Here is a 57233-nt window from a genome sequence, read left to right on the forward strand (position 1 = left end):
AGCGCCTCGGCGACGTCGTCTTCGATCACCAGAGAGTGGCCCAGGCTCAGGCCGTAGCGCTGGACAAAAGCGTCGTCCACTTTCGCCTCGATATCCACCAGCGTCTGATCGATGCCGACGATATACGAGGTGCTGATTTCACTTTCGGGCTGAGCCTGCTGCAGAAGCGGATCGCGGGCGCTCACCGGGAAATAGTGTTTGGACTTGCGTTTACCAGGAAATTTCATGTGATTGGCGGTGGTGACGGTTTAACAAGCGGAGAATGTTAACACATCCCCGCCCGATCACGATGCATCTAATAGACAGATTATGGATGATTACAGGCGCTGCGCCACCAGCTGCTGCATCATATCGATATGCGCCGGCTCGTCGTTCAACGCCGAGATATATTCAAACTTCTCGCCGCCGGCCTTGAGGAAGATCTCGCGGTTCTGTTCTTTGATCTCTTCCAGCGTTTCCAGGCAGTCCGCCGAGAAACCGGGGCAAATCAGCTGAATGTGCTTCACGCCCTGCGCCGGCAGCCCCTTCAGGGTCTCATCGGTGTATGGCGTCAGCCACGGCTCGCGGCCAAAGCGCGATTGGTACGTCATCATCACGCGCTCCGGCGCCAGCGGCAGCGTGGCGCTCAGCGCACGCAGCGTATCCTCGCAGCGCTGCGGGTAGTCGTCGCCCAGGCGCGCATAGCGTTTGGGGATGCCGTGGAACGACAGCACCAGCCGATCCGGCTGGCCGTGCTCGGCGAACGAGCGCTCCACGCTTTGCTGCAGCGCGGCGATATAGGCCGGGTGTTCGGCGTAATCGCGGATGAAGGCCACCGACGGCAAGCGGCGATAGCCTTTCAGCACTCGCGCTACGCCATCCCATACCGCCGCGCTGGTGGAACAGGAGTATTGCGGGTAGAGCGGCAGCACCACCAGGTTGGTCACACCTTGCGCCAGCAGCTTGTCGATGGCTTCCGCCAAACTTGGCGAGCCGTAGCTCATTCCCAGCTCCACCGGCGTATTCGGCATGCGCGCCGCCAGCGCCCGCTGTTGGCGGCGGCTGTATACCAGCAGCGGCGAGCCTTCTTCCATCCACACCGACTGATAGAGCTTCGCCACGCGCGGCGAGCGGATCGGCAGGATCGCGCCGTTGAGGATCGGCCACCAGATCAGCGGCGCCGTGTCGACCACGCGATCGTCACTGAGGAATTCCTTCAGATAGCGTTTGACCGCCGACGAGGTCGGCGCATCTGGTGTGCCCAGGTTCACCAGCAATACGCCGTGTTTCTCTTGCTTCATCTCAGTTCCCCTCATTTCCTTTCCGGCCGGCATTCCGTTCTGGGTCGGGATGTCAGCAGCCATTAATGCCGGCTATTGTAACGGAAAAGTCCTGCGTCGGAACCGATAACAGCAACAGGCTATCCCTGTGGGCTTCCCCCTTGCGCCAGTTGCCATACCGCCGCCACGTTGCGCGCCGTCACCTGCAGATTGCGATCGGCGTCCGCCAGCGCGTCTTCCAGCGTCACGATGCGATCGAGCACCGAAAACGCCGCATCGATGCCGTGTTGATGCACCACCGAATAATCCGGCGTCAGGCTGCCGGCGATGGCGATCACCGGCACGCCGTGACGCTTGGCCACTCGCGCCACGCCGATCGGCGTTTTGCCGTGGATCGACTGGCTGTCCAGCCGCCCTTCGCCGGTGATCACCAAGTCGGCATCGCGCACCGCTTCATCCAGGCGCAGGGTTTCGGTGACAATCTCGATGCCCGGCCGCAAGCGCGCTTCGAGCATGCCAAGCAGCGCCGCCCCCATGCCGCCGGCCGCGCCCGCCCCTGGCTGGGTCAGCACGGCGCGGCCGGTTTCCCGCTCCAGCAGTTCGCCATAGTGATGCAGCGCCGCATCGAGCTGGGCCACCATCTCCGGCGTCGCCCCCTTCTGCGGCCCGAACACCGCCGACGCGCCCTTTTCGCCGCACAGCGGGTTATCCACGTCGCAGGCGGCGGTTACGCTCACCCGTTGCCAACGCGCGTCCAGCCCGGCGAGATCGAGATGCGCCAGCTGCGCCAGTGCCGCACCGCCCACCGGCAGCGGCCGGCGATCCTTATCCAGCAATTTAACGCCCAGCGCCTGCATCATCCCAGCGCCGCCGTCGTTGGTGGCGCTACCGCCGATGCCGAGAATGATCGCCTTCACGCCGCGCTCCAGCGCCGCCAGCATCAGCTCACCGGTGCCGTAACTGGTGGTGATGCGCGGATCGCGCCGGTTGGGCGGCGCCAAATGCAGCCCGGAAGCGGCGGCCATTTCAATCACCGCGGTTTCGCCGTCGCCCAGCAGGCCATAAAATCCCAACACCGGCTCCCCCAGCGGCCCGGTGACCGTCACCTGGACGATTTCGCCGCCGGTGGCCGCCACCATCGACTCCACTGTGCCTTCGCCGCCGTCCGCCATCGGCAGCTTCACGTAGTGCGCCTGCGGGTAAATTTGGCGGAATCCCCGCTCGATGGCGTCAGCGACGCCGAGCGCGCTCAGGCTCTCTTTGAAAGAATCCGGGGCAATAACCACTTTTTTCAGCGTTTTCATCACTGTTCCTTATCCCGCCAGGTTAAATACGCCAAACATCAGCGCCGAGATTGCCGCAATGGTGAACCCCACCAGCGTTTCATACGGCAGCAGCTTCAGCCGCTCGTGCACCGCCATATTGACGCTGCCGCCGGTGGCGTGGAAGAAGCTGCCGTGCGGCAGGTGATCCAGCACCGTGGCGCCCGCATGGATCATCGCCGCACCGGCCAATCCGCTCACCCCCAGCTCGAGCAGCGTGGAGCTGAACACCCCGGAAGCCACGGCGGTGCCGGCGGTGGTCGAGGCGGTCGCCATCGACATCAGCGCGCCGGACAGCGGCGCCAGCAGCCAGGCCGGTAGCCCGGTGTGCGTCAAACCGTTAATCAAGACATCCTTCAGCGCCGAGTTGGCGATAATGCCCGCCAGCGTGCCGGTGCCGAGCAGCATAATCGCCACCGGCGCCATGCGCGACAGGCCGGAAACCATAAACTGATTGCACTGGCGGATGCGCCCCATCAGCAGCGCGCCCGCCAACCCGCCAGCAGGCAGCGCGATCAGCGGATCGACGGCGATACCGGCGATCGGCCGCAGCGACAGCAGCAGGATCGCCACCAGCGGCGCGCTGATCGCCGCAGCGAAGCCCGGCCGCGCCCCTTCGGCATGCTGAGTCAGCTCTTCAGCCATCACCCTGCCGCCTTTATCGCTCAGGCGGCGCGCCAGCAGATAGGCCACCACCAGGCCGCACAGCCCCGGCACGATGCCGGCCATCATCACCGAAGTGAGCGGCACGTGGAAGTTGTCCGCCGCCGCGATGGTGTTCGGGTTGGGAGACATCACGTTGCCGGCCTTGCCGCCGCCGATCATCGCCAGCAGGATCGCCGCGCGTGAAATGCCGGCCCTCTGGGCGATCGACAGCGCGATCGGCGCGACGGTGATCACCGCCACATCGATAAACACCCCCACCGCCGTCAGGATCAGTGTAGCCACCGCCAGCGCCAGCAGCGCGCGGGTTTCGCCCACTTTGCGCACGATGGTTTCGGCGATGGTGTGCGCCGCGCCGGATTCGATCAGCACCCCGGCCAATACCCCCGCCGCCAGAATGCGCATCACGGCGTTGGTGATGCCCTGCGCCCCGCCGATCATCAGCGTTACGGTCTGCACCAGATCGGCGCCGCCGCACAGCCCGCCCGCCAGCGCGCCGGCAATCATGCCGTAAGCCGGCGGCACCTTGCGTAGGATCAGAACGATGGCGACGGCTAACGCCACCAGCGCTCCCAGAGTGGATACGGTTGTCATTGTTGTTTTCTCCGTGGTTGATGTGCAGGCCAACATATCCCGCGCGCCCGGCGTTGACCTGAGGGGAAACAACAAAAAATTGCCGAAGGAACGGCGCGAAATTTGTGGGTTGGCACAACTCAGTCGTGCATCAGCATGCCGATATACAACCGCAGAGCGTCGGTTAATTGATTGATTTTCATGCCAGTTATGGCTTCGATGCGCTGCAGGCGGTAGCGCAGGGTATTGACGTGAATATGCAGCTGCGCGGCGGCCTGCGTCTGATCACAATTCTGCGAAAAATAGTGGCGCAGCGTGGCGCGCAGCACGCCTTTTTCATCCTGTTCGCCCAGCGTCCGCCAGGGGCGCCCCAGCTCTTGCGCTCGCCAGTCCTCCCCGAGATCGCACAGCAGCGACGGCAGCGGATAGTCGTGGTAGAACAGCGTGGCGTGACGCAGTTTCAGGCGCTGCGCCATTGCCTGGGTGGCACGCGCCGTCAGGCTGGAACGGTAGGCGCTTTGCGGATCGTCATAAAAACCGCCGACGATCAGCCGCACCCGAAAGCGGTGTTTTAGCTGGTTTTGCAAACGCTGCGCCTGCTGGCGCTCCAGCTTCAAACTCCATTCGCCCTGAGCCATGCAGGCCGGGCGCAACAGGGTCATTTCATTGAAGCCGGTAATGGCGATCAACGCGTCGCGCTGGGTGGCCTCCAGCTCCGCCAACAGCTCACGCAGCAGGTGCGGCTGCGCCTCTTGCAGCTCGACGATCCAGACGATGCGCGCCTGGCGCAGATCCAATCCCAGATACGCCGCCATCGCCTCCAGCGACGCGGTGTTCGGCTGCGGTTGCAGCAGCTGATTCGCCAGCTCTTCCCGGTAACGTTTTTCCCACTGGTGCTGATCCAGCAGCGCCGCCTGCTCCACCATCATCTCCGCCGCCATCTTCACCAGTTCAGCGTAGGCGCGCACCTCGGCCGGCTCGCCGGAGATGCCGATCACCCCCACCCGCTGATTGCGAAAGCTGAACGGCAGGTTGATGCCGGGCCGCACGCCCTTCAGGTGTTCGGCGGTGGCGCGGTCGATTTCCACCACCCGGTTCTCCGCCAGCGCCAGCACCGCGCCTTCATGACGCTGGAACAGGCGCTGCGGGTTGCCGGAGGCGATGATCACGCCGTTGCTGTCCATCACGTTGACGGAATGGCTGATGATGCCCATCGCCCGCTGGACGATCTGGCGCGCGGTGGCTTCCGCCAGAAGATTGGTTTGTCTGAGCATGCCCGGCTCCCTGCTGAGGGTGAAAACGCAGGCTTGTTATACGCCATTTGGCGCGGGCGATTAACGGGCACGGCCGCAACAAGCTGCCGCGATCACAATTTGGCGGGAAAACGGCAAAAAAAAACGCCGGACCACAGGCCCGGCGTCATGCACTGCCAGTTTGCTATCAACCGAGGATAGTCGCCAGCTCTGCGCTCACTTCGGCCACCTTGCGGGTGCCGTCGATTTTGCGGTATTGGGTGTTGCCCGCTGCCGCTTCTTTGCTGTAGTAAGAGATCAGCGGCGCGGTCATCTGATGGTATTCCACCAGGCGCTTGCGCACGGTCTCTTCCTGATCGTCCTTGCGCGTGGTCAGCTCTTCGCCGGTCACGTCGTCTTTGCCTTCCACCTGCGGCGGGTTGAACTTCACGTGGTAGACGCGGCCGGACGGCGCGTGTACGCGGCGGCCAACGATGCGGTCAACGATCAGCTCGTCCGGCACGTCGAACTCCAGCACGAAGTCCACGTTGATGCCGGCTTCTTTCATCGCGTCAGCCTGCGGAATGGTGCGTGGGAAGCCGTCCAGCAGGAAGCCCTTGCGGCAATCTTCCTGCGTGATGCGCTCTTTGACCAGCGCGATCACCAGCTCATCGGTCACCAGCTTGCCGGCGTCCATGATCTCTTTCGCCTGCTTGCCCAGTTCACTGCCGGCCTTCACGGCTGCGCGCAACATGTCACCGGTGGAGATTTGCGGAATGCCGTATTTCTCCATGATGAATTGAGCCTGAGTACCTTTACCAGCGCCCGGAGCGCCCAGCAGAATGATACGCATTGCGTAAATCCCCTTGCTATGTAGTTTTTATAAAATTGCGAAAACGCTCAACGATACCATTTCAGGGGGGGCAGGCTCAAGGCGCGCGAAGGAAATCGATTGCGGAATGTGCAAAAAAACGGACGAACAAAAGGCAAGAAAAAGCGGGGAAAAACCGGAAATACGCCCCTAACGGTGTCGTTAAGGGCGCATATCTTCAGCTTTTAAGCGGACAGCAACTTATTCATGCGACGGATGAACAAGTTCGGATCCTCCAGCGTGCCGCGTTCTGCCAGCAGCGCCTGATCCAATAACAGGTCGATCCATTCGGCGAAATGTTCGTTATCGCCCACGTCGGATGCTCGTTTGACCAGCGCATGCTCGGGATTAAGCTCGAAAATGTACTTCACTTCCGGCGCCTGCTGACCGGCGGCGGCGAACAGCTTGGCCATCTGGGTGCTCATTTCGTCGGCGTCGGTCACCACGATCGCCGGCGTATCGGTCAGGCGGTGCGTCAGGCGTACATCCTTCACGCGCTCGCCCAGCAGGGTTTTCACGCGTTCGATGAACGGTTCCAGCTGCTTCTCGGCCGCCTTCTGCTCTTCGGTTTCATCCGCCAGTTTATCCAGCGTTTCATCCGCTTTGCTGACCGACTGGAACGGCTTGCCGTCGAACTCGGTCAGGTAGCTCATCATCCACTCGTCGATGCGATCGGACAACAGCAACACTTCGATGCCTTTCTTGCGGAACAGCTCCAGATGCGGGCTGCTCTTGGCGGCGGCGTAGCTGTCGGCGGTGATGTAGTAAATCTTTTCCTGCCCTTCCGCCATGCGGCCGACGTACTCTTCCAGCGACACGGTCTGCGCCGAGCTGTCGCCGTGGGTGGTCGCGAAGCGCAGCAGTTTGGCGATCGCTTCCTGGTTGCCGTTGTCTTCCGCCGGGCCTTCTTTCAGCACCAGACCGAACTGCTGCCAGAATTTCTGGTAGCCTTCGGCGTCGTCTTTGGCCAGCTTATCCAGCATCTGCAGCACACGCTTGGTCAGCGCACCGCGCAGGTTCTGCGTCACACGGCTGTCTTGCAGGATCTCGCGCGACACGTTCAGCGGCAGATCGTTGGAATCGATCAGGCCGCGCACGAAGCGCAGGTAGTTCGGCATGAACTGCTCGGCGTCGTCCATGATGAACACGCGCTGCACGTACAGCTTCAGGCCGTGTTTGTGATCGCGGTTCCACATGTCCCACGGCGCCTGCGCCGGGATATACAGCAGGCTGGTGTACTCCTGCTTGCCTTCCACCCGGTTATGGCTCCAGCTCAGCGGATCGGTGAAGTCATGGGCGATGTGCTTGTAGAACTCTTTGTACTCTTCGTCGGCGACGTCAGCCTTGCTGCGGGTCCACAGGGCCTGCGCCTTGTTGATCTTCTCCCAGGTGACGGTGCCGTCTTCTTCGTTCTTGCTTTCGATCTCTACCGGCAGGGCGATGTGATCGGAATATTTGCCGATCACCGAGCGCAAGCGCCAGGCGTCGAGGTACTCATCTTCGCCTTCGCGCAGATGCAGGGTGATTTCGGTGCCGCGGGTCTCTTTGGTGATGTCGGCGATGGTGTAGTCGCCTTCACCGGCGGACTCCCAGAACACGCCTTCGTCATCGGCGGCGCCGGCAGCGCGGGTGCGCACGGTCACTTTGTCCGCCACGATGAACGCCGAGTAGAAACCGACACCGAACTGGCCGATCAGCTGGCTGTCTTTCGCCTGATCTGAACCGATGGATTCCAGGAACGCTTTGGTGCCCGATTTGGCGATGGTGCCGAGGTTTTCGATCACTTCTTCGCGGCGCATGCCGATACCGTTGTCGGCGATGGTCAGGGTGCGCTGCTCTTTATCGAAGGACAAGCGCACGCGCAGCTCGCCGTCGCCGGCATACAGCTCTGGCGCGGACAGGGCGCGGAAGCGCAGCTTGTCGGCGGCGTCAGAGGCGTTGGAAATCAGCTCGCGCAGGAAAATTTCTTTGTTGGAGTACAGCGAATGGATCATCAAATGAAGCAGCTGTTTTACTTCAGACTGGAACCCGCGGGTTTCTTGACCTTTCATACTCATTGATTACCTCAAAAGACAATGGCTACCAAAATCGAACAATGAGGATCAGATGAGGGTCAGGGTCTTGTTTTTCAAGCGGACGGCGGGAAATTTTTGGCAAAAAAACGACGGGGCCGAGTGGCCCCGTCCGGGAAAACATCAGAACTTGATGGCGTGACGCCCGGCCAGCGAATGCGACAGCGTGGTGCCGTCGACCATCTCCAGCTCGCCGCCCACCGGTACGCCGTGGGCGATGCGGCTGGCGAGCACGCCATACTGGCCGCACATCTCGGCGATGTAGTTGGCAGTCGCTTCCCCTTCCACCGTCGGGTTGGTGGCGAGGATCACTTCGGTGATGCTTTCCTTTTCCAGCCGTTGCTCCAGGCGATCGAGACCGATATCCCCCGGCCCGATGCCATCTAGCGGCGACAGATGGCCCATCAGCACAAAGTAGCGCCCGGCGAACTGGCCGGTCTGCTCGATGGCGTGAATATCCGCCGGGCTTTCCACCACACAAATCTGGCCGTTTTGCTGACGGCGCGGATTGGCGCAGATGGTGCAGATGTCCTGCTCGGTGAAGGTGCGGCAGTCGGCGCAGTGGCCGATTTCCGACATCGCGCGCGTCAACGCCTGCGCCAGGCGCATGCCGCCGCTGCGATCGCGCTGCAGCAACTGAAACGCCATGCGCTGCGCCGATTTCGGGCCGACGCCCGGCAGGCAGCGCAGCGCCTCCATCAGGGATTCAAGGAGCGGGCTGGTTTGCATCAGAACGGCATCTTGAAGCCAGGCGGCAACTGCATGCCGCTGGAAACGGAGGCCATTTTCTCTTTCTGAGTCTCTTCGATGCGGCGCGCGGCGTCGTTAAACGCGGCGGCGATCAGATCTTCCAGCATGTCTTTGTCATCTTCCATCAGGCTAGGATCGATCTCCACGCGGCGGCAGTTGTGTGCGCCGTTGATGGTGACTTTCACCAGGCCTGCGCCAGACTCGCCGGTCACTTCCAATTTGGCGACTTCTTCCTGCATCTGCTGCATTTTTTCTTGCATTTGCTGGGCTTGCTTCATCAGGTTGCCCAGACCGCCTTTACCAAACATAGTCGTCTCTCGTCGCTAGGGCCGCGCACCTCGCGCGGCGTTTAAAGGGGGCGGATACTCTCTTCATCCAGATCCGCGTCGAAGAACCGGCACAGCGTCTGGATATGGGTATCCGCAACGATGGACTGGCGCGCCTGCGCCAGCTTTTCTTCATAGATGGCTTGTCGCCACTCCAGCGGGGTGCGCTCCGCCGGATTATCGTCCTCCACCACGGTCAGCTCAACCGGGCTGCCGTACAGCTCGCCGAGCGCTTCGGCCAGCGTCTTCTGCGCCGAAGGCGAATTCAGATGGCGCTGCGAAGACCGCAGATGGAGGTTAATCTTGCCCGGTTCCGGCTGCTGCTTGAAGGCGTTCAACGCCAGCTGCTGCACCAGTTTCGGGATCTTGAGCTTATCGATTTCCGCCGCCCAGGCGTCGCGCTCCAGCGATTCCACCACCAGCTTGGCGGCCAGCTCCGGCGTTTTCTCGTGCTCCAACGCCGTGCGCAGCGCTTTCGGCGTCGCCAACGGTTCCGGCGCCGCTTCCGGCTCGGTCTGCGCGCGCCAGCGATAGGCTTCCGGCTTCGCCGGTTTTTCCGGCACCTTCTTCTCCGCCAGGCGCTGCTGGCTACGCTCGGTCACGGAAGCCAAACGCCCCAGCGCCGAGTTTGCCGGCCGCGCTATTCCTGGCGCCGCCGGCTCATTCTTTTTTGGTGTGGATGCTCCCTGCTGCCGTTGCAGCTGGGACCGCGCTTTCAACAGCTGGGCGGTGGCATCCGGTAAAGGGGTCGATGATTGTCGCTGCGGCGCGGCCGGCTGCCCTAGCGGGGGCGGCACGTCCTGAAACTGCGGCGGCTGTGGCGATGTGGCCTGCTGCGGTTGCGCCATCGGCGCCGGCGCGGTCTGCACCAACGCCACCGGCTCCGGGATCACCGCTTTCGGGTGAAACGCCAGCGCACGCAGCAGGGTCATCTCAACCCCCATGCGACGATCCGGCGCATAGGCCAGCTCTTTGCGGCCCACCAACAGCGTTTGGTAATAGAGTTGCACATCGGCCGGCGGCAGAGTGCGCGCCAACTCACGCAGCCGTTGTTCTACGGCGGCGTAGTGGTTGTCGAGCATCGAAGGCAGCAGTTGCACCATCGCAATGCGGTGCAGCAACGCCAGCGTCTCCACCAGCAGGTTTTCCCAGTCCACGCCGCGCGAAGCGGCCTGCGCGACCTGCGCCATCACCTTTTCGCCGTCGGCGCTGACCAGCGCTTCGAGGATCGCCAGCGGCTGCTCGTCATCGAGCGTGCCGAGCATCTGGCTGACGGTGGCGGCGGTCACCTGCCCCTGCCCCATGGCGATCGCCTGATCGGTCAGGCTCAGCGCATCGCGCATGCTGCCGTCGGCGGCGCGCGCCAGCAGTTGCAGCGCGCGGGCGTCGCTGGTGATCTGCTCCGCCGTCAGCACCGTTTCCAGCTGCTGACGGATCTGATCGACGTCCAGCGCTTTGAGGTGAAACTGCAGGCAGCGGGAAAGAATGGTCACCGGCAATTTTTGCGGATCGGTGGTGGCCAACAGGAATTTCACGTGCGATGGCGGCTCTTCCAGCGTCTTCAGCAACGCGTTGAAGCTGTGGCGCGAGAGCATGTGCACTTCATCGATCAGGTAGACCTTGAAGCGGCCGCGCGCCGGCGCGTACTGAACGTTGTCCAGCAGATCGCGGGTATCTTCCACCTTGGTGCGGGAAGCGGCGTCGATCTCGATCAGATCGACGAAACGCCCCTGTTCGATCTCACGGCAGTTGTCGCATTGGCCGCACGGCGTGGCGGTGATGCCGGTTTCACAGTTCAGGCCTTTGGCCAGCAGGCGCGCGATGGTGGTTTTCCCCACGCCGCGGGTGCCCGAGAACAGATAGGCGTGATGGATCCGCCCCAGCGAGAGGCCGTTGGCCAGCGCGGTCAGGACATGTTCCTGGCCGACCACGTCTGCGAACGTTTGAGGGCGCCACTTACGGGCGAGAACCTGATAGCTCATTAATACCGGAGAAGTCGAGTAATCTGGAGGGTCATGCTAACACAGCCCCGCGGCGATCCGCGAGGCCGTTGTGCCCAAGGGGCGATGCCGCATCAATGGCCGGCGAAGTCCACCAGGCAGTAGCAGTCGATACCCAGCTTGTTCAGACGCGCTTCCCCGCCCAGATCCGGCAGGTTGATGATGAACGCGGCGTCTTTCACTTCACCGCCCAGACGGCGGATCAGTTTGGTGGTTGCTTCGATGGTGCCGCCGGTCGCCAGCAGATCGTCCACCACCAGCACTTTGTCACCCGCGGTGATGGCGTCGGTGTGGATCTCCAGCTTGTCGGTACCGTACTCCAGCTCATAGCTTTCGCTGAGCGTGGCACGCGGCAGTTTGCCCGGTTTGCGCACCGGCACGAAACCGACGCCCAGCGCCAGCGCGACGGGCGCACCGAACAGGAAACCACGCGCTTCGGTACCCACCACCTTGGTCACGCCCGCTTCGCGATAGCGCTCAACCAGCAGCTCGATGCTGGCGGCGTAGGCCAACGGGTTTTCCAGCAGGCTGGTCACGTCGCGGAACAGGATGCCCGGCTTCGGATAATCCGGGATGGTTTTGATACTGTCTTTAATAAACTGAAGCTGCTGCGCAGTAGCGGTCATAATTGTTGCCTGATAAAGCTGCCTGAAAACCGGCGCGCCGCTCACCCGCCGCCTCTGGGTGAAACACACCGGAGAAGGAATGGCAGGCGATCCGCGCACGAAAACGCCCAAATCTATGCAAACTGGCGGACAAATGCAACCAGCGGCGCACAATCAGCGCTGTTTTTGTTGCGACAGGTCAATAACCGGCAGGCGCAGCATAAAGGTCAGCAAAATAGCCAACATCAGCAGCAACAGACCGCGCACCCACCAGATTTTCACCAGCCACAGCGAACAGGCGAAGGTCAGCACGATCACTAGCACCGCCTTCCACTTCGCTCCCGGCGGCAGCGCGCGATGCTGCTGCCAGTGGCGCAGATAAGGGCCAAACCAGGAACGGTACAGCAGCCAGTGATGAAAGCGCGGCGAAGAGCGGGCGAAGCACCAGGCAGCCAACAGCAGGAACGGCGTGGTCGGCAACAGCGGCAGCACCACGCCCAACGTCGCCAGCACCACCGCCAGCCAGCCCAAAATGATCAATAACCCTCGCTTCATGCGGCTCTTCGCTCCTCAATCGGTTGCGGCTTACTGTAGCATCGGCGCCGCGCCGGCGGAATATGCATGCGGCGCTTGTTTCAGGGCGGCATCGCGGGCAAGCTTACGCCTGTTGAAATCAAGAGGGAGCTTATGTGAGCACTCAGCGTCTATTACAGGTGTTGGCGCAGCAGATCGCGGCGCTGGCGGCCGAAGTCACTCCGCGCGGCGACGCCCCGATCCCGCAGGCGCGCTTCGACGCCGCCCTGTTCGCCAACCGCGGCACGCGGCTGCGCGACTACCTGGCCGAGGTGGAGAAAAACTTCGCCCAGCTGCAAAACGCCGCTAACGACAGCCGCGCCAGCCAGGTGGCCTTTCTGGCCGAAAAACTGGTTGCCCAAATCTCTGCCCTGCAGCGCGAGCTGGCAACCCAGGCGCTACGGCGCAAGAATCAGCCGAAGGAAGCCCCCGAGGCCGATCTGTACCACAAGCTGGCCGAGCACCAGGATTACGAACGCCGGCTGATCGCCATGATTCAGGATCGGGAAAGCCTGCTGGGGCGCCAGACCACGCTGGCGGCGCAACAAAAGCTGCAGCACGAGCTGGCGGCGCTGGAGGGGAGACTGATGCGCTGCCGTCAGGCGCTGGCGCGCATCGAGCGCAATATCGAGCGCAAAGAAAACGGTTTTTGAAGATTTATCACAATATTTTAATGATTATTCCCGGTTGCGCGCCGGGTTCACTATACTCTGGCGAGACACGAGTTTTTCATCCCATTAATTAATAAGCGCAGGTGCTATGTCTCTGGAAAATGCCTCACCCGAACTGCAGCTGGCGGTAGACTTGATTTACCTGCTGGAATGCAACGAGATCGATCCGGCTACCGCGTTGGCAGCACTGGATATCGTCAAACGGGATTATCAGGAAAAGCTGCAGCGCGCCGGCGTCACCTCTCCCTATCTGCCTGCCGGACAGTAACCAGGGACAGCACCGCTGTCCCTTCCATCTTTCAACGCACATCAGCCCGCCGTCTGGCCGCCTTCATCCGGCGAGAGCGTTCTTTTCACTTCCTGCACTTCATTGCCCTGCTGGTTATGCAGATACACCTCCAGCTGATTGAAGGCAATGTCGATGTCGTTTTCCCGGCACAAGCGGTCGATTGAGCGGTTCAGTTCGTCCACCGTGTAGCTGCGATCGCGCAGTTCCCGCACATAGAGCCGCAGTTCGTGATCCAGCGTGCTGGCGCCGAAGTTGAGGAAGAACACCTGCGGTTCGGGATCGGTCATCACCCGCGGGTTGTCGTGCGCCGCCTGCAGCAGCACCTTTTTCACCTTGTCGAGATCGGAACCGTAGGCCACGCCCACCTTGATCAGCACGCGGGTGATGGTGTCGGACAGTGACCAGTTGATCAGCCGCTCGGTGACGAACGCCTTGTTCGGAATGATCACCTCTTTGCGATCGAAGTCGGTAATGGTGGTGGCACGAATGCGGATCTTGCTGACCGAACCGGAGAAGGTGCCGATGGTGATGGTATCGCCGATGCGGATCGGGCGTTCGAACAGAATGATCAGGCCGGAGACGAAGTTGGCGAAGATCTCCTGCAGGCCAAAGCCCAGCCCGACCGTCAGACCGGCGGCCAGCCATTGCAGTTTGTCCCAGGATACGCCCAGCGATCCCAGCGCAACCACGGCGCCCACGGCGGTGATCAGGTAAGTGAGCACGGTGGTGATGGCATAAGACGCCCCCTGCCGCAGCTGCAGCCGCGACAGCACCACCACCTCCAGCAGGCCGGGCAAGTTGCGGGTGAGCACATAAGCGACGATCACCGCGGCGATCGCCACCATCATGTTACCCAGCGTCACCGCCTGCGACACGCTGCTGCCCGCCACGGTGCTGGTGTAATGCCACAGCGTGATGCTGTCCAGGTAAGCGATGACCGTCACCAGATCCGACCAAATGGCGTAGAAGGCGCTGGCGAAGATGGCGAACAGCACCAGGGTGGTCAGGCGCAGCGACTGCTGGTTGATCTGATCGAGCGCCAGCGGCGGCTCTTCCACCACCGCTTCGCCGCCTTCGGCCCCCTCTTTCACCACGTTTTGCCGCCGCGCCAGCGCGCGCCGGTAGGCCAAACGCCGCGCCGCCACGCTCAGGCCGCGCAGGGCAGTCAGATACACGATATTCCACAGGAAGAACAGATACAGGCTGTCTATCCAGCGGCTGGCCAGCCGCAGCGTGGTATAGAAGTAACCGGCGAACATCAGCCCCAGCAGGATCAGCGGTGTGGCGGCAAGCGCAGTGACCATCACCAGCCGCACGGCATGCGAGCCCTTTTCACGCCAGCTGTCGCGGCACAGCGGGAACACCAGCACCGCAAGCAGCGCCAGCGTCAACATCACCACGATCTGGCCGATGACGTCTTCCACCAGACGCAGCGGCGCTTTCTCGCCCAATACCGACCAGAAGATCAGCGGCTGCAGCGCCAGCCCCAGCCGCAGCGTCTGGCGGCGGTAATGCGCGCACAGGTTAGCGCCGAAGTTGAAATGCCGCTCGGCGATGCCGCCCGGTTTCAGCATGCGATAGCTGAAGCCGAACACCAGCCACGACAACGCCAGCTGCTGCGACAACGCCCAAATAAAGTCGCTGATACCCAAATCCGCGCGATACATCCAGAAACCGACGCCGAGCAGCAGCGCGGCGCCAGGCAACACCTTCAGCAAGGTCAGCGCGATGGCCTTCGGCGTGTGCAGCTGGCCGTCGCGCTTCAGTTGCCCCACGTCGTTGGCCAGCTTTTGCAAATGACTGTCGATCAACCGGTAGCGCCAGCGCAATACCCCGATCGCCAACAGCAACGGGATCAGGAACACCAGCGCATTCAAGCCGCCCTGCAATAGCTTGCCACCGTCGAATTTGAGATCGAGCCCGGCGAGCTGATCGCGCACCGCCTCCGGCATTGCCTTCAGCCACGCCAGATCGACCGGCTTGTTGCTGTTGACCCAGAAAATCTGCTGGGTCAGCGTATCCTGCAGCGAGCCGTAAACGCTGGTGAGCTGCTGTTGGTTGATCTGCAGGTTGATCGACAGCGACAGCTGGTTGCTGAGCTGCTTGTTCAGCTGATCCAGCAGTTCGCGGCGCATGTCGACGATCTCGTTCAGTGCGTCGATCACTTCCGGGCCGGCCTTTTCCTTGCTTTCGGCCACCAGCTGGTTGATGTAATCCTCACCCTTGAACAGATCGTCGCGTTGCTGATTAATATCGAACTGCTCCAGCCGCAGATCGGCGATGCGCGTGTCTATATCAGCCAGCAGCGTGCCCTGCGGCAGGCTCTGCTGCTGCTGATACAGAATGCGCGACAGCACCAGGCTGCCCTTCAGCACCTGGATCTGCTCTTTCAGGTTACGTTCCGCCTGCAGACCGCGATCGAGCCAGTTTTTGACCCGAATATTCTGCTGGAACAGGGTGTTGCTCTCTTCGGTGGCGGCAATCAGCTGTTGGCTCAACTGTCGGTTGACGTCCAGCTGCTTGCTGACCAGCTGATCGTGCTGGATATCGGTGGCGTCTTCCGGGTTCTGCGCCTCTTTGGCGGTTTTTTCAGACAGCGTCAGGCGCTTGCTGTTGACGAGCTCCTGCAGCAGCTGCACCGACCGATCCAGCGCATCGATATGTGCCGTGGTGTAATCACGCTGTTTTTGCAGCAGATCTTGTAGCGTAGTGTTGGCTTCCAGGCTCTTGCGCTGCAGCTCCAACTGCGCGTTGAGCAGCGCCTGTTCGGTGGCCAGCATGACCTGCTGGCTATTGCGCAGCGAATCTTGCCCCGGCGTCTGGCCGCTGAGCTGGCTGCGGATCTCCTGCAGGCGCTGCGAAGCGGCGTACATGGTGCTCTGCACCCGTTCAGGCTGGGTTTGCAGCGACACCAGTTGGCTGTTGTAGGTCGAGAGGCTCTCCTGCGCGCTTTGCAGCTCGTCGAGCGTTTGATACAGCCGGCTTTCCAGCTGGCGCAGCGACAGCGGCAACAGCGCGGCGCGCGCGGCCGCGTTGTCCGTCGGCTGCTTCAGCGCATCCAGTTCGGCGGTGACCTGATTGAGCTTCGCCGGCGCCTGCTGCACCTGCTGTTTAAGCTGTGCGACGTCTTGCCGGTTGCGCTCGATGGCATCCAGCAGTTCCAGCGTGCGGGTCAAATCCTGCTGGGAGAGCTTTTCGACCGGCGTCAGGGCTTTTTGTTTGTTCAGCGTTTCCAGCTGGCTTTGCACTTCGCTGCGCTGCGGCAGATCGCCGTTCAGCGCCGCCTGTGCCGGCAAGCAACACGCAAAAATCAGGAAAAAGAGTGTCACGGCGGCGATGCGCCGCCGGCATGCGCCGACAAACGAGAGCGGCGCCAGAGAAGGCAGAGTCAACCAGCGATGCATGATTTGGCTTCGGATCGGTAAAGAAGCCTGAAGATTATCACGACCGCCGGCGGGCAACGAACAACAAAAACGTTGCCGGTGATGTCTCGTTGTCGCGAAATCAGAAAGTCAGCACTTTCTCCGCCGCCAGCGTCCACTGCGCCAGCTCGACCAAGGTGCCGATCGCCACGCCGTCCGCCAGCGGCAAGCGGCTGACGCCGCGCGCGTCGGCGCAGGTCTTGCACAGCTTGACCGGCACCTGCTGCGCGGTGAGGATCTCCAGCATCTGCTGCAGATGGTACCCTTCGTGCGGCTGCTGTCCGGCCAGCCCGGCCACCACCGCGTCGGACATCAGAAACAGCCGCAGGTCGAGGCTGCTCTGCTGCTCTTTCATGGCGATGGCCAACCGCAGCGCATTGAACAAGGATTCATGGCCATAGGCGGCGCCATTGGCAATAAGAACAACTGATGACATGAAATCTCTCCTTATAAAGGAAGGCGGTCGGCGTCAGGCGTCACCGCGTCGGGTTTGAGGCGCAAGGTGGGGCAAAACTGCAGCATCTCCAAAAACGCGTCCACCAGCGCTTCGGCTTCGGCCCGCAGCTCGAAACTTTCCGGCATAAACAGCCAGTTTTCCATCAGGCCGGTGATATAACCGCGCAGGATGATCGCCGCACGGCGGGTATGTAAATCGGCGGGCAATTGCCCGTGGTGAATGCAGTTATACAGCACCGCTTCGATGCGTTCATAGCCGGCGAGGTACAGCACCTTGCGCGAATCCAGCAGCGGCATCATTTCACCGACAAACTCGCATTTGTGGAATATAATTTCCATCAACGCCCGCCTACGGCCGTCTTCAACCGTAGACGTCAGAATGTAAATCAGAATTTCTCGGATAACCCGCAGTGGATTATCGGGAAACTTTGCCTGATACTCTGTTTCGAGCTGGTCAATTTTCGGCTCGGTAGATTCCCAAACTTCATTAAACAGGTCTACCTTATTCTTGAAGTGCCAGTAGATGGCTCCACGCGTAACCCCGGCAGCGGTGGCAATATCTGTCAGTGACGTTGCAGCAACGCCACGTTCAGAGAACTCTCTCACCGCAGCATCAAGGATTTGCTGTCGGGTTTCTTGCGCCTGCTGTTTGGTTTTTCGTGCCATGGCATTGTTATTTAGGGGGAGTGTGATTTACATACATTCGCGAATGTATGTACCATAGCACGCACATATAATTAACGCAGCAATGGGTTTTAAAGCTTGTGATCCATTGATCATTTTGAAATCGGACACTTGAGGTTTTTCTATGAACAAAAACAGAGGGTTAACGCCTCTGGCGGCCGTTCTGATGCTTTCAGGCAGCTTAGTGCTAACAGGATGTAACGATAAAGAAACCCAACAGCAAGGCGCCCAACAACAGGCGCCTGAAGTGGGCGTAGTCACCTTGAAGGCTGAGCCTCTCAACATTACTACCGATCTTCCTGGCCGCACCGCTGCGTATCGTATCGCCGAAGTTCGCCCTCAGGTCAGCGGCATCATCCTGAAGCGCAACTTCGTTGAAGGCAGCGATATCAAGGCCGGGACGTCTCTGTACCAAATCGATCCCGCAACCTATCAAGCCAGCTACGACAGCGCGAAAGGCGATTTGGCCAAAGCACAGGCCAGCGCTTCCATCGCACGCGTGACGGTAAACCGCTACAAGCCATTGCTGGGCACGAGCTACATCAGTAAACAGGACTACGACAACGCCGTCTCCACGCTGCAGCAGGCGGACGCCGCCGTCGTGGCCGCCAAGGCCGCCGTGGAAACCGCGCGCATCAACCTGGCGTACACCAAGGTGACCTCTCCGATCTCCGGCCGCATCGGCAAGTCCGCCGTGACCGAAGGCGCACTGGTCAGCAACGGCCAGGCAACCGCACTGTCTACCGTGCAGCAGCTGGATCCGATGTATGTCGACGTCACCCAGTCAAGCACTGATTTCCTGCGCCTGAAGCAAGAGCTGGCCAGCGGCGCGCTGAAGCAGGAAAACGGCAAGGCAAAAGTGAAACTGATGCTGGAAAACGGCACCGAATACGCGCAGGAAGGCACGCTGGAGTTCTCTGACGTCACCGTCGATGAAACCACTGGCTCCATCACCATTCGCGCCCTGTTCCCTAACCCGAACGATACGCTGTTGCCGGGCATGTTCGTACGCGCCCGTCTGGACGAAGGCGTGCGCAGCGATGCGCTGCTGGTGCCTCAGCAAGGCGTTACCCGCAACCCGCGCGGCGACGCGACGGCGTTGGTGGTAGGGGCAGACGACAAAGTTGAACTGCGCACGCTGAAGGCCGACCAGGCGATCGGCGACAAATGGCTGGTTACCGATGGCCTGAAATCCGGCGATCGCGTGATCGTCTCCGGCCTGATGAAAGTGCATCCGGGCGCGCAGGTAAAAGTGCAGGAAGTTGACACTCAGGCGCAAAAACAGCCGCAGTCTGAAGCGCAGAAGTCATAAAAAGGAGCCTGTAATACATGGCTAAGTTCTTTATAGATCGCCCGATTTTCGCCTGGGTAATCGCCATCATCGTCATGTTGGCGGGGGTGCTTGCAATAATGAAACTGCCAATCGCGCAGTATCCCACTATTGCACCGCCGGCGGTGAGTATTTCCGCCAACTACCCGGGCGCAGATGCCAAAACGGTGCAGGATACCGTCACGCAGATTATCGAACAGAACATGAACGGTATCGATAACCTGATGTACATGTCCTCCACCAGTGATTCCTCTGGTAGCGTCACCATTACCCTGACGTTTGATTCCGGCACCGATCCTGACATCGCGCAGGTTCAGGTTCAGAACAAACTGTCGTTGGCCACCCCGTTGCTGCCGCAAGAAGTTCAGCAACAGGGCCTGAAAGTAGAAAAATCCAGCAGCAGCTTCCTGATGGTGGCCGGCTTCGTTTCCGACGATCCGAACATGACTCAGGACGATATTGCGGACTACGTGGCGTCCAACATCAAGGACCCGATCAGCCGTTCGTCCGGCGTGGGTGAAGTGCAGCTGTTCGGTGCCCAGTACGCGATGCGTATCTGGCTGGATCCGAACAAGCTGAACAACTTCCAACTGACGACCACGGACGTGACCTCCGCCATCACCGAGCAGAACAACCAGATCGCCGCAGGCCAGCTGGGCGGCCTGCCGCCGGTGCCGGGGCAGCAGTTGAACGCCTCGATCATCGCGCAGACCCGTCTGACTTCGCCGGAAGAGTTCGGCAAGATCCTGCTGAAAGTGAATACCGACGGTTCTCAGGTACGCCTGCGCGACGTCGCTCATATCGAGCGCGGCGCGGAAAGCTATGCCGTTACCGCTCGCTACAACGGCAAGCCTGCCGCCGGCCTGGGTATCAAACTGGCGACCGGCGCCAACGCCTTGAACACCGCCAAAGGTGTGAAAGACGAGCTGGCCAAGATGGCGCCATTCTTCCCGCAAGGGATGAAAGTGGTTTATCCGTACGACACCACCCCGTTCGTTAAAATCTCCATCAACGAAGTGGTGAAAACGCTGATCGAAGCCATCATCCTGGTCTTCCTGGTGATGTATCTGTTCCTGCAGAACTTCCGCGCGACGCTGATCCCAACCATCGCGGTGCCGGTAGTACTGCTGGGGACCTTTGCGATCCTCGCCGCGTTCGGCTTCTCGATAAACACCCTGACGATGTTCGGCATGGTGTTGGCGATCGGCCTGCTGGTGGATGACGCCATCGTGGTGGTGGAAAACGTCGAGCGCGTCATGTCCGAAGAGGGGCTGCCGCCGAAAGAAGCTACCCGTAAATCGATGGGCCAGATCCAGGGCGCGCTGGTGGGTATCGCCATGGTGCTGTCGGCGGTATTCGTGCCGATGGCGTTCTTCGGCGGTTCAACCGGCGCCATCTATCGCCAGTTCTCGATCACCATCGTGTCCGCGATGGCGCTGTCGGTGCTGGTGGCCTTGATCCTGACGCCGGCGCTGTGCGCCACCCTACTCAAACCGATCCCGAAAGGCGATCACGGGGTTAAAACAGGCTTCTTCGGCTGGTTTAACCGCATGTTCGAGAAGAGCACGCATCACTATACCGACAGCGTGGGCAACATCCTGCGCAGCACCGGCCGCTATCTGATCATCTACCTGTTGATCGTGGTTGGCATGGGCCTGCTGTTCCTGCGCCTGCCTTCCTCGTTCCTGCCGGACGAAGATCAGGGCATTCTGTTGACCATGGTGCAGTTGCCTGCCGGTGCCACCGAGTCCCGTACCAACAAAGTGCTGGAAGAAGTCTCCGACTACTTCCTGAACAAGGAAAAGGACAACGTGGTTTCGGTGTTTACCGTCGCGGGCTTCGGCTTCAACGGTAACGGCCAGAACAACGGCCTGGCATTCGTCAGCCTGAAAGACTGGGGTGAGCGTCCAGGGGCCGGGAACAAGGTCGAGGCGATCGCGGGCCGTGCCATGGGTGCCTTCTCGCAGATTAAAGAAGGCCTGGTGTTCCCGTTCAACCTGCCGGCGATCATCGAACTCGGTACCGCAACCGGCTTCGACTTCGAGTTGATTGACCAGGGTGGCCTGGGGCACGAAAAACTGACCGAAGCGCGTAACCAGCTGTTGGGCATGGTTGCTCAGCATCCGGACGTGCTGGTGGGTGTGCGCCCGAACGGCCTGGAAGATACGCCGCAGTTCAAACTGATCGTCGATCAGGAGAAAGCCAAGGCGCTGGGCGTCAGCATCACTACCATCAACAGCACGCTGAGCACCGCCCTGGGTGGTTCGTACGTCAACGACTTCATCGACCGAGGTCGTGTGAAGAAAGTGTATGTACAGGCCGACGCGCCGTTCCGTATGCTGCCGGAAGACATCAACAAGTGGTACGTGCGCGGTACCAGCGGCCAGATGGTGCCATTCTCCGCCTTCTCTTCGGCGAAGTGGGAATACGGCTCACCGCGTCTGGAACGCTATAACGGCCTGCCGTCGATGGAAATTCTGGGCCAGGCCGCACCGGGCAAGAGTACCGGTGAAGCGATGAACCTGATGGAACAGCTGGCATCCAAACTGCCAAGTGGCATCGGTTACGACTGGACCGGTATGTCCTATCAGGAACGTCTGTCGGGCAACCAGGCGCCGGCGCTGTACGCCATCTCGATTCTGGTGGTGTTCCTGTGTCTGGCAGCGCTGTATGAAAGCTGGTCCGTGCCGTTCTCGGTCATGCTGGTATTGCCGCTGGGGGTTATCGGTGCGTTGCTGGCCGCGACGATGCGCGGCATGAACAACGACGTGTACTTCCAGGTAGGGCTGCTGACCACCATCGGTCTATCGGCGAAGAACGCCATCCTGATCGTTGAGTTCGCCAAGGATCTGATGGAGAAAGAAGGCAAAGGTCTGATCGAAGCGACGTTGGAAGCGGTGCGTATGCGTTTGCGTCCAATCCTCATGACATCTCTGGCCTTCATCCTCGGGGTTCTGCCGCTGGTTATCAGCAGCGGCGCAGGCTCCGGCGCACAGAACGCGGTAGGTACCGGCGTAATGGGCGGGATGATCACCGCCACCGTCTTGGCGATCTTCTTCGTGCCGGTGTTCTTCGTGGTGGTTCGCCGCCGCTTCAGCAAGAAGAACGAAGACCTGGAACACAGCCATCCGGTAGAACACCACTGATCGCTCAGTGAAGGGATCTCTACCCGATAACCGAAAAGGCCGCGCATGCGGCCTTTTTCTTTTGCTTCAGTTGCTTAATGCAAACCGTTCTCATTAATTCACTTTTGTGTGCAATTTGCGCTTGATCGCGATGCCAGGTCGGCGCATAATTACTGTTATAGTATAACATTACACGAGAGAGCCATTATGAAACCCGGCATCCACCCCGATTACCGCACCGTGGTGTTCCACGACGTCAGCGCCAATGCCTACTTCAAAGTGGGATCGACCATCAAAACCGATCGCACCATCGAACTGGACGGCGAAAGCTGGCCGTATGTCACCCTTGACGTCTCTTCTGCTTCGCATCCGTATTACACCGGCAAGCAGAAAGACTATTCCAAAGAAGGCAGCACGGCGCGCTTCCAGCAGCGCTTTGGCCGCTTTATCGGCAATAAGTAACAAGGAAATCCCATGCAGGTATTGAGTTCATTGCGTTCGGCGAAAAACCGCCACCCGGATTGCAAAGTCGTGCGTCGTCGTGGCCGCATCTATGTGATCTGTAAAAGCAATCCGCGATTCAAAGCGGTACAGGGACGTAAGAAAAAGCGTTAACTCCAAAGTGTCATCTGTCGCAAAGCCCAGTTGCTGCTCAACGGGGCTTTTTTTTTTACGGCGAGAAAGTACCTGCAAGCCGTCCCCCGCCGGCAGGCGGGGGCGGAGATTACTTCATGCTGCTCAGCAGCGCGTCGACATTGTGCTTGAACGCCTGCTCATAGGTGGCCGCCGGGCCGCCCGCGCGGGAGAGCGCTTCAGGGTACAGCTCGCCGCCCGCCTTGGCGCCGGTGGCGGCGGCGATCTGTTTCACCAACCGCGGATCGGTCTGATTTTCGATAAAGTAAGCGTTGACCTTTTCCTGTTTGATTTGCTTGATCAGATTGGCCACGTCGCTGGCGCTGGCTTCGGCCTCGGTGGAAAACCCGACCGGGGCAAGGAAGGTGACGCCATACTCTTGCCCAAAGTAGCCAAACGCATCATGGCTGGTCAGCACCTTACGTTTCTGTGGTGGCACTGCGGCGAACTGGGTTTTGGCCCACTGGTCCAGCTTTTGCAGCTGCTGAATGTATCCGGCTCCGCGCTGGCGAAAATAGTTGGCATCCTCGGGATCGGCGGCAATCAGGGCGTTCATCACGTTAGTGGCGTACTGTACGCCGTTTTTCATGCTGTTCCAGGCGTGAGGATCGGTAATCGGTTTGCCGTCCTCTTCCATCTGGCGGGTACTGATCCCCTGTGAAGCGGTGATCACCTGCCCTTTATAACCCGAAGCGCTGACCAAGCGATCGATCCACCCTTCCAGCCCCAGACCGCTGACGAACACCACATCAGCCTGAGCCAGCTTCTTGCCGTCCTGCGGCGAAGGCTCGAAGCTGTGCGGATCGCCATCCGGCCCCACCAGCGTGCTGACCTTGACGTGATCGCCGCCCACCTCTTTGACGATATCACCCAGAATGGAAAAGCTGGCGACGGCGTCGACGGTCTTCGCCATCGCCCATGGGCTGGCCAGCAGAGCAGCAACCGCCAGCGATATAGGTAAACGTTTCATACTTTCTCCTTGCAAATGGCACTTCTCAACGGCGCGCGAAGGCGCAAATACCTCCGCGCGTTCCAAACAGGATCGAGACGAAAAATATGACGCTGGCGCTGAGCACGATCGCCGGGCCGGCAGGCAACGACGCGTAATAGGACCACACCAGCCCAATCACGCTGGACAGCGCGCCGATGCCCATCGCCGTCGCCAGCGTCTGCGGCAGATTGCGCGCCCAGAAGCGCGCGCTGGCGGCGGGCAGCATCATCAGCCCCACCGACATCAGGGTGCCGAGGATCTGGAATCCTGCCACCAGATTGACCACAACCAGCGCCAGAAATAGGCCGTGGATCAGCGCCAACCGGCGCGGGGCGTTGACGCGCAGAAAAGTGACGTCGAAGGATTCGATCACTAACGCGCGGTACAGCGCCGCCAATGCCAGCAGCGAAACCGAGGCGATCGCACCGACCATCAGCATGGCCTGCGCATCCACCGCCAAAATCGAACCGAACAGCACGTGCAGCAGATCCACGCTGGAACCGCGCAGCGAGACCAGCGTGACCCCCAGCGCCAGTGACCCCAGATAGAACCCGGCGAAGCTGGCATCTTCTTTTAACGGCGTGCGGCGGCTCACCAGGCCGGACAGCATCGCCACCGCCAACCCGGCGATAAAACCGCCCACCCCCATCGCCACCAGCGACATGCCGGAGATCAGATAACCGATCGCCGCGCCCGGCAACACCGCGTGGGACAATGCGTCCCCGACCAGGCTCATGCGGCGCAGCAGCAGAAACACGCCCAGCGGGGCGGCGCTGAGCGACAACGCCAGGCACGCCATGAGCGCGCGGCGCATAAAACCGAAAGAGAGGAAAGGATCGATAAGCCCATGCAACAACATCATGGCGCCACCGCCCGCAGATCCGGCTGCCGTTCGGCGGCGTGATACCTCGGCACCTGTTCCAGCACCCGCTTGGCCGCGCCCCAGTGGCAAGCCTGCGGCGTCAGCAACAGTACCTGTGAAAAATGCTCGGCGACCATCGACATATCGTGCAGCACGGCGATCACCGTTTTCCCCTGCCGGTGCAGTTGCGCAATCACCTGCAGCAAAATTTGCGTGGTGGCGCTGTCGATACCGGTGAAAGGTTCATCCAGCAAAATCAGCGGCGCCTGTTGGACCAGCAGGCGCGCAAACAACACCCTCTGCAGCTGGCCGCCAGACAGTTCACCCACCGGAGTGTGCGCCAGCGCGCTCATGCCAACGCTCGCCAACGCCTCATTGACCTGGCTCGCCGCACGCTTGTTCATGCCGCCGAACATGCCACTTTGCGGCCAACAGCCCATCGCCACCAGATCGCTTACCGCAATCGGGAATTGCCGATCCAGCTCCGCCTGTTGCGGTAGATAAGCTCTGCGCGGCGGCTTTCCGCCGATAAAACTCAGGCTGCCGCCCAGCGGCGGCAACAATCCGGCGAAGGTTTTCAGCAGCGTCGACTTACCTGCCCCGTTGACGCCCACCACCGCGGTGAGCGATCCGGCGGTAAACTGCCCGCTCAGCGGCGGGAAAAGCGGCGTGGCGCCATAGCCTATCGCCAGCTGACGCAAGGTAATCATGGCAGCGACACCGCCCAGAAGATGCCGAGCCACAGCAGGGCCAGCAGCATAACGGCACCTGCGCAACGCGCGGCAGCAGAGGTGGTGAACAACGAATTCAGTGACGGCGTGGCGTCATGTTGCGAAGTGGGAGTCAATGTCGTAGCCAAAAATGATGGGTTTGTAGTTATAATATAACATCACATACACTGTCGCATCTCAAGCTATGGCGCGACAATAATGCAACGGAACGTAACAATCTCTCGCGCAGCGGCACTTTCCCCCCAAGCCTCCTTATCAAATCCAGGGATATTCCCATTCGGTTGAAATGTTGGCGTAAGGTAAAGAACAGCGGTAAATCGAAAAATTTACCGACGAGGGAGGAAAAGGAGTAAGATAAGCAGATAACATTGCTGTTGGCCGAGATTAATGCTTGTTACCCTTGCCTGTAACCTGGATGTCAACGCACTTTCTGTTAACAAATTAAAGAAAGTGATTAATGGCAATATAGCGGAGTTAGTGCCGGCGCTGACCAGCGGACTCAGTTTTTATTCTGAAAGCGCACGCTATGCCGAAGATTCATTAGAAATACTTGATATAGTGCAACAGGGTGGTAGCGATTATTCAATGAGTTATCGTTATAAGTGGGGCATTTTTAATGCCTGCCTGGATATCAACAGCGAAGACACTCTCAGCGATAGCGTCCGGTTCCGTGTGACAGAACGGGGTTTAATCTTCGACATCATTGATAACTCACGTCCATCAACAGCGGATGAATTGTAAGTTTACGTAATAACTACAGGCCAAACGCGAAAAAATGATTTATATTCACTTTACGGGAAGTTTATTTAAAGACCGTTAAGCTGCCTCCGTCCATGATGTAAATCAGCTTACTCACATAGTGTTATCACACCGCAATTAAGACTTACGGAGGGGATGATATGGATGAGTATTCGCCTAAGCGACACGACATTGCTCAGCTCAAATTCTTGTGCGAAAATTTGTATGATGAAGGTATCGCTACCCTGGGAGACAGTCATCATGGGTGGGTCAACGATCCGACGTCCTCCGTCAACCTGCAGCTTAATGAGTTGATCGAACATATCGCTTCGTTTGTGATGAGCTATAAAATTAAATACATGGACGAATCTGACCTGTCGGAGTTAGTCGAAGAATATCTCGATGATACCTATACGCTGTTCAGCAGTTACGGTATCAATGATTCCGACCTGCGCCGCTGGCAAAAAACCAAGGCGAGATTATTCAGAATGTTCTCAGGAGAGGACATCTGTACGACAATGAAAACTTAAGGGATAATTATTCCCGAGCTATTTTTACGGTTATTAAACTAAAGGCCACCATGACTAAAACCGACTATCTGATGCGTTTACGTAAATGCACCACGATTGATACTCTCGAACGTGTTATTGAGAAAAATAAGTACGAGCTTTCCGATGATGAACTGGAGCTGTTTTACTCAGCGGCCGATCACCGTCTGGCAGAGCTCACCATGAACAAACTGTATGACAAAATCCCCACCTCCGTTTGGAAATATGTCAGATAATCAGACCCCCAACGCGTTGAGCCGATGCTTTTATCGGCTTCAATGTTCAAGCTGAATACGTACTTTTCCTATTGACAGTAAAACTTCATTTGCACTCCCCCTTTCAATAATAATATTGCCTGGAAACCATTTTCTTTTTAAATCGAGACAGGTTACGCCATCGCCCCCTCATTATGCTTGCATCCAGAACCGCTAATTCATTATCCAAAAGAATTGAGGGCGGGAAGAAAAGAAATGCCTTGTCGCTCTGCCTGATGACAGAAAGGGATAATCGATGAGTAGAAGAGAGACGGCAAAAGTGCGGATTGGCGAAGGCCAAATGGGTGGGGACCCTGCCAGCTACATCCCGGCACACACGTCACCTGCTGCGGCTGCTTCCTTCCGGACCTGACCGAGTTCACAAGTTAGTGTTGCGGGAGAACCAACAGGGCCCCCATTGACGGCTTCTGTACTCTGAAGCGGTGGGCATTATCGGCGATGCCCCGCCAAATAGCAAGCCAACCGGGGCTAACCGCTGTTTTCTTACCCACCTGCACTGTGGCACACTCTTCGCCTGGGTTTTGACTCGCGCAGGAACAGCAATATGCAACCAGAAGATGCCTCTTTCAGCCAGCGGGTATTCCACATCGTGGCCGCCATTCCTTACGGCAAAGTCACCACCTACGGCGAAGTCGCCCGGCTGGCCGGTTCACCGCGCGCCGCGCGCCAGGTTGGCGGCGTGCTGCGGCGTTTGCCGGAAGGCAGCGCGCTGCCCTGGCACCGGGTGATCAACCGGCACGGACAGATCTCGCAGCAGGGGGAGGATTTTCAACGGCAACGGCAGGCACTGCTGGCGGAAGGGATTATTTTCGGCCCGCACAGCACGGTCGATTTCGAGCGCTACGGCTGGCGCTGGTAAAACAAAACAGCCTTTGGCCGAAGCGCAAAGGCTGTTGATTTCATCTTGCTGTACCGCAGGAAATTTACTGCATGGCGGTTGGCGCAGCCTGAATCGGCACACCCTGAACCGGAACCAGCAGCAGATCGGCGCGGGTACCGTTGCGGTTAACCACTTCCTGGATAGTGTCGGTAATAAACATCAGTCGCCCGTTGACCGTCACCGCCGCGCTCAGAATGATACGCGCATTCGGTTGGATGTCTGACGGATTGTACGGTAGCGTAAAGTTGAATGGCGCCTGTTGCCCTTCAGTACGTATCGCGCGCTGTGCAATCACTTTGGACGGTGCATCCGCCAGCGAGGCGTCAGAGAGGGTGACCGTCAGTACGGCGTCCGGCGGCAGCGCAATACGCTGACGTATATTAACCGAACCTGTCACCGCCGGGCCTTGAATCTGCGTTTGCGCAGCCGCCGGATTACCGGCCGCCTGTGTAGGCACATCAGCACTCTTTTGCGCGCATCCTGCCAGCGTGATCGTCAGTGCCGCGGCACCGCCTACGATTTGCCAGAGTTTCATGGATCGGTCTCCTTTTTTATTATCAACATGTTGGTGGCTTTCACCACCGCACTTATTAAACCTAGCACAAAACACTGATAAATCCACTTTACCCCGCCTATTAATCACTTAAACAGCCCAAGGTGCCCACGATTAAGAGCATTCTCATCGGCCCTGTAATGCAAAATGTTGACGCCACGCCGTGATATTCCGCACACTGCGCAAAATGATTATTAGAAAGGTAACAATTTTATGAGCCAGGCATTGCAAAACCTCCTTGATCTGCTGGATCTGGAGAAAATCGAAGAAGGACTGTTCCGCGGCCAAAGCGAAGATCTGGGGCTGCGCCAGGTGTTCGGTGGACAGGTTGTCGGCCAAGCGCTCTACGCCGCCAAGCAGACGGTGCCGGACGAGCGCAGCGTGCACTCGTTCCACAGCTACTTCCTGCGCCCGGGCGACAGCAGCAAACCCATCGTTTACGACGTAGAAACCCTGCGCGACGGCAACAGCTTCAGCGCCCGTCGCGTCAGCGCTATTCAGCACGGCAAACCTATTTTCTATATGACCGCCTCTTTCCAAAGCCCGGAAACCGGTTTCGAGCACCAGAACCTGATGCCGGACGTGCCGCCTCCAGAAGGGCTGCTGTCCGAGTCAGAGATCGCCCAGAAGCTGGCGCATATGCTGCCGGAAAAAGTGCGCGAAAAATTTATCGGCCAGAAGCCGATCGAAATGCGCCCGGTGAAATTCCACAATCCGTTGAAAGGCAGCGTGGAAGAACCGCATCGCTACGTGTGGTTCCGTGCCAACGGCAGCATGCCGGACGATCAGCGCATCCACCAATATCTGCTGGGCTACGCGTCGGACTTTAACCTCCTGCCGACGGCGCTGCAGCCACACGGCGTCGGCTTCCTCGAGCCGGGCATGCAGGTGGCCACCATTGACCACTCAATGTGGTTCCACCGTCCGTTCCGTATGGATGACTGGTTGCTGTACGCGGTGGAGAGCTCCTCCGCCTCCGGCGCACGGGGCTTTGTGCGCGGCCAGATCTACACTCGCGACGGTGTACTGGTCGCCACCACCGTGCAGGAAGGGGTGATTCGCCAGCGCGACGCCTAATCCGCAATATAAAGTAAGGGGCGATGTTTCCATCGCCCCTTTTTGCTTCATCATTATTTTAGTCTTTCGCGCACTGCCCTGCTTCGAGTCTTATTGGTTGTAGGCGCTCTCGCCGTGGCTGTTGACATCCAGCCCTTCGCGCTCCTGCTCTTCCGGCACTCTCAGCCCCACCATCGCGCCCGCAATCTTGAAGGCGATAAAGGCGGCGATGCTTGACCACACCAGCGTAATCACGACGCTCAGCAGCTGGATCCACACCTGATGCCCCATCGTCACCCCTTCGGCATAGCCGGTGCCGCCGAGGGAAGAAGCGGTGAACACGCCGGTCAGCAGACAGCCGACGATGCCGCACACCCCGTGCACGCCGAACACGTCGCAGGTGTCGTCCACTTTCAGCCATTTCTTCAACGTCACGACGCCCCACAGGCCGGCGACACCGCCCACCAGGCCGATGATCAACGCGCCGCCCACGCCGACGGTGCCCGCCGCCGGCGTCACCGCAACCAGCCCGGCGATCATGCCGGAGCAGGCGCCCAGCAGCGAAGGCTTGCCGCGCAGCACCCACTCTGCGAAGGTCCAGGAGAGAATGGCGCCCGCGGTAGCCACCACCGTGTTGAGGAATGCCAGGGCCGCGATGCCGTTGGCCGCGCTGGCGGAACCGGCGTTGAAACCGAACCAGCCGATATACAGGATGGACGCCCCGGTAAACACCATCGGCAGGTTGTGCGGTTTGAACGCCTCTTTACCGAAGCCGGCGCGTTTGCCGAGCAGATAGGCGCCGATCAGCCCCGCGCTGGCGGCGTTGATGTGTACCACGGTGCCGCCGGCGAAGTCCAGCGCGCCGTCGGTGGCCAGATAGCCACCGCCCCACACCATGTGCGCGATCGGCAGGTAAGACAGGGTGAACCACAGGATCGCGAAGATCAGCACCGCCGAGAAGCGAATGCGTTCGGCGAAGCCCCCCACCACCAGCGCCACAGTAATGCAGGCGAAGGAGGCTTGGAAAGCGACGTGGATCATCTGGCTGATGCTGCCAGTGACGCTGTCGATGCCGATGCCTTTCAGCATCGCCGTCTCGAATCCGCCGAACACCGCATTGCCTTCGCTGAACGCCAGGCTGTAGCCATACAGCACCCACAGCACGCAGACCAGCGCGAAGGTGACGGTGACCTGCGTCAGCATCGACAGCACGTTTTTGCCGCGCAGCAGGCCGCCGTAAAACAGCGCGATGCCCGGCAGCGTCATGAACAGCACCAACGCGGTGCAGATCATCATAAAGGCGTTGTCGGCCTTATCGGCGACCGCCGGGGCGGCCAGGGCCAAAGAAGGAACCAGGGTTACCGAACTCAGGCCCAACATGGATAACAGTCTTTTCATTATCAATCCATCCCCATTGCTTAACTGAGTTCGTGGTTACAGTGCCGATTCGTCGGTTTCGCCGGTGCGAATGCGGATCACGCGTTGCAATTCGGCAACGAAAATTTTGCCGTCGCCGATTTTGCCGGTATAGGCGGCTTTGCTAATCACATCAACCACTTCATCCAACTGATCGTCGGCGATAGCGATATCGATTTTGACCTTGGGCAGGAAGTTGACGTTATATTCGGCGCCGCGATACAGCTCGGCATGCCCCTTCTGGCGGCCAAAGCCCTTCACTTCGGTTACGGTCAACCCCTGAATGCCCACGGAGGACAGAGCCTCGCGCACATCCTCCAGCTTGAACGGTTTGATTACCACGGTCACCAGCTTCATATTGCCCCTCCACGAATTAAGCCCAAACTCACCCCTGGTACGCGTCATATGTAGCAAGGGCTGTGCCAAATTTAATTTTGCATGACGATTCAGCGGATTAGCGCACACGCGGGCGCCGCCGCGACGCAGCGCAGCGCCGATACCTTGAATGGGTTAAATAATGCGCACTAATTTGGTGCGCATCGCGTCGAAAAAGTGCAGAAAGGGGGCGTAGCTTGGGCGAGTTGCCTGCTTGTGGTGCGTTGGGAAAAATAAGGGCCGCGAATGCGGCCCGTGGGATCAGACGAGTTGGCTCTCCTCGCGCACCGCTTCCGCCAACTGCTCGCCCGCCAGCTGCAGTTGATACATCTGGTAGTAGCGCCCCTGCTGCGCCAGCAGCTGTTGATGGTTGCCCTGCTCCACCGCGTGGCCACGATGCAGCACCAGAATGGAATCGGCATCGACGATGGTTGAGAGGCGGTGGGCGATCACCACCAGCGTGGTGTGCTCGCGGATCGCACGCAGCGCCCGCTGGATAGCCTGCTCGGTGCCCGAATCGATGTTGGCGGTCGCCTCGTCGAGAATCAGGATCTGCGGCGCCTGCACCAAGACCCGCGCCATCGCCAGCAGCTGTTTCTGCCCGACCGACAGGTTATTGCCCTGCTCCCCCAGGCGGGTGTGGATACCCTGCGGGAAGCCGCGCACCAGACTCGCCAGCTGCACCGTTTCCAGCGCCCGCCAAACGGCGTCTTCCTCGATGTTACGCCCCAACGTGACGTTGGCCAGTACCGAATCGGCGATCACCACCGGATCCTGCTGCACCATCGCTACGCCCTGACGCAGCGTGCGGTGCGACAGGCTGGATATCGGGCGTCCATCGAGACGCACTTCCCCCTCGCTGACCGGGTAATAGCCCATCAGCAAGTTGGCCAAGGTGCTCTTGCCGCTGCCGGTATGCCCGACCAGCGCCACGAAGCCGCGTGAGGGCACCGCCAGCGAAATATGCTGCAGCACCTTTTTGTCCGCACGGTAAGCGAAGCTCAGATCGGTGATGTCGATGCGGCCACCGGCCAGAGGACGATCGTCGGCACCGTAACTCTGCTGGCTGCGATCCATCAGCTCGAAAATGCGTTCGCCGGCCACCACCGCCTGCTGCAGGATCGACTGCTGTGACGTCAGCTCGATCAGCGGTTCATTCAGGCGCCCCAGGTAGTTGATGAAGGCGTAGAGGACGCCGACGCCAATCACGCCCTCGCCGCTGAAGCCGAACAGCATCAACAGGCCGCACAGCACCAGCGCTGAAAACAGGCTGAGCAGCGGCCGCAGCAGAAAACCGTCGAGCCGCAGGGTCTGCATGCGCGCAAGATAATGCGACTGGCTGGCGGCGCTCATGCGCTCGCCGAAGCGCACCTGCTGGCGGAACTGCTGAATCACGCCCATGCCGTTGATCACTTCGTTGAAACCGTCGTTGATGTCCGCCAGATAACTGCGCACCCGGCGCACAATCGGCGTGCTGTAGTATTGATAGATGCCCATCACCACGAACACCGCCGGGAAGATGCAGATAGCCACCAGCGCCATGCGCCAGTCGAGGCTGAACATCGCCACCAGCATGGCGCCGATCAGCGCGGCGCTTTTCAGCACCGTGGAGACCACCATCACGTACAGATCCTTGATCACTTCGGTGTCGTTGGTAACGCGCGAGATCAATTGCCCGACCGGTTGTGTGTCAAAGGCGCTGAGCGGTTGGCGCAGCGCGGCGTCCATCACGTCGGTACGCAACCGCTGCACCACGCCCACCGCCGCCTGGTTGAACAACAGCGCCTGGAAGTAGTGCAGCGCCGCCGCCAGCAACTCCAGCAGAATGTAGGCCGCCGCCAGCCCGCCGACGATCGTCAGCGGCAGTTGCCCTTTGGCGACGTAATTATCGATAAAATAGCTGACCAGGATCGGCCCGGCGACTTCCGCCGCCGCCGCTATCCACAGCATCAGCACCGCCAGCCCCAGCGGTTTGCGGTACGGCGAGCCGTAGGCCAGCAGCCGCTTCAGCGTCGGCCACAGCTTTTGCACTTTATTCATTGGCCAACGCCTCCTCGCCGTTTTCCGGCGCTTCGTCCAGCGCCGCTTCCAGCTGCTGATAACGGTACATATCGCGATACCAGCCCGGCTGCGCCGCCAGCGCCGCCGGATCGCCGCGCTGTGCAACGCCACCGTGCTGCATCACCAGGATTTCGCTGGCTTCGGTCAATGCCGACAGCCGGTGCGCGCTGATGATCACCGTGCGATCTTGCCCCCAGCTGCGCAGGTTGTGCAGGATTTGGTGTTCGGTACGGCCGTCCACCGCCGACAGCGCGTCATCGAGGATCAAGATCTCTGCATCCAGCAGCAGCGCACGCGCAATGGAGATGCGCTGTTTCTGCCCGCCCGACAACATCACGCCGCGTTCGCCCACCTCGGTGTCATAGCCCTGCGGCAACCGCAAAATGTCCTCATGGACGCTGGCCAGCCGCGCTGCCTGTTCGATCTGCGCCTGCGTCGCGCCCGGATGGCCCAGCGCGATGTTGTTCGCCACGGTATCGGAGAACAGGAACGGCGTTTGGCTCACCACCGACAGTCGCGAACGCCAGTCGTCGAGTTTGACCTGCGGCAACGGCAGGCCGTGATAGCGGATCTGCCCTTGGTCGACGTCGAACTGACGCTGGATCAGCGACAACAGCGTCGATTTACCGGCCCCGGTCGGCCCGCACAGCCCCAGCATTTGCCCTGGTTTCAGCGTCACCGCCACATCGTGCAGCGCCGGATGTGGGTTTTCCGGGTAGTGGAACGCGCGGATATCCACGTCCAGCACGCCGCGCCCGGCCGGCAGCGCCTGTGGGCCATCCTGCACCGCCGGCGCCTCATCAAGCAGGCTGCGGATGCGGCTGTAGGCCGCGCTGCCGCGTTCGACGATGTTGAACATCCAGGCCAGTGCCAGCATCGGCCAGATCATCAGGCCGAGATACATCACAAAGCTGGTCAGTTGCCCGAGCGTCAGCGAACCGTTCACCACCATCCAACTGCCGCCGCCAATGGCCAGCAGGTTAGACGCACCGATGGCGATATAAATGGTCGGATCGAAGCGCGCATCCACCCGCGCCACGTGCATGTTCTTGGCCCCGGTCTGCGCCGCCACCTCGGCGAAGCGGTTGGATTGGTGATCTTCCAGCCCGAAGGCCTTGATCATGCGGATGCTGGTCATGCTTTCCTGCGCCTGATCGTTCAGGCTGGAAAACGCCGCCTGCGCCGATTTAAAACGCTGGTGCAGCTGGTCGCCGTAATATTTGATGGCGATCGCCATCAGCGGCATCGGGATTAACGCCAGCACCGTCAGCTGCCAGCTGATTTGGGTGCTCATCACCACCAGCACCACCAACCCCATCACCAGCGAATCCACCAGCGTCAGCACGCCTTCACCGGCGGCGAACACCACGCGGTCCACGTCGTTGGTGGCGCGCGCCATCAGATCGCCGGTGCGGTGGCGCAGGTAGAACGCCGGGTTTTGCCGGCTGAGCTGGCGGTAAAAGTTTTCGCGCAGCTCGACCGCCAACTGGTAGGACGCGCCGAACAGCAACACCCGCCACACATAGCGCAGCAGGTAAACGACGATCGCGGTACCGATCATCAACCCGAGCCAGGCCATCAGCACGCCGGTGGACATCTGTTTTTCGGTGACGCCGTCCACGATGATGCCGACCAGCTTAGGCGGCAGCAGTTGCAGGATGGCGATGACGATCAGCAGCACCACCGCCCCGAGGTAGCGGCGCCACTCCCGGCGGAAGTACCAGCCGATTTGAGCAAATAATCTCACGCAGTTTGATTCCAGGGTTTTATGGGATTTGTCTCTTTTTCTGCTTCAGCAGAGCAGGATACCACCGTTGAGCCGCCCGTCCGGTGAACTTTTCACTCCGGCACCGGCAGCGCGGTGGTGTATTTGATTTTTTCCATGGCAAAGCTCGAGGTGACGTCGATGAGGCCCGGTACGCCGTTCACCAGACGCTTATAAAAGCCGTCGTAGCTTTTCATGTCCGCCACTTCGACCTGCATCAGGTAGTCGTACTCTCCCGCCATGCGGTAAAACGCCAGCACCTCGGGCATCTGGCTGGTCAGCTGCACAAAAGCCTGATACCACTCGCTGCTGTGCTGCTGGGTTTTGATCAGCACGAACGCCGTCAGCCCCAGGCCGAGCTTTTCATTATCCAGCAAGGCCACCCGACCGCGGATATAGCCCTCGTCTTCCAGACGCTTCAGGCGTTTCCAGCACGGCGTCGAGGTCAAATTGACCGCATCCGCCAGCGCCTGCAGCGACTGGGTGCAATCTTGCTGCAGCATGCACAGCAGCTTACGGTCTGTTTTATCTAACATAGCGGCCACCAGGAGAAAAATTTTCTCTCATTAGGCGATTAAACAGGAAAAATGGCAATCCTTTTTTCCCGCCGACAGGCTATGCTACGCCATAAATCAGCCCCCTATTCTGAGGCCAAATCATGACAAACTCTTGGGTAAAATATGCTATCGGTGAAATAGAAGCGGATTTTCAACGCTCCGCCGATACGCACCTAATTCGCCTGAACCTGCCGGCGTTTCCCGGCATCTGCCTGTACCTGAAAGATGAGAGCACCCACCCGACCGGCAGCCTGAAACACCGCCTGGCGCGCTCGCTGTTCCTTTACGGCCTGTGCAACGGCTGGATCACCGAGAACACCACCATCATCGAGGCCTCTTCCGGCAGCACCGCGGTGTCCGAAGCCTACTTCGCTCGCCTGATCGGCCTGCCGTTCATCGCGGTGATGCCGTCCTGCACCGCGCGCCGCAAGGTGGAACAGATCGCCTTTTACGGCGGCCGCTGTCACTTCGTCGATCACGCCGCCCAGATCTACGCCGCCTCCGAACAGCTGGCGAAAGAGCTGAACGGCCACTATATGGATCAGTTCACCTACGCCGAGCGCGCCACCGACTGGCGCGGCAACAACAACATCGCCGACAGCATCTTCCGCCAGATGGCGCGCGAACCCTTCCCGGTGCCGAAACACATCGTAATGAGCGCCGGCACCGGCGGCACCTCCGCCACGCTGGGGCGCTACATCCGCTATCAGGGGCACGACACCCGGTTGACGGTGGTCGATCCGGAAAACTCGGTGTTCTATGACTGCTTCCACCACGGCGATCGCACCCTGATCGGCAGCTGCGGCAGCCGTATCGAAGGCATCGGCCGCCCACGCGCCGAGCCGTCGTTCATCCCATCGGTGGTCGACAACATGCTGCGCGTGCCGGATGCTGCCAGCGTCGCTACTATTCACTGGCTGGAAGGCGTGCTGGGCCGCAAGGTTGGCGCCTCTACCGGCACCAACGTTTGGGGTGCGCTGCAGTTGGCGAAGCAGATGCGGGAAAACGGCGAGCAAGGATCGATCGTCACCCTGCTGTGCGACAGCGGCGAGCGTTACCTGGATACCTATTACAACCCGGAATGGGTCAGCAACAACATCGGCGATCTGCAGCCGTATCTGCCGCAGCTGGCGGATTTGTAACGCCAGGCGTTAGGTAAAAAAAAAGCCGGGTAGTCATACCCGGCCGGCTGTAAGGAGAACCTCATTCTTCGGGGGAATAGGTGAGGCAAGGTGAACGCAGCCAATGTTGTAAATAGTGGGCCACCGCCTGTTGCTGGCAATGGCCGATAACCGGTAGCTGCGGCAGCAGGGATTTCAGCTGCGGCAGGGCGTTGCCCATCACCACGCCGTGCCCCACCGCCCCCAGCATCTCTTTGTCGTTCATTGCGTCGCCGAACGCCATGCAGTCGGCCATCGTCAGCCCCAGATGGCGGCTCAGCCGGTCCAGCGCCGTACCCTTGTTGCAACCGAGCGGCAACACCTCCAGGCAGTCGTAGGCGGAAAAGCACAGATCGGCCTCACCACCCAGCTGTGCCCGCAGCTGCACCTGCAAGGCCAGCAATTCCTCATGCGGCGCGACAAAACACACCTTGCTGTTGCCGAACGCCGGCAGGCGGCGCACGTCGGCCAACTGAAAACGAAAGCCGCTCAGGTGATGCGCCCGCAGCATCTCTTCCGGCACGGGGAATTCGGTCAGCCAACCTTCGTCTCGGAACACATGCATGCTGGCGCAGGTGCGCCAATGATGATGCAGCACCTCTTCGGCGACCGCCGCCGGCAGATCGGTGGCATGCAGCTGTTGGCCGCGGTTGTCATACACCCGCGTGCCATTGCCGGTGATCAGGTAGCCCTGCAGCCCCAGCTGCGCCATGATCGGTTGCGCATCGAGGTAGTGCCGTCCGGTGGCGAACGTCACCACCATCTCCCGTTCCACCAGCTGGTTCAGCACCGCCAGCGTTTCCGGGCCAACCCGGTGATCCGGCATCAACAGCGTGCCGTCCATATCGAAAGCTGCCAGGCGATACATAGAGACCTCTGAATGTGAACGCGATTACAATCACTGCAGTATGGGATGGCATTTGCGGAAGTAATAGTGAACAATTTGAGAAAACTGTTCCGGATTTCTACTCATGCGCCTGGTTCACCGTCTCAGCCAATATCAACGCCTGTACCATCAGCTCGGCAGCGCGCCGGTCGCCGTGACCATCGGCGAACTGGCGGCGATGTTCTATTGCAGCGAGCGACACGCCCGCACGCTGGTGCAACAGCTGCAGGATCAAGGCTGGTTGAGCTGGCATTCGCAGCCCGGCCGCGGCAAACGCGCTCGCCTGCACTGCCTGAAAACCCCGGATGAACTGCGCGCGCAGCTACTGCAACAGCTACTGCAACAGGGCAACCATCAGGGGGCGCTGGAGATGGCGCAACTCGATCCGCAGCACCTGCAGGATCTGCTCAGCCCGCACCTCGGCGGGCAATGGCAGGCCGGCAGCCCGACGCTGCGCATTCCCTATTACCGCACGCTGGAAGCGCTCGATCCGCTCACGCTGACCGGCCGCGCCGAACAACATCTGGTGTCGACCCTGCACGCCGGGCTGACGCGCCTGATGACCGGTAACCCGGAACCGCAGCCCGATCTGGCGCACCACTGGCAGATTGACGATCGCGGCCTGCGCTGGCGCTTCTTTCTGCGCAGCCAGCTGCGCTGGCACAACGGTGAACCGCTGACCGGCCACCAGCTGCTGCAAACGCTGGAAAAACTGCAGCGCCACCCGCGTAGCCAACCCAGCTTGGCCAACGTCGCGAACATCAGCCTGCCGCATCCGTTGTGCATTCAGTTTGATCTGCAGTTGCCGGACTATTGGCTGGCCCACCGGCTGGCGGAGCTGCCTTGTCTGATGACCCATCCGGAGCTGCCGGCCATCGGCGCCGGCCCGTTCAAACTGACGTTGAATGAACCGCAGCTGGTGCGGCTAGAACAGCACGCCGGTTACCATCTGCAGCATCCGTATCTGGACACCATCGAATACTGGATCACCCCCGATCTGCCCACCGCCGGCGCCGACGCCAGCTGCCAGCATCCGGTGCGCATCACCATCGGTCAGCAAGACGATTTGGCGCAGGCCCGGCCGGTACAGCGCAGCATGAGCCTGGGCTGGTGTTATTTGGCGCTGAACCTGCGCCACGGCGTGCTGAGCGAAGCCCAGGGGCAAAAGCTGCTGATGCTGATCCAGCAGTCAGGCCTGCTGAACCATCTGCCGATCCCCAACAGCGTGATCACCCCCAGCCATGAAATGCTGCCCGGCTGGCGCATTCCCAGCCAACAGATTGAAGAAGATGTCCCCCTGCCTGCCCGGCTGACGCTGCTGTATCGGCCGCCGGTCGAGCTGGAAACAGTGACGGTCGCGCTGCAACAGCTGTTGGCGCAGCACGGCTGCGAGCTGGAGGTGCGCTACTACGCCGGCAAGCGCTGGCAAAGCGAGGAACAGATCGCCCAGGCCGACCTGCTGTTGGCGGACAACCTGATCGGCGAAGCGCCTGAGGCGACGCTGGAGAGCTGGCTGCGGCAGGATACGCTGTGGCGCGGCATCCTGACGGAAAGCCGCTGGCAACAGCAACAGGAGACGCTGCAGCAGATCCAGCAGCTGCAGGCGCAGCAACCGCGCTTCGAGCGGCTGCAGGCCTATTACCAACGGCTGATGGCCGCCGCCATCATCACGCCGCTGTTCCACTACCAGTATCAGATCAGCGCGCCGCCGCGCATGCATGGCGTGACGCTGACCGCGCACGGCTGGTTCGATTTTTGCCAGGCGTGGCTGCCGCCGCCGGTGGACGACGCACCGACCTGAGCCGAACCGCGCTGCGCCTGGCGGCCCTTTCTGCTACTATTGTCGCCGCAACGCAATTTTTATCCTGCCGCCCGAATGTGTATCGGGAATGGCCAAAGTCCAAAAAGGTGATTTTATGAAGCGCGCGGTTGTCGTTTTCAGCGGTGGACAAGACTCCACGACCTGCTTGATCCAGGCATTGCAACAGTATGACGAAGTTCACTGCGTCACGTTCGATTATGGCCAGCGCCATCGCGCCGAGATTGAAGTGGCTCAAGAGCTGTCGGTGGCCCTCGGCGCCAAAGCGCACAAGGTGCTGGACGTAACGCTGCTCAATGAGCTGGCCGTCAGCAGCCTGACGCGCGACAATATTCCGGTTCCCGCCTACGATCCCAACCAGAAAAACGCGCTGCCGAGCACCTTCGTGCCGGGCCGCAATATCCTGTTCCTGACGCTGGCGGCGATCTACGCCTACCAGGTGGAAGCGGAAGCGGTGATCACGGGCGTGTGTGAAACCGACTTCTCCGGCTACCCGGATTGCCGCGACGAGTTCGTTAAAGCGCTGAACAAAGCGGTGGTGCTGGGCATCGCTCGCGATATCCGCTTCGAAACGCCGCTGATGTGGCTGAACAAGGCCGAGACCTGGGCGCTGGCGGATTATTACCACCAGTTGGATCGCGTGCGGCAGGATACGCTGACCTGCTACAACGGCATCAAGGGTGACGGCTGTGGTGAATGCGCTGCCTGCAACCTGCGCGCCAATGGCCTGATGCAATACCGGGCCAACCAGGCGGAAGTGATGGCGGCGTTGAAACAGAAGGCCGCTCTGGCCTGAGGCAGTGACGGCGGCAACCTCTGCCGCCCGTGAGTTTACTGCGGGTTTTCCTTCAGCGTGAGCGCCTCCAGGTGCTCGCGCAATTCGCCTTCAATCGGCAGAGCCCGCTGCGTTTTCAGATCGACGCACACGAAAGTCAGCAGCGCGTCGGCCACCAGCGTCCCCGCCGGATCCTGCGTCACCTTTTGGCTCAGCACCCCGCTCTTGCCGTTGAGCTGCACCATCTGGCTGTCGATACGCAGCTTATCCCCCAATACTGCCGGGCTGCGGTAATTGATATTGATGTTCACCACGATGAAAGCGATGTTGTTTTCCGTCATCCAGCGGAACCCGGCCTCGTTTTCCAGCCACTCCCAGCGAGCCTCTTCCAGAAACTCCAGATAGCGGGCGTTGTTAACGTGCTGGTAAACATCAAGGTGATAACCGCGAACTTTGATAAAGGTTTGCATAGGGAACGATCGCTCCTGCCTGGTGATTACAGAAAGAGGGAGCCGCAGAGGCTCCCTCGCCCGTTTGGTCAACGCGCCAAACTGGTAAGACCTGTAAAATGTAGCAGAGGAGTCACGGCCTCAGCGGCATTTTGCCACGCAGCCGCGACCGGGATCACATTTTCAGCCGAGTGCGGTTCTTCTCGAACAGCGCCGGCCCGATGCCCGGCACCTCCTGCAACTGCTCAACCTGGGTGAACGGCCCGTTCTGTTCGCGGTAACGCACGATGCCTTCCGCCTTCTTCAGACCGACGCCGCTCAGGGCGGCAGCCAGCTGTTCGGCGGTGGCCTGATTGATGCTGACCGCCGCCTCTTCGGTTGCCTTGGTCATCACCGATTGCCCGCCATTGCCCGCCGGTGTTGAGAGCATCGGCGCCGGCGCATCGGCTTTATCTACCGCGGCGGCTGGCCCCGCGAGGCATAACAACAGCGCGGTCAGCGCCGCTTTGACGTGATGACGGTAACCTGATAACGCTTTTTTCTCTGTATGTTGCATGCTGTATCCTCCTTGTGTGTGACAGCACGGCTACCTTGCCGCGGCGGCGGATATTCAGCAATCGGCGGATATCAGATGTGGAAAAGGCCGCGAAAGCGGCCTTTGTTTGTTGCACTGCGTTGCAGAAAAATGCGGCGATTACTGCGGCTGTTGCTCAGCGGCGCCCATTTTGATTTTGGCTTCTTTACGCAGGCTCGCCAGCAGCGAATCGAAGGAAACGCCGGTCGCGCCCTCTTCCATCTTGCCGACGAAGGTTTTCATTTCGTCTTCCGGCAGCGTGCCTGGCTTCACCGCATCGAGTGCGATCAGCACCACGTTGTCCTGACGATCCTGCGACATGCCGTACACCGGTTTGCCGTCCTGCGGGTGCGGCAGCGCGAACACGCTCTCCACCAGCTGGCTGTCTTCCGGCGCGCGCGCCATCTTCTGCACGGCGCCAAAGCTCAGGCCGGCGGCTTTCATCGCCTCGTCGCCCTTGCCCTGCTTCAGCTCAACCAGCAGCTTCTCGCCCTGCAGCTTCGCTGCCTGCAGCGCCTTGTTGCGCTTCACCAGATCTGCCACGCGGTCTTTGACCTGGTCGAACGGCTCGATGCCTTCCGGCTTGTGGCCACTCACGCGCACCACGAAGGCGCGGTCGCCGTCTACGGTGATAACGTCAGAGTTGCTGCCCGGCGCGCCGTTCTCGCCGATCAGCGAGCCGTCGAAGATCGCCTGCACGACCGGCTTGAAGTTCAGCGCGGCGGGAATGTTGTCGCGGGTGAACCAGTCGCTTTGCGCCGCTTTCACGCCGGCCGCTTCTTCAGCCGAGGCCAGTGATTCGTTGTCGCTGGTCGCCGCTTCGCTCACCTTCTGCTGCAGCGCGTAATACGCGTCTACCGCTTTCTCCTGCTGCACCTGCTTGGCGATAGCATCATGCACTTCGCTCAGGGGTTTCAGTTTCTCAGGTTCGATGTCGTTCAAACGCACGATCAGGAAGCCGACAGAGGATTTCACCACGCCGGACAGCTGCCCTTTCTCGGTCAGGTTAGCCTGTTTCAGCTCGTCGGCGGTGGTTTCCGGCTCCAGCCAACCCAGCTCACCGCCGGTACGGCGTGAGATGATGTCGGTGGATTTCTCTTTCGCCAGGGTGGCGAAATCGGCACCCTTCTTCAGCTCGTCCAGCGCCGCGTTGGCTTCCGCCTCGGTTTTCAGCTGGATCACGCTGTAGTTTTTACGCTCTGGCTGGCCATAGCTGCTCTTGTGCTGGTCATAGTAAGCGCTGATGTCCTCTTCGCTCACTTTCACCTTGTCCTGCATGGACGCGGCGTCCAGCGGGATATAGCTCACCTTCACCTGCTCCGGAGCGATGAAGCTGTTTTTATTCTGATCGTAATACGCCTTCAGTTCGTCGTCGCCGGCGCTCTGTTTCGCCTGCAGCGCTTTCAAATCGATGGTCGCCAGGCGCACGTCGCGCTCCTGCAGCACCAACGCCGCCATCGCTTGCGATTCGGACGGCAGCACAAAGCCGGAATCGCCGAAGGCCTGGATCACCTGCTGATTGACCAATTGCTGACGCATCGACTGCGCGAAATTGTCGGCGGTGTAGCCCATGCGGCCGATCAGGTCGAGGTATTTGGCGTTATCAAACTGGCCGTTGGTCTGGAAGTAAGGCGCCTTGCGGATGGCGTCCTTGATCTGATCGTCGCTGACCGTCAGGCCCAGTTTCTTGGCGTACTGGTCGAGCAGCATGTTGTCGATCAACTGGGACAACACCTGACGGCGCATCTGCTGCATGTAGCCTTCGTTGCCGGCCAGCGCGGAGAACTGGTCACCCAGTTGCTGCTGCATGCGGCTACGCTCGCTTTGGAAAGCCTGTTCCAGCTGAGCGCGTTCGATCGTCTGACCATTTACTTTCGCAGCATAATCGCCGGAGCCGCCGATCAGGTAGTTACCCACCCCGGTCAGAACGAATGACAGGATGATCAGGGCCAGGATGATTTTGAGCACGACGTGATTGGCAGCCGCGCGTAAATTGTCCATCATAGTGTGACAACACTCCGCTGTGATGTGGATTAACAACCCTTGTGCAGGCGCGTTCCCTGCGACAAAAATAAAAAAAGCGCATCAGTCCGATGCGCCTTGTATCTTACCTTACCAGCACCGCTGCGTCAGGTGATTGTTTATTACAAAACCCTGTTACGCTAAACGGTTAGACGCTAAATCAGTTTACAGCGTCTTTCAGCGCTTTCCCTGCACGGAAGGCCGGTACTTTGGCTGCCGCGATTTTGATCTCTTTACCGGTCTGCGGGTTGCGGCCGGTACGAGCCGAACGTTCACGCACGGTGAAGGAACCGAAACCTACCAGAGCCACGTCATCCCCTGCTTTCAGAGAGTCGGTAACGGAAGCGATTACTGCGTCTAAAGCACGTCCCGCTGCCGCTTTGGAAATATCAGCACCTGCGGCAATCTTGTCGATCAGTTGTGACTTATTCACTCTATCATCCCCTCTAGAATTCTATCGTCGCACCGAAAAATCCCTACGGTTGCGACAGCGCAGCTGTTATATCAATCCCATCGAACCTTGGCAAGCCACCGACTGGGTGGCAAAACGCGGGCCGACAGAGATCTAACTTAGCGGTACAAAAAAATACTGGCAAGTCCGAAATGGCTTGCCAGTATAAGTTTTATCAATGGTTTTTGCGATTCGTCACTATTTTGCCGCTACCGGCAGTGCGCCGAAGGCCGGGTTTTGCAACGCAATGTTCAAAACTTCATCGATTCGCTGCACCGGATGAATCTCCAGATCGGCGATAACATTGTCCGGGATCTCTTCCAGATCGCGCTTGTTCTCGTAAGGGATCAGCACGGTTTTGATGCCGCCGCGATGCGCCGCCAACAGCTTCTCTTTCAGGCCGCCGATCGGCAACACCTGGCCGCGCAGCGTGATCTCGCCGGTCATCGCCACATCGGCGCGTACCGGGTTACCGGTCAGACAGGAGACCAGCGCGGTGCACATCGCGATACCGGCGCTTGGGCCGTCTTTCGGCGTCGCCCCTTCCGGCACGTGCACGTGGATGTCGCGTTTCTCGTAGAAATCGGCGTTGATGCCCAATTTCTCCGCGCGCGCACGCACCACGGTCAGCGCCGCCTGAATCGATTCCTGCATCACCTCACCCAGGGAACCGGTGTAGGTCAGTTTGCCTTTGCCCGGCACGCAGGCGGTTTCGATGGTCAGCAGATCGCCGCCCACTTCCGTCCACGCCAGCCCGGTGACTTCGCCCACGCGGTTTTCGGTATCCGCACGGCCGTAATCGACGCGCTGCACGCCCAGGTAATCCTTCAGGTTGTCGCCGTTGATCTCGATATGCTTGAGCTTCTTGTCCATCAACAACGTTTTCACCGCTTTACGGCACAGCTTAGAGATTTCACGCTCCAGGCTACGCACCCCGGCTTCGCGGGTGTAGAAGCGAATGATGCCGATGATGGCGCTGTCGTCGACCGTCAGTTCGCCTTTTTTCAGCGCGTTGCGCTCAAGCTGCTTCGGCAGCAGGTGCTGCTTGGCGATGTTGAGCTTCTCGTCCTCGGTGTAACCCGACAGGCGGATCACTTCCATACGGTCCAGCAGCGGCGCAGGAATGTTCATCGAGTTCGAGGTGGCAACGAACATCACGTCGGACAGATCGTAATCGACTTCCAGGTAGTGGTCGTTGAACGCCACGTTCTGTTCCGGATCCAGCACCTCCAGCAGAGCGGAAGCCGGATCGCCGCGCATGTCGGAAGACATCTTGTCGATCTCATCCAGCAGGAACAGCGGGTTCTTCACCCCAACCTTAGCCATCTTCTGGATCAGTTTGCCTGGCATCGAACCGATGTAGGTACGACGGTGACCGCGGATTTCCGCTTCGTCACGCACGCCGCCCAGCGCCATGCGCACGTACTGGCGACCGGTCGCTTTGGCGATCGACTGCCCCAGTGAGGTTTTACCCACGCCCGGTGGCCCCACCAGACACAGGATCGGCCCCTTGATTTTGCTGACGCGGCTCTGAACCGCGAGGTACTCGAGGATGCGATCCTTGACGCGCTCAAGGCCGTAGTGATCGGTATCGAGCACTTCCTGCGCCTTGTTCAGGTCTTTTTTCACCTTGCTGCGCGCATTCCACGGCACCTGCAGCATCCAATCGATGTAGCCGCGCACCACGGTCGCTTCCGCCGACATCGGCGACATCATCTTCAGCTTTTGCAGTTCCGCTTCGGTTTTCTCGCGCGCCTCTTTCGGCATTTTCGCCGCATCGATCTTGCGCTTCAGCGCTTCGTGCTCGTCCGGCGCGTCGTCCATTTCGCCCAGTTCTTTCTGAATCGCCTTCATCTGCTCATTCAGATAGTACTCGCGCTGGCTCTTCTCCATCTGCTTCTTGACGCGGTTGCGGATACGTTTCTCAACCTGCAGCAGGTCGATCTCCGATTCCATCATCGCCATCAGGTATTCCAGACGCTCGGTGATGTCGGACATCTCGAGCACCGACTGCTTGTCGCTGAGTTTCAGCGGCATGTGGGCGGCGATGGTGTCCGCCAGGCGCGCGGCGTCGTCGATGCTGTTCAGTGAGGTCAGCACCTCCGGCGGGATTTTTTTGTTCAGCTTGATATAGCCTTCAAACTGATTGATCGCGGTGCGCACCAGCACTTCCTGCTCGCGCTCGTCGATCGATGGCGACTCCAGGTATTCCGCCTGCGCGGCGAAATGCTCACCGCTGTCGGACAGCGTAGTGATGCGCGCGCGCTGCAGCCCCTCGACCAGCACTTTTACCGTGCCGTCCGGCAGCTTCAGCATCTGCAGGATCGACGCTACGGTGCCAACCGAGAACAAGTCGTTAATGCCAGGTTCATCCGTTGAGGCCTCTTTCTGTGCCACCAGCATGATCTTCTTATCGTGATCCATTGCGGCTTCGAGGCACCGAATCGATTTTTCCCGGCCAACAAATAACGGGATCACCATGTGCGGATAAACCACCACGTCGCGCAATGGCAGGACGGGGATTTCAATGCGTTCGGAACGCTCAGGGTTCATAGAGCTCTCTCTTAGTTTAATTTCCGCCAGGTTGAGGGGGAATCTCATGAGACGCAAGCATCTAACGTTTCATAAAATCTGGTTAATGAGTATATGGGGATGAATCTCTTACATTCAACGGCAAGAATGCAGGAAAAAGAAATGGGGGATGAAATCCCCCATTTTGCTGATAACGCTCTGGTTTGACTGGCTAATTATTCGCCAGATGCCTGGGCTTCCGGCTTGCCGTAAATCAGCAGCGGCTTGGATTGGCCGGCGATCACCGACTCGTCGATCACCACTTTGTCTACGCTGTCCATCGACGGCAGATCGTACATGGTGTCGAGCAGCGCACCTTCCACGATGGAACGCAGGCCGCGGGCGCCGGTTTTGCGCGCCATGGCTTTCTTGGCGATGGCGTTCAGCGCTTCGTCACGGAACTCCAGCTCCACGCCTTCCAGGTTGAACAGCGCCTGGTACTGCTTGGTCAGGGCGTTCTTCGGCTCTTTCAGGATCTGAATCAGCGCGTCTTCGCTCAGTTCGCTCAGGGTCGCCACGACTGGCAAACGGCCGATGAACTCAGGGATCAGCCCGAATTTGATCAGGTCTTCCGGTTCGGCCTGCAGCAGCAGTTCGCCTTCGGTCGCCTTCTCGGACTCGCCCTTGACGGTCGCGCCGAAGCCGATGCCGGAGCCGGTGTTGACGCGCTGACCGATCACCTTATCCAGGCCGGCAAATGCGCCGCCGCAGATAAACAGGATCTTGGAGGTATCGACCTGCAGGAACTCCTGCTGCGGATGCTTGCGCCCGCCCTGCGGCGGAACCGCGGCGATGGTGCCTTCAATCAGCTTCAGCAGCGCCTGCTGCACGCCTTCACCCGAGACGTCACGCGTGATCGACGGGTTGTCGGACTTGCGGGAAATCTTATCGATTTCATCGATATAAACGATGCCGCGCTGCGCTTTTTGCACGTCATAGTCACATTTTTGCAACAGCTTCTGGATAATATTTTCCACGTCCTCGCCCACGTAACCAGCTTCGGTCAGCGTGGTGGCGTCGGCCATGGTGAACGGCACGTCCAGGAAACGCGCCAGCGTTTCCGCCAGCAGGGTTTTACCGCTGCCGGTCGGGCCGATCAGCAAGATGTTGCTCTTGCCCAACTCGATACCGTTGCTGGTATCGCCGTTGCGCAGGCGTTTGTAGTGGTTGTACACCGCAACCGCCAGCACTTTCTTCGCCTGCTCCTGGCCGATGACGTAGTCATCCAGGTGGTGGCGGATCTCGTGCGGCGTCGGCAGCGCACTGCGCTCACGATGCGGGGCAACTTCTTTAATCTCTTCGCGAATAATGTCGTTACACAGATCGACACATTCATCGCAGATATACACTGACGGCCCGGCAATCAGCTTACGCACTTCATGCTGGCTTTTGCCGCAAAAAGAGCAGTACAGCAGCTTTCCTGAACCGTCTTTGCGCTTATCTGTCATCAGTCAAACCTCTTCTTTAGTCTTGTCCCGCAGGAAAATCACGGCGGCAGTGCGCCCAAACTCATATCGGGAACGCCGAGGGGCTACAACAGAGCGAGCCCCTGCCCACTCTGATTACTATAGTCCATTGGCGCCGCGTGGTTCTAGCTGCGGTGTGTCAGAATGCCGTCAACCAGGCCGTATTCCACGGCTTCTTCCGCGGTCATAAAGCGATCGCGCTCGGTGTCGCGTTCGATCTGCTCCAGCGGCTGGCCAGTATGCTCGGCCATCAGTTCGTTCATGCGCGCTTTCACCTTGAGGATTTCACGCGCGTGGATTTCGATGTCCGTAGCCTGGCCCTGGTAGCCGCCCAGCGGCTGGTGAATCATCACGCGCGAGTTCGGCAGGCAGAAACGCTTGCCTTTGGCGCCGGCGGTCAGCAGGAAGGAGCCCATCGAGCACGCCTGGCCCATACAGATGGTGCTGACGTCCGGCTTGATGAACTTCATGGTGTCGTAAATCGACATGCCCGCGGTAATTACCCCACCCGGCGAGTTGATGTAGAGGTAAATGTCTTTTTCCGGGCTTTCCGCTTCGAGGAACAGCATTTGCGCCACGATCAGGTTGGCCATGTGATCTTCCACCTGGCCGGTCAGGAAAATGATGCGCTCTTTCAGCAGGCGGGAATAGATGTCGTAAGAACGCTCCCCGCGTGAAGTCTGCTCTACCACCATCGGCACCAGCGCCATGTTCGGTGCAAATTGATCTCGTTCGCCACTGTATGACATTACCGTCTCCTAATAGAAATTGCCTTGGCGGCCAGGGTGTCACCCTAATACGCCGATTCTACTTGAGAACGGCCATGATGACTATGCTCAAGCATTCGACCCGCGCCACACGTACCCGACGGTTATTTCATCCCGCGCACTTTGGCAAACAGCCCCAGAATTATTCTTTACAGATTGGGGGAGCCCGGCGCGATTTCAAGCCCAGAGGCCGATTTTCTCCGCGCGCCGAAAACGATGCCGTTAATCTGACCGTTATCATGCCAGCCAGTTCCCCAGGCAACAGGGTAAATATAGTGCATATTGCCCCGTTTAACCTGAGATTAATCAGCAACGTGGCAAAAAGAAAAGCCCGCAACCTGAGGTTGCGGGCTTTTTCATCGTGCGCCGGTTCGCCAGGCGAAACCGGAGGCGCCGTTCATTGCGCCCGGCACGCCGGCATTACGCCTGTTGAGTCTGGTTCATCAGCTCGCTGAAGGTAGTGGCTTTTTCTGTCACTTTCGCTTTTGCCAGCAGGGCTTCAACCGCTTGCTCTTCCAGAGCCACGTTGCGCATGTTGTTCATCAGCTCTTTGTTTTTGCTGTAGAACTCGATGACTTCGCTTGGATCTTCGTAGGCAGAAGCCATTTCTTCGATCAGCGTCTTCACGCGGTCTTCGTCAGCTTTCAGATCGTTGGTGCTGATCACTTCGCCCAGCAGCAGGCCAACCACTACGCGGCGTTTCGCTTGCTCTTCGAACAGCTCGCGTGGCAGTTCCAGCGCTTGCTTCTCGTTGCCGCCGAAACGCTGTGCAGCCTGACGACGCAGTACGTCGATTTCGCCGTCGATCAGGGCAGCTGGCACGTCGATTTCGTTCGCGCTCACCAGGCCATCGATCGCCTGAGACTTGATGCGGTTACGCACGGCGCCTTTCAGCTCGCGCTCCATGTTCTTGCGAACTTCGGTGCGCAGGCCGGCAACGGAACCGTCCGCCACGCCGAAACGTTTGATGAACTCTTCGGTCAGTTCCGGCAGTTCGCGCTCTTCAACTTTCTTCAGCACGATAGCGAATTTGGCCGCTTTGCCCTTCAGGTTTTCCGCGTGGTAATCTTCCGGGAAGTTCACGTCGATGGAGAACTCTTCGCCCGCTTTGTGACCGACCAGACCTTCTTCGAAGCCTGGGATCATGCGGCCCTGGCCCATTGCCAGCACGAAGTCAGACGCTTTGCCGCCTTCGAACTCTTCACCGTCGATAGAACCGGTGAAGTCAACGGTCACGCGATCTTCAGCTTCCGCTGCGCGATCGGTTTCTTTCCAGGTCGCCTGCTGCTTGCGCAGGGTGTCCAGCATCGCGTCGACGTCTTCGTCGTTCACTTCGACCACAGGTTTTTCAACTTCGATGTTTTCCAGGCCTTTCAGCTCAACTTCTGGATACACTTCGAATTCAACGGCGAAAGTGAAGTCTTCACCTTCTTTGTACTCGCCCGGCACGTAGTTTGGTGCGCCGGCCGGATTAATCTTTTCTTTGATGATCGCATCAACGAAGCTGCGCTGCATCGCTTCGCCCAGCACGTCCTGACGAACAGAAGCGCCGTAACGCTGTTCCACGATGTTCATCGGCACTTTGCCTTTGCGGAAGCCGTCGATACGCACGCTTTTCGCTGCGTTGATCAGCTCTTTCTTCACCGCCTGCTTGATAGTATCAGCCGGTACAGTAATAGAGAGACGGCGCCCAAGGCCTTGAGTGGTTTCTACTGAAACTTGCATCTTGTTACCTCAAAAAAATCACAGTGCTCGGTCAACTCCGTTCCAAGAACCAGGACGGCTACAGATAAGAACCGAGTTCCCTGATGACAGAAGCGTCCCGAAACCATTCCGGAAAAATAAGACGCGACATTATAGCGGCGCATGCGTGGCGAGTCGAGGAAAGCTAGGCGGCGCAGGCGCGCTAAAACTCACACTTTTGCCGATTCGATCGCCAAAAGGCCGCCAAAACAGACCGAACGTTGGCCACATTGCGCGTCGGCCGTGTCGTCGTCAAAAACAGAAACGGCCCGCAGGCCGTTTCAAAATTCGTCAGTAGTAATACCCTAATTCAAGGGCAAAGTTCCACTGATACCTGAAAATTTCCCCCTCAGGCCAGCGTCCCAGCGCCGCGGCACGGCGGCGAGGCCGGCACGGTATCCTGCAACCCTTCCCACTCCTTGAGCGTATAGGTGTGCAGCGCCAGCGCGTGTACGCCGTCCGCCAGCTCCTCCGACAGCACGCCGTAGATGGAACGGTGGCGCGTCAAAAAACGTTCGCCGACGAAGCGATCGCTGACCAATACCACTTTGAAATGGCTTTCTGAACCCGCCGGAACGTTATGACGATAGCTTTCATCAACGACTTCCAGATACGCGGGCTCAAACGCCGCCCTTAACTTTGCTTCTATTTGCTCGCGAATCATAGGATCTCCTTACAACACCGGCAGAGGACCGTGCCCATCTAGTTCAATATTAGCCGGTTTTCCCCCGTTTAGACCATCGCAGGGACAAATTTCTCTTTTCTGCGGTCAAATGATGAGCGCTATCCCCGTCGCTTGGGGGATTATCCGATTGAGCGGGACAAAAAAGCGTGTTTTTATCAACGGCAGGTAAAAATTTGTCACTCTGGCGCCTTCCGCGCTTCCACCGCACGGCGGCGATGCTATGATGTCGGCAATTTGTTGTCGGCTATCCCACTCTGATTATTGCTAAATCCATCGAGAATGAGACAGAAAACATGTTAAAGAAACTTTGTCTTCCTTTGCTGGCCGCCCTGCTGCTGGCCGGCTGCGCAACCAGCAGCAACACCCTGAACGTCACGCCGAAAATCGTTCTGCCGCAGCAGGATCCTACCCTGCAGGGCATCACCGTCAGCATCAACGGTGCGGATCAGCGTACCGACCAGGCGCTGGCCAAGGTAAACCGCGACGGCCAGCTGGTCACGCTGACGCCATCGCGCGATCTGCGTTTCCTGCTGCAGGAAGTGCTGGAGAAACAGATGGGCGCACGCGGCTACATGATCGGCGCCGACGGCCCGGTGGCGCTGCAGATCGTCGTCAATAACCTGTACGCGGACGTCTCCGAAGGCAACCTGCGCTACAACATCACCACCAAAGCCGACATCTCGATCATCGCCCAGGCGAAGAACGGCAACAAGCAGGTGAAGAATTACCGCTCGACCTATAACGTGCAGGGCGCCTTCACGGCGACCAACGAGAAGATCACCGACGCCGTCAACTCCGTGCTGGGCGACGTGATCGCCGACATGGCACAGGACACCAGCGTCAACGATTTCATCAAGCAAAACGCGCGCTAATCACCGCACCTTGCGCCGCCCGGCGGATCGGGCGGCGCAGACAGGGAACTCATGTCGAAACACTATCTGAACATCTTCACCCAGCGTAACTCCGCCATTCTGCTGCTGCTGGGCTTCGCGTCGGGTCTGCCGCTGGCATTGACCTCCGGCACGCTGCAAGCCTGGATGACCGTCGAAAATATCGATCTGAAAACCATCGGCATCTTCTCGCTGGTGGGCCAGGCCTATGTCTTCAAATTCCTCTGGTCGCCGTTCATGGACCGCTATACCCCGCCGTTCCTTGGACGGCGCCGCGGTTGGCTGCTGATCAGCCAGTTACTGTTGGTGGTCGCGATCGTGGCGATGGGCTTCATGCAACCCGCGCAGCACCTGTGGTGGCTGGCGGCGTTGGCGGTGCTGGTGGCGTTCTGCTCCGCCTCGCAAGATATCGTGTTCGACGCTTATAAAACCGACCTGCTGAAAGCCGAAGAGCGCGGCACGGGTGCGGCGATATCGGTACTGGGTTATCGGCTGGCGATGCTGGTTTCCGGCGGCCTGGCGCTGTGGCTGGCGGATCGCTATTTCGGCTGGCAAGCCACCTACTGGCTGATGGCCGGGTTGATGCTGATCGGCGTGGCCGCCACACTGCTGGCGCCGGAGCCGGATGAAAGCATCCCGGCGCCGCGCACTATGGAACAGGCGGTCGTCGCGCCGCTGCGCGATTTCTTCGGCCGCAACAACGCCTGGCTGATCCTGCTGCTGATCGTGATGTACAAAATGGGCGACGCCTTCGCCGGCAGCCTAAGCACCACGTTCCTGATCCGCGGTGTGGGGTTCGACGCCGGTGAAGTCGGGTTGGTGAACAAAACCCTCGGCCTGTTCGCTACCATCGTCGGCGCCCTGTTCGGCGGTGTGCTGATGCAGCGTCTCAGCCTGTTCCGTGCGCTGATGCTGTTCGGCGTCCTGCAGGCAGTCTCCAACCTCGGGTATTGGATCCTGGCGGTGACCGACAAGAGTCTGCTCACCATGGGCAGCGCCATCTTCCTCGAAAACCTGTGTGGCGGCATGGGCACCGCGGCCTTCGTGGCACTGCTGATGACGCTGTGCAACCGCTCGTTCTCCGCCACTCAGTTCGCGCTGCTGTCGGCGTTGTCCGCCGTAGGACGCGTCTATGTCGGCCCGATCGCCGGCTGGTTCGTCGAAGCCCATGGTTGGCCGCTGTTCTATCTGTTCTCGATCGCCGCCGCCCTGCCGGGCTTGCTGTTGCTCGGCATCTGCCGCCAGACGCTGGAACACACCCAGCAGCATGGTGACTTTATGCCGCGCACCGAGTTTTCAGAATCTTACCGTTGGGCGCTGCGCTTGCTGACGCTAGGCTGTTCGTTGCTGGGTCTGTGGTTGCTGTTGCTGATCGCCAATGCGCTGGACTGGGCACAGGCACCGCTGTTGGCCGATCGGCTGCTGCAGGTCGGCGCCGCGCTGAGCCTGCTCGGCGTCGCAATGGGCAGCACGCTGGATTACCTGGCGTTGCGCCGCACCCGTTTGGCATAACCTGACCGGCCGGCGATTTCGCCGGCCGAAAAAAAAGCGATCCGAGGGTATATTTATTTCGCTAAAAAAAGATAATCGGCGCGGAAATTATTTTTTTATCCGACTGCGGCGCTCGGAAATAAAATTAAATTCACCTTTAAGACACAATTATTTTACATTAAATAAACCTTTTCTGCGTATTTCCCCGCCGCGCATTTCTTCGCCAAATTCATCATACCTTTAGTTTTCCTTAACATACAGGCTGCTCGTCACGATTCAGCGTGCCAACGCGTTGTTGTCATTAGTAAATTGTCACGCAGGGTTACATCTGTGACCCCCTTAACAGAAAGTGTCAACAAGCCGCTGACACTCCCTTAAGCATGTTTACAGTACTGCAACCTTCCCGTAAAATGCCCGCACACATGAAACGACAATTGAGCCTTTGTTATTGAGGTCGTTAGATGAGACTTAAGAAATACAATAAAAGTATTGGGATGCTGTCATTAATCGCAGCCACTGTATTGCTCAGTGGTTGCGATATGGTTTTGATGAATCCCAAAGGAGCAATTGGTGTTGAGCAACGGACACTGATTATCACTGCAATCGCGTTGATGTTGATCGTGGTGGTGCCAGTTATCTTCATGGCGTTCGCCTTTGCCTGGAAGTATCGCGCTTCCAACAAAGACGCCAAGTACAGTCCGAACTGGGCCCACTCCAACAAGATCGAAGCGGTCGTCTGGACCATTCCTATCATTATCATCGCCATCCTTGGCACCATTACCTGGAAGACTACCCACGAACTCGACCCGTTCAAGCCGATTGTCACCGACAAGAAGCCGATGACGATCGAAGTGGTGTCGCTCGACTGGAAATGGCTGTTCATCTACCCGGAACAAGGCATTGCGACGGTTAATGAGCTGGCTTTCCCGAAAGATGTTCCAGTCGAATTCAAGATCACCTCTAACTCGGTAATGAACTCGTTCTTTATCCCGCAGTTGGGTGGACAGATTTATGCGATGGCCGGCATGCAGACCAAACTGCACCTGATCGGCAACGAAGCCGGTGCCTACAAGGGCATCTCCAGCAGCTACAGCGGCGCAGGCTTCTCCGGTATGAAATTCACCGCGATCGTTACCCCGACCGAAGGCGACTTCGATCAGTGGGTGGCCAAGGTGAAGGCATCGTCTAAAAACCTGAACACCACCGACGACTTTAACAAACTGGCAGAGCCGAGTGAAAACAACCCGGTTGAGTACTTTGCCGCTGTCAAACCGAATTTGTTCAAAGAAACAATTGCCAAATTCATGGGCGACATGGATATGCACAAGGGCGCTGGCGCGCACGAAGGCATGGACATGAGCCAAGGTATGGACATGGGTGAACATGCTGCTCACGCCGGAGCCGAGGAATAACTGATGTTGGGAAAATTAACACTTGATGCGGTTCCGTACCACGAACCGATCATCATGGTCACCGTAGCCGCAATTATTGTCGGGGGCCTGGCAGTGCTGGCGCTGCTGACCTATTTCGGCAAATGGAAGTGGCTGTGGAGCGAATGGCTGACTTCGGTCGACCATAAAAAAATTGGTATCATGTACATCGTCGTGGCGATGGTCATGCTGCTGCGCGGCTTCGCCGACGCCATCATGATGCGTAGCCAGCAGGCGTTGGCGTCCGCCGGCGAAGCCGGGTTCCTGCCGCCGCACCACTACGACCAGATCTTCACCGCGCACGGCGTTATCATGATCTTCTTCATGGCGATGCCTTTCGTAGTCGGCCTGATGAACGTCGTGGTACCGCTGCAAATCGGTGCGCGCGACGTTGCCTTCCCGTTCCTGAACTCCCTGAGCTTCTGGTTCTTCGTGGTGGGCGTTGTGCTGATCAACATCTCCCTGGGGGTCGGTGAGTTCGCTCAGACCGGTTGGCTGGCGTATCCGCCGCTGTCGGGTAAAGAGTACAGTCCTGGCGTCGGGGTCGATTACTGGATCTGGAGTCTGCAGATTTCCGGTCTGGGTACCCTGCTGACCGGCGTGAACTTCTTCGCCACCATTCTGAAGATGCGCGCCCCTGGCATGCCTCTGATGAAGATGCCGGTGTTCACCTGGGCGGCACTGTGTACTAACGTCCTGATCATCGTTTCTTTCCCAATTCTGACCGTCACCATCGCGCTGCTGACCCTGGATCGCTATCTGGGCACCCATTTCTTCACCAATGATATGGGCGGCAACATGATGATGTACATCAACCTGATTTGGGCCTGGGGTCACCCAGAGGTGTATATCCTGGTTCTGCCGGTGTTCGGCGTGTTCTCCGAAGTCACCGCAACCTTCTCCAGAAAACGCCTGTTCGGCTATACCTCACTGGTATGGGCAACCATCGCGATTACCGTTCTGTCGTTCATCGTCTGGCTGCACCACTTCTTCACCATGGGGTCCGGCGCGAACGTTAACGCCTTCTTCGGTATCGCCACCATGATCATTTCCATCCCGACCGGGGTGAAAATCTTCAACTGGCTGTTCACCATGTATCAGGGCCGTATCAAGCTCAACTCCGCGATGCTGTGGACCGTTGGCTTCATCATCACCTTCTCCGTGGGTGGTATGACCGGCGTTCTGCTGGCGGTACCGGGCGCGAACTTCGTGCTGCACAACAGCCTGTTCCTGATCGCTCACTTCCACAACGTCATCATCGGCGGCGTGGTGTTCGGTTGCTTCGCGGGCCTGACCTACTGGTTCCCGAAATCCTTCGGCTTCACGCTGAACGAAAAATGGGGCATCCGCGCGTTCTGGTTCTGGATCATCGGCTTCTTCACCGCCTTCATGCCGCTGTACGCATTGGGCTTTATGGGCATGACCCGTCGTATCAGCCAGAACATCAACCCTGAGTTCCACCCTCTGCTGCTGGTTGCAGCCGGCGGTGCGGCGCTGATCGCCTGCGGCATCCTGTGCCAGCTGACCCAGATCTTCGTCAGTATCCGTGACCGCGAACAGAACCGCGATCTGACCGGTGACCCATGGGGTGCTCGTACTCTGGAGTGGTCAACCTCGTCTCCACCGCCATTCTATAACTTTGCCGTAGTGCCACAGATCCATGACCGTGATGAGTTCTGGGACATGAAAGAAAAAGGCGAAGCGTATAAGAAACCGGCTAAATACGAACCGATTCATATGCCTAAGAACACCGGCGCCGGCGTTATCATCGCCTTCTTCAGCCTGGTATTCGGTTTCGCAATGATTTGGGAAATCTGGTGGATGGCTCTGGCCGGCTTCATCGGTATGATCGTTGTCTGGATCGGCAAGAGCTTCGATCACGATGTTGACTACTATGTGCAGGTTGATGAAATCGAGCGCATTGAGAACCAACACTACGAACAAATCCGTAAAGCAGGCGTGAACCATGTCAACTGAAACTCTGACCAATCATAACGCAGCCCATGCAGAGCATGGGCACCACGACGCAGGAGAGACCAAAGTCTTCGGATTCTGGATCTACCTGATGAGCGACTGTATTTTGTTTGCGAGCTTGTTCGCGACTTATGCAGTCCTGGTGAACGGGACCGCTGGCGGTCCCTCAGGCAAAGACATCTTCGACCTGAAGTTTGTCCTGGTCGAAACTTTCCTGCTGTTGTTCAGCTCCATCACCTACGGCATGGCGATGATCGCCATGAACAAAGGTAAAGTTGGCGGTGTAAACACCTGGTTGTTCCTGACCTTCCTGTTTGGTCTGGGCTTCGTGGCGATGGAAATCTATGAATTCCATCACCTGATCGCCGAAGGCTTCGGTCCGGATCGCAGCGCGTTCCTGTCCAGCTTCTTCGCGC

Annotated in this window: 53 protein-coding genes, 1 other RNA gene and 1 other annotated feature (2 of these 55 only partly in view); of the genes, 19 read left to right on the top strand and 35 right to left on the bottom strand. The window is 59.2% G+C overall.

Annotated elements, in window-relative coordinates; translation table 11 throughout:
- The 12 genes from BVU99_RS12445 to BVU99_RS12500 all read right to left on the bottom strand — a co-directional run.
- Nucleotides 1–227, bottom strand: the start of a protein-coding gene (locus BVU99_RS12445; RefSeq protein WP_025301797.1) for an inosine/guanosine kinase. The gene continues 1078 nt to the left of window position 1, outside the view; only the first 227 of its 1305 coding nucleotides appear in the window; it begins with the start codon at nt 225–227; its stop codon lies off the left edge, out of view.
- 90 nt (nt 228–317) lie between these two features.
- Entirely contained in the window at nt 318–1280 is a 963-nt protein-coding gene (gene hemH, locus BVU99_RS12450; RefSeq protein ID WP_004940253.1) for a ferrochelatase, read from the bottom strand.
- 119 nt (nt 1281–1399) lie between these two features.
- Complete coding sequence (locus tag BVU99_RS12455) at nt 1400–2563, bottom strand: glycerate kinase (RefSeq protein WP_025301796.1); 1164 nt, start codon at nt 2561–2563, stop codon at nt 1400–1402.
- A gap of 9 nt (nt 2564–2572) precedes the next feature.
- Entirely contained in the window at nt 2573–3838 is a 1266-nt protein-coding gene (locus BVU99_RS12460; protein WP_025301795.1) for an SLC13 family permease, read from the bottom strand.
- Between the two features lie 119 nt (nt 3839–3957).
- Nucleotides 3958–5091: a sugar diacid recognition domain-containing protein gene (locus BVU99_RS12465; protein ID WP_025301794.1), complete on the bottom strand. Its 1134-nt coding sequence runs from the start codon at nt 5089–5091 to the stop codon at nt 3958–3960.
- 166 nt (nt 5092–5257) lie between these two features.
- Complete coding sequence (gene adk / locus BVU99_RS12470; RefSeq protein ID WP_025301793.1) at nt 5258–5902, bottom strand: adenylate kinase; 645 nt, start codon at nt 5900–5902, stop codon at nt 5258–5260.
- A gap of 203 nt (nt 5903–6105) precedes the next feature.
- Nucleotides 6106–7971, bottom strand: a complete 1866-nt coding sequence (gene htpG, locus BVU99_RS12475) for a molecular chaperone HtpG (RefSeq protein WP_164066258.1) — start codon at nt 7969–7971, stop codon at nt 6106–6108.
- A 144-nt stretch (nt 7972–8115) separates the two neighbouring features.
- Entirely contained in the window at nt 8116–8721 is a 606-nt protein-coding gene (gene recR, locus BVU99_RS12480) for a recombination mediator RecR (protein ID WP_025301791.1), read from the bottom strand.
- Complete coding sequence (locus tag BVU99_RS12485; protein WP_025301790.1) at nt 8721–9050, bottom strand: YbaB/EbfC family nucleoid-associated protein; 330 nt, start codon at nt 9048–9050, stop codon at nt 8721–8723. Before BVU99_RS12485 ends, recR begins: the two co-directional genes overlap by 1 nt.
- A 41-nt stretch (nt 9051–9091) precedes the next feature.
- Entirely contained in the window at nt 9092–11050 is a 1959-nt protein-coding gene (gene dnaX, locus BVU99_RS12490; RefSeq protein ID WP_060432561.1) for a DNA polymerase III subunit gamma/tau, read from the bottom strand.
- Nucleotides 9695–9759: a sequence feature (DnaX frameshifting element), on the bottom strand. (Overlaps the previous gene by 65 nt.)
- 92 nt (nt 11051–11142) lie before the next feature.
- A complete protein-coding gene (gene apt, locus BVU99_RS12495; protein ID WP_019454166.1) occupies nt 11143–11694 on the bottom strand; it encodes an adenine phosphoribosyltransferase in 552 nt (183 codons plus the stop codon).
- Between the two features lie 153 nt (nt 11695–11847).
- Nucleotides 11848–12228 carry a DUF454 family protein gene (locus BVU99_RS12500; protein ID WP_043135674.1) on the bottom strand — a complete coding sequence of 127 codons (381 nt, stop codon included), beginning with the start codon at nt 12226–12228 and terminating at the stop codon, nt 11848–11850.
- Between the two features lie 134 nt (nt 12229–12362).
- Between BVU99_RS12500 and BVU99_RS12505 the strand changes: the two genes are divergently transcribed.
- Together BVU99_RS12505 and rsmS are read left to right on the top strand one after the other, a co-directional pair.
- A complete protein-coding gene (locus BVU99_RS12505; protein WP_025301787.1) occupies nt 12363–12899 on the top strand; it encodes a primosomal replication protein in 537 nt (178 codons plus the stop codon).
- A 106-nt stretch (nt 12900–13005) separates the two neighbouring features.
- On the top strand, nt 13006–13185 hold the full coding sequence (gene rsmS / locus BVU99_RS12510; RefSeq protein WP_016928837.1) for a pleiotropic regulatory protein RsmS: 180 nt from the start codon (nt 13006–13008) through the stop codon (nt 13183–13185).
- A 41-nt stretch (nt 13186–13226) separates the two neighbouring features.
- Here rsmS and mscK read toward each other — a convergent pair whose 3' ends face one another.
- The 3 genes from mscK to acrR all read right to left on the bottom strand — a co-directional run bounded on the left by mscK (nt 13227) and on the right by acrR (nt 17750).
- The gene (mscK, locus tag BVU99_RS12515; RefSeq protein WP_099817498.1) at nt 13227–16610 is read right to left on the bottom strand and encodes a mechanosensitive channel MscK; all 3384 of its coding nucleotides are present in this window, start codon (nt 16608–16610) and stop codon (nt 13227–13229) included.
- A 100-nt stretch (nt 16611–16710) separates the two neighbouring features.
- Nucleotides 16711–17064 (bottom strand): DsrE/DsrF/TusD sulfur relay family protein, encoded by a 354-nt coding sequence (locus tag BVU99_RS12520; RefSeq protein WP_004940282.1) that lies wholly within the window; start codon nt 17062–17064, stop codon nt 16711–16713.
- An 11-nt stretch (nt 17065–17075) separates the two neighbouring features.
- Nucleotides 17076–17750 (bottom strand): multidrug efflux transporter transcriptional repressor AcrR, encoded by a 675-nt coding sequence (gene acrR, locus BVU99_RS12525; RefSeq protein WP_099817497.1) that lies wholly within the window; start codon nt 17748–17750, stop codon nt 17076–17078.
- Nucleotides 17751–17892: 142 nt separating this feature from the next.
- Here acrR and sdeX point away from each other — a divergent pair, with 142 nt between their 5' ends.
- The 4 genes from sdeX (at nt 17893) to ykgO (ending at nt 22838) form a co-directional block, all read left to right on the top strand.
- Nucleotides 17893–19080 carry a multidrug efflux RND transporter periplasmic adaptor subunit SdeX gene (sdeX, locus tag BVU99_RS12530; protein ID WP_025301784.1) on the top strand — a complete coding sequence of 396 codons (1188 nt, stop codon included), beginning with the start codon at nt 17893–17895 and terminating at the stop codon, nt 19078–19080.
- Between the two features lie 17 nt (nt 19081–19097).
- The gene (sdeY, locus tag BVU99_RS12535; protein WP_025301783.1) at nt 19098–22244 is read left to right on the top strand and encodes a multidrug efflux RND transporter permease subunit SdeY; all 3147 of its coding nucleotides are present in this window, start codon (nt 19098–19100) and stop codon (nt 22242–22244) included.
- Between the two features lie 186 nt (nt 22245–22430).
- Entirely contained in the window at nt 22431–22685 is a 255-nt protein-coding gene (locus BVU99_RS12540; RefSeq protein WP_004940303.1) for a type B 50S ribosomal protein L31, read from the top strand.
- 12 nt (nt 22686–22697) lie between these two features.
- A complete protein-coding gene (ykgO, locus tag BVU99_RS12545) occupies nt 22698–22838 on the top strand; it encodes a type B 50S ribosomal protein L36 (RefSeq protein ID WP_004940304.1) in 141 nt (46 codons plus the stop codon).
- 109 nt (nt 22839–22947) lie between these two features.
- Here the strand turns inward: ykgO and BVU99_RS12550 are convergent, their stop codons facing one another.
- From BVU99_RS12550 to BVU99_RS12560, 3 genes are read right to left on the bottom strand one after another with little or no spacing between them, the layout of a single operon-like run.
- A complete protein-coding gene (locus BVU99_RS12550; RefSeq protein ID WP_049209312.1) occupies nt 22948–23826 on the bottom strand; it encodes a metal ABC transporter substrate-binding protein in 879 nt (292 codons plus the stop codon).
- 25 nt (nt 23827–23851) lie between these two features.
- On the bottom strand, nt 23852–24709 hold the full coding sequence (locus BVU99_RS12555; RefSeq protein WP_043135664.1) for a metal ABC transporter permease: 858 nt from the start codon (nt 24707–24709) through the stop codon (nt 23852–23854).
- Complete coding sequence (locus BVU99_RS12560) at nt 24706–25419, bottom strand: ABC transporter ATP-binding protein (protein WP_043135662.1); 714 nt, start codon at nt 25417–25419, stop codon at nt 24706–24708. The genes BVU99_RS12555 and BVU99_RS12560 overlap by 4 nt, the downstream gene beginning before the upstream one ends.
- 408 nt (nt 25420–25827) lie before the next feature.
- Here BVU99_RS12560 and BVU99_RS12570 point away from each other — a divergent pair, with 408 nt between their 5' ends.
- From BVU99_RS12570 to BVU99_RS12580, 3 genes are all read left to right on the top strand, one after another.
- Nucleotides 25828–26181: a hypothetical protein gene (locus BVU99_RS12570; protein ID WP_099817496.1), complete on the top strand. Its 354-nt coding sequence runs from the start codon at nt 25828–25830 to the stop codon at nt 26179–26181.
- Between the two features lie 158 nt (nt 26182–26339).
- Nucleotides 26340–26708 carry an Hha toxicity modulator TomB gene (gene tomB / locus BVU99_RS12575; RefSeq protein WP_004940312.1) on the top strand — a complete coding sequence of 123 codons (369 nt, stop codon included), beginning with the start codon at nt 26340–26342 and terminating at the stop codon, nt 26706–26708.
- 50 nt (nt 26709–26758) lie between these two features.
- The gene (locus BVU99_RS12580; protein WP_004940313.1) at nt 26759–26962 is read left to right on the top strand and encodes an HHA domain-containing protein; all 204 of its coding nucleotides are present in this window, start codon (nt 26759–26761) and stop codon (nt 26960–26962) included.
- 330 nt (nt 26963–27292) lie between these two features.
- Here BVU99_RS12580 and ffs read toward each other — a convergent pair.
- An RNA gene (gene ffs / locus BVU99_RS12585) (signal recognition particle sRNA small type) lies at nt 27293–27389 on the bottom strand.
- Between the two features lie 156 nt (nt 27390–27545).
- On the opposite strand from ffs, the gene BVU99_RS12590 reads away from it, so the two are divergent.
- Nucleotides 27546–27860 carry an MGMT family protein gene (locus tag BVU99_RS12590; RefSeq protein ID WP_025301778.1) on the top strand — a complete coding sequence of 105 codons (315 nt, stop codon included), beginning with the start codon at nt 27546–27548 and terminating at the stop codon, nt 27858–27860.
- A 64-nt stretch (nt 27861–27924) separates the two neighbouring features.
- Here BVU99_RS12590 and BVU99_RS12595 read toward each other — a convergent pair whose 3' ends face one another.
- On the bottom strand, nt 27925–28416 hold the full coding sequence (locus BVU99_RS12595; protein ID WP_025301777.1) for a YbaY family lipoprotein: 492 nt from the start codon (nt 28414–28416) through the stop codon (nt 27925–27927).
- 231 nt (nt 28417–28647) lie between these two features.
- Between BVU99_RS12595 and tesB the strand changes: the two genes are divergently transcribed.
- Nucleotides 28648–29511, top strand: coding sequence for an acyl-CoA thioesterase II (gene tesB / locus BVU99_RS12600; RefSeq protein WP_099817495.1), 864 nt, complete (start codon nt 28648–28650; stop codon nt 29509–29511).
- 90 nt (nt 29512–29601) lie between these two features.
- Here the strand turns inward: tesB and amtB are convergent, their stop codons facing one another.
- The 5 genes from amtB to BVU99_RS12625 all read right to left on the bottom strand — a co-directional run bounded on the left by amtB (nt 29602) and on the right by BVU99_RS12625 (nt 35643).
- Nucleotides 29602–30888, bottom strand: coding sequence for an ammonium transporter AmtB (gene amtB, locus BVU99_RS12605; protein ID WP_144334749.1), 1287 nt, complete (start codon nt 30886–30888; stop codon nt 29602–29604).
- A gap of 36 nt (nt 30889–30924) precedes the next feature.
- On the bottom strand, nt 30925–31263 hold the full coding sequence (gene glnK, locus BVU99_RS12610; protein ID WP_004940327.1) for a P-II family nitrogen regulator: 339 nt from the start codon (nt 31261–31263) through the stop codon (nt 30925–30927).
- Nucleotides 31264–31542: 279 nt separating this feature from the next.
- Nucleotides 31543–33321 (bottom strand): multidrug efflux ABC transporter permease/ATP-binding subunit SmdB, encoded by a 1779-nt coding sequence (gene smdB, locus BVU99_RS12615; RefSeq protein ID WP_099817493.1) that lies wholly within the window; start codon nt 33319–33321, stop codon nt 31543–31545.
- Nucleotides 33314–35089, bottom strand: a complete 1776-nt coding sequence (gene smdA, locus BVU99_RS12620; RefSeq protein ID WP_043135657.1) for a multidrug efflux ABC transporter permease/ATP-binding subunit SmdA — start codon at nt 35087–35089, stop codon at nt 33314–33316. Before smdA ends, smdB begins: the two co-directional genes overlap by 8 nt.
- Before the next feature lie 92 nt (nt 35090–35181).
- On the bottom strand, nt 35182–35643 hold the full coding sequence (locus tag BVU99_RS12625) for an Lrp/AsnC family transcriptional regulator (RefSeq protein WP_004940330.1): 462 nt from the start codon (nt 35641–35643) through the stop codon (nt 35182–35184).
- A gap of 122 nt (nt 35644–35765) precedes the next feature.
- Here BVU99_RS12625 and BVU99_RS12630 point away from each other — a divergent pair, with 122 nt between their 5' ends.
- Nucleotides 35766–36806, top strand: coding sequence for a PLP-dependent cysteine synthase family protein (locus BVU99_RS12630; RefSeq protein WP_099817492.1), 1041 nt, complete (start codon nt 35766–35768; stop codon nt 36804–36806).
- Between the two features lie 61 nt (nt 36807–36867).
- On the opposite strand, the gene cof is transcribed toward BVU99_RS12630, so the two are convergent.
- Nucleotides 36868–37692, bottom strand: coding sequence for an HMP-PP phosphatase (gene cof / locus BVU99_RS12635; RefSeq protein ID WP_025301772.1), 825 nt, complete (start codon nt 37690–37692; stop codon nt 36868–36870).
- A gap of 103 nt (nt 37693–37795) precedes the next feature.
- Between cof and BVU99_RS12640 the strand changes: the two genes are divergently transcribed.
- Entirely contained in the window at nt 37796–39511 is a 1716-nt protein-coding gene (locus tag BVU99_RS12640; protein ID WP_025301771.1) for an SgrR family transcriptional regulator, read from the top strand.
- Nucleotides 39512–39626: 115 nt separating this feature from the next.
- On the top strand, nt 39627–40325 hold the full coding sequence (gene queC / locus BVU99_RS12645) for a 7-cyano-7-deazaguanine synthase QueC (protein WP_049296013.1): 699 nt from the start codon (nt 39627–39629) through the stop codon (nt 40323–40325).
- Nucleotides 40326–40360: 35 nt separating this feature from the next.
- Here the strand turns inward: queC and BVU99_RS12650 are convergent, their stop codons facing one another.
- From BVU99_RS12650 to bolA, 9 genes are all read right to left on the bottom strand, one after another.
- Nucleotides 40361–40774: a YbgC/FadM family acyl-CoA thioesterase gene (locus tag BVU99_RS12650; RefSeq protein WP_099817491.1), complete on the bottom strand. Its 414-nt coding sequence runs from the start codon at nt 40772–40774 to the stop codon at nt 40361–40363.
- Nucleotides 40775–40928: 154 nt separating this feature from the next.
- Nucleotides 40929–41309, bottom strand: a complete 381-nt coding sequence (locus BVU99_RS12655; protein ID WP_043135650.1) for a helix-hairpin-helix domain-containing protein — start codon at nt 41307–41309, stop codon at nt 40929–40931.
- A 138-nt stretch (nt 41310–41447) separates the two neighbouring features.
- The gene (ppiD, locus tag BVU99_RS12660) at nt 41448–43331 is read right to left on the bottom strand and encodes a peptidylprolyl isomerase (protein WP_049209308.1); all 1884 of its coding nucleotides are present in this window, start codon (nt 43329–43331) and stop codon (nt 41448–41450) included.
- A 178-nt stretch (nt 43332–43509) separates the two neighbouring features.
- Complete coding sequence (gene hupB / locus BVU99_RS12665) at nt 43510–43782, bottom strand: nucleoid-associated protein HU-beta (RefSeq protein WP_004940351.1); 273 nt, start codon at nt 43780–43782, stop codon at nt 43510–43512.
- A 216-nt stretch (nt 43783–43998) separates the two neighbouring features.
- The gene (lon, locus tag BVU99_RS12670; RefSeq protein ID WP_025301766.1) at nt 43999–46353 is read right to left on the bottom strand and encodes an endopeptidase La; all 2355 of its coding nucleotides are present in this window, start codon (nt 46351–46353) and stop codon (nt 43999–44001) included.
- 194 nt (nt 46354–46547) lie between these two features.
- The gene (gene clpX, locus BVU99_RS12675; RefSeq protein WP_004940354.1) at nt 46548–47819 is read right to left on the bottom strand and encodes an ATP-dependent protease ATP-binding subunit ClpX; all 1272 of its coding nucleotides are present in this window, start codon (nt 47817–47819) and stop codon (nt 46548–46550) included.
- Between the two features lie 143 nt (nt 47820–47962).
- Nucleotides 47963–48586, bottom strand: a complete 624-nt coding sequence (gene clpP / locus BVU99_RS12680) for an ATP-dependent Clp endopeptidase proteolytic subunit ClpP (protein ID WP_004940356.1) — start codon at nt 48584–48586, stop codon at nt 47963–47965.
- A 438-nt stretch (nt 48587–49024) separates the two neighbouring features.
- Nucleotides 49025–50329 carry a trigger factor gene (gene tig / locus BVU99_RS12685; protein ID WP_004940358.1) on the bottom strand — a complete coding sequence of 435 codons (1305 nt, stop codon included), beginning with the start codon at nt 50327–50329 and terminating at the stop codon, nt 49025–49027.
- Between the two features lie 367 nt (nt 50330–50696).
- Entirely contained in the window at nt 50697–51011 is a 315-nt protein-coding gene (gene bolA, locus BVU99_RS12690) for a transcriptional regulator BolA (protein ID WP_004940361.1), read from the bottom strand.
- Between the two features lie 314 nt (nt 51012–51325).
- Between bolA and BVU99_RS12695 the strand changes: the two genes are divergently transcribed.
- From BVU99_RS12695 to BVU99_RS12715, 5 genes are all read left to right on the top strand, one after another.
- Nucleotides 51326–51904 carry a lipoprotein gene (locus tag BVU99_RS12695; protein ID WP_033634001.1) on the top strand — a complete coding sequence of 193 codons (579 nt, stop codon included), beginning with the start codon at nt 51326–51328 and terminating at the stop codon, nt 51902–51904.
- Between the two features lie 51 nt (nt 51905–51955).
- Complete coding sequence (ampG, locus tag BVU99_RS12700) at nt 51956–53434, top strand: muropeptide MFS transporter AmpG (RefSeq protein WP_025301764.1); 1479 nt, start codon at nt 51956–51958, stop codon at nt 53432–53434.
- 440 nt (nt 53435–53874) lie between these two features.
- Nucleotides 53875–54825: a cytochrome o ubiquinol oxidase subunit II gene (gene cyoA / locus BVU99_RS12705; protein ID WP_025301763.1), complete on the top strand. Its 951-nt coding sequence runs from the start codon at nt 53875–53877 to the stop codon at nt 54823–54825.
- Between the two features lie 3 nt (nt 54826–54828).
- Nucleotides 54829–56820 carry a cytochrome o ubiquinol oxidase subunit I gene (gene cyoB / locus BVU99_RS12710; protein WP_025301762.1) on the top strand — a complete coding sequence of 664 codons (1992 nt, stop codon included), beginning with the start codon at nt 54829–54831 and terminating at the stop codon, nt 56818–56820.
- Nucleotides 56810–57233, top strand: partial view of a cytochrome o ubiquinol oxidase subunit III gene (locus BVU99_RS12715; RefSeq protein ID WP_004940367.1) — the 5' portion only. Its footprint extends 191 nt past the window's final position; only the first 424 of its 615 coding nucleotides appear in the window; it begins with the start codon at nt 56810–56812; the stop codon falls past the right edge of the window. The genes cyoB and BVU99_RS12715 overlap by 11 nt, the downstream gene beginning before the upstream one ends.

Origin of the sequence: Serratia sp. OLAL2 (assembly GCF_002752475.1) — a bacterium.
Taxonomy (GTDB): Bacteria; Pseudomonadota; Gammaproteobacteria; order Enterobacterales; family Enterobacteriaceae; genus Serratia; species Serratia bockelmannii.

Coding starts and splice junctions, on each gene's coding strand:
- dnaX (WP_060432561.1), bottom strand. CDS start 11,050: ATGAGCTATCAGGTTCTCGCCCGTAAGTGGCGCCCTCAAACGTTCGCA.
- cyoB (WP_025301762.1), top strand. CDS start 54,829: ATGTTGGGAAAATTAACACTTGATGCGGTTCCGTACCACGAACCGATC.
- BVU99_RS12650 (WP_099817491.1), bottom strand. CDS start 40,774: ATGCAAACCTTTATCAAAGTTCGCGGTTATCACCTTGATGTTTACCAG.
- bolA (WP_004940361.1), bottom strand. CDS start 51,011: ATGATTCGCGAGCAAATAGAAGCAAAGTTAAGGGCGGCGTTTGAGCCC.
- amtB (WP_144334749.1), bottom strand. CDS start 30,888: ATGAAAAGACTGTTATCCATGTTGGGCCTGAGTTCGGTAACCCTGGTT.
- BVU99_RS12640 (WP_025301771.1), top strand. CDS start 37,796: ATGCGCCTGGTTCACCGTCTCAGCCAATATCAACGCCTGTACCATCAG.
- BVU99_RS12485 (WP_025301790.1), bottom strand. CDS start 9,050: ATGTTTGGTAAAGGCGGTCTGGGCAACCTGATGAAGCAAGCCCAGCAA.
- BVU99_RS12500 (WP_043135674.1), bottom strand. CDS start 12,228: ATGAAGCGAGGGTTATTGATCATTTTGGGCTGGCTGGCGGTGGTGCTG.
- BVU99_RS12695 (WP_033634001.1), top strand. CDS start 51,326: ATGTTAAAGAAACTTTGTCTTCCTTTGCTGGCCGCCCTGCTGCTGGCC.
- ampG (WP_025301764.1), top strand. CDS start 51,956: ATGTCGAAACACTATCTGAACATCTTCACCCAGCGTAACTCCGCCATT.
- tesB (WP_099817495.1), top strand. CDS start 28,648: ATGAGCCAGGCATTGCAAAACCTCCTTGATCTGCTGGATCTGGAGAAA.
- BVU99_RS12595 (WP_025301777.1), bottom strand. CDS start 28,416: ATGAAACTCTGGCAAATCGTAGGCGGTGCCGCGGCACTGACGATCACG.
- adk (WP_025301793.1), bottom strand. CDS start 5,902: ATGCGTATCATTCTGCTGGGCGCTCCGGGCGCTGGTAAAGGTACTCAG.
- tig (WP_004940358.1), bottom strand. CDS start 50,329: ATGCAAGTTTCAGTAGAAACCACTCAAGGCCTTGGGCGCCGTCTCTCT.
- BVU99_RS12550 (WP_049209312.1), bottom strand. CDS start 23,826: ATGAAACGTTTACCTATATCGCTGGCGGTTGCTGCTCTGCTGGCCAGC.
- mscK (WP_099817498.1), bottom strand. CDS start 16,610: ATGCATCGCTGGTTGACTCTGCCTTCTCTGGCGCCGCTCTCGTTTGTC.
- queC (WP_049296013.1), top strand. CDS start 39,627: ATGAAGCGCGCGGTTGTCGTTTTCAGCGGTGGACAAGACTCCACGACC.
- glnK (WP_004940327.1), bottom strand. CDS start 31,263: ATGAAGCTGGTGACCGTGGTAATCAAACCGTTCAAGCTGGAGGATGTG.
- recR (WP_025301791.1), bottom strand. CDS start 8,721: ATGCAAACCAGCCCGCTCCTTGAATCCCTGATGGAGGCGCTGCGCTGC.
- cyoA (WP_025301763.1), top strand. CDS start 53,875: ATGAGACTTAAGAAATACAATAAAAGTATTGGGATGCTGTCATTAATC.
- BVU99_RS12455 (WP_025301796.1), bottom strand. CDS start 2,563: ATGAAAACGCTGAAAAAAGTGGTTATTGCCCCGGATTCTTTCAAAGAG.
- cof (WP_025301772.1), bottom strand. CDS start 37,692: ATGTATCGCCTGGCAGCTTTCGATATGGACGGCACGCTGTTGATGCCG.
- rsmS (WP_016928837.1), top strand. CDS start 13,006: ATGTCTCTGGAAAATGCCTCACCCGAACTGCAGCTGGCGGTAGACTTG.
- BVU99_RS12625 (WP_004940330.1), bottom strand. CDS start 35,643: ATGTTAGATAAAACAGACCGTAAGCTGCTGTGCATGCTGCAGCAAGAT.
- clpX (WP_004940354.1), bottom strand. CDS start 47,819: ATGACAGATAAGCGCAAAGACGGTTCAGGAAAGCTGCTGTACTGCTCT.
- clpP (WP_004940356.1), bottom strand. CDS start 48,586: ATGTCATACAGTGGCGAACGAGATCAATTTGCACCGAACATGGCGCTG.
- BVU99_RS12555 (WP_043135664.1), bottom strand. CDS start 24,709: ATGATGTTGTTGCATGGGCTTATCGATCCTTTCCTCTCTTTCGGTTTT.
- sdeY (WP_025301783.1), top strand. CDS start 19,098: ATGGCTAAGTTCTTTATAGATCGCCCGATTTTCGCCTGGGTAATCGCC.
- hemH (WP_004940253.1), bottom strand. CDS start 1,280: ATGAAGCAAGAGAAACACGGCGTATTGCTGGTGAACCTGGGCACACCA.
- htpG (WP_164066258.1), bottom strand. CDS start 7,971: ATGAAAGGTCAAGAAACCCGCGGGTTCCAGTCTGAAGTAAAACAGCTG.
- ppiD (WP_049209308.1), bottom strand. CDS start 43,331: ATGATGGACAATTTACGCGCGGCTGCCAATCACGTCGTGCTCAAAATC.
- tomB (WP_004940312.1), top strand. CDS start 26,340: ATGGATGAGTATTCGCCTAAGCGACACGACATTGCTCAGCTCAAATTC.
- ykgO (WP_004940304.1), top strand. CDS start 22,698: ATGCAGGTATTGAGTTCATTGCGTTCGGCGAAAAACCGCCACCCGGAT.
- sdeX (WP_025301784.1), top strand. CDS start 17,893: ATGAACAAAAACAGAGGGTTAACGCCTCTGGCGGCCGTTCTGATGCTT.
- BVU99_RS12465 (WP_025301794.1), bottom strand. CDS start 5,091: ATGCTCAGACAAACCAATCTTCTGGCGGAAGCCACCGCGCGCCAGATC.
- BVU99_RS12570 (WP_099817496.1), top strand. CDS start 25,828: ATGCTTGTTACCCTTGCCTGTAACCTGGATGTCAACGCACTTTCTGTT.
- BVU99_RS12520 (WP_004940282.1), bottom strand. CDS start 17,064: ATGTCATCAGTTGTTCTTATTGCCAATGGCGCCGCCTATGGCCATGAA.
- lon (WP_025301766.1), bottom strand. CDS start 46,353: ATGAACCCTGAGCGTTCCGAACGCATTGAAATCCCCGTCCTGCCATTG.
- smdB (WP_099817493.1), bottom strand. CDS start 33,321: ATGAATAAAGTGCAAAAGCTGTGGCCGACGCTGAAGCGGCTGCTGGCC.
- acrR (WP_099817497.1), bottom strand. CDS start 17,750: ATGGCACGAAAAACCAAACAGCAGGCGCAAGAAACCCGACAGCAAATC.
- apt (WP_019454166.1), bottom strand. CDS start 11,694: ATGACCGCTACTGCGCAGCAGCTTCAGTTTATTAAAGACAGTATCAAA.
- BVU99_RS12580 (WP_004940313.1), top strand. CDS start 26,759: ATGACTAAAACCGACTATCTGATGCGTTTACGTAAATGCACCACGATT.
- BVU99_RS12540 (WP_004940303.1), top strand. CDS start 22,431: ATGAAACCCGGCATCCACCCCGATTACCGCACCGTGGTGTTCCACGAC.
- BVU99_RS12630 (WP_099817492.1), top strand. CDS start 35,766: ATGACAAACTCTTGGGTAAAATATGCTATCGGTGAAATAGAAGCGGAT.
- BVU99_RS12655 (WP_043135650.1), bottom strand. CDS start 41,309: ATGCAACATACAGAGAAAAAAGCGTTATCAGGTTACCGTCATCACGTC.
- BVU99_RS12460 (WP_025301795.1), bottom strand. CDS start 3,838: ATGACAACCGTATCCACTCTGGGAGCGCTGGTGGCGTTAGCCGTCGCC.
- BVU99_RS12560 (WP_043135662.1), bottom strand. CDS start 25,419: ATGATTACCTTGCGTCAGCTGGCGATAGGCTATGGCGCCACGCCGCTT.
- BVU99_RS12590 (WP_025301778.1), top strand. CDS start 27,546: ATGCAACCAGAAGATGCCTCTTTCAGCCAGCGGGTATTCCACATCGTG.